52 protein-coding genes (2 of these 52 only partly in view) are annotated in these 56,143 nt (G+C 65.7%); 24 read left to right on the top strand and 28 right to left on the bottom strand.

What is annotated here, in order from left to right; genetic code table 11:
* Both AC1DQR_RS25325 and gabT read right to left on the bottom strand, forming a co-directional pair.
* On the bottom strand, positions 1–1,362 hold the 5' portion of the coding sequence (locus AC1DQR_RS25325; protein WP_416051971.1) for a thiamine pyrophosphate-binding protein. The gene continues 366 nt to the left of window position 1, outside the view; 1,362 of the gene's 1,728 nt are visible here — the first part of the coding sequence; its start codon is at positions 1,360–1,362; its stop codon lies beyond the left edge, outside the window.
* 219 nt (positions 1,363–1,581) lie between these two features.
* Complete coding sequence (gene gabT, locus AC1DQR_RS25320) at positions 1,582–2,844, bottom strand: 4-aminobutyrate--2-oxoglutarate transaminase (RefSeq protein ID WP_416051970.1); 1,263 nt, start codon at positions 2,842–2,844, stop codon at positions 1,582–1,584.
* Positions 2,845–3,331: 487 nt separating this feature from the next.
* Between gabT and AC1DQR_RS25315 the strand changes: the two genes are divergently transcribed.
* The 4 genes from AC1DQR_RS25315 to AC1DQR_RS25300 all read left to right on the top strand — a co-directional run bounded on the left by AC1DQR_RS25315 (position 3,332) and on the right by AC1DQR_RS25300 (position 7,384).
* A complete protein-coding gene (locus tag AC1DQR_RS25315) occupies positions 3,332–4,081 on the top strand; it encodes a FadR/GntR family transcriptional regulator (protein WP_043354300.1) in 750 nt (249 codons plus the stop codon).
* Between the two features lie 376 nt (positions 4,082–4,457).
* Positions 4,458–5,810, top strand: a complete 1,353-nt coding sequence (locus AC1DQR_RS25310; protein WP_416051969.1) for an MFS transporter — start codon at positions 4,458–4,460, stop codon at positions 5,808–5,810.
* Positions 5,811–5,819: 9 nt separating this feature from the next.
* Positions 5,820–6,476, top strand: a complete 657-nt coding sequence (locus AC1DQR_RS25305) for an RraA family protein (protein WP_416051968.1) — start codon at positions 5,820–5,822, stop codon at positions 6,474–6,476.
* Positions 6,473–7,384, top strand: a complete 912-nt coding sequence (locus AC1DQR_RS25300) for an HpcH/HpaI aldolase/citrate lyase family protein (RefSeq protein WP_416051967.1) — start codon at positions 6,473–6,475, stop codon at positions 7,382–7,384. Before AC1DQR_RS25305 ends, AC1DQR_RS25300 begins: the two co-directional genes overlap by 4 nt.
* A gap of 28 nt (positions 7,385–7,412) precedes the next feature.
* Here AC1DQR_RS25300 and AC1DQR_RS25295 read toward each other — a convergent pair whose 3' ends face one another.
* The 4 genes from AC1DQR_RS25295 to AC1DQR_RS25280 all read right to left on the bottom strand — a co-directional run bounded on the left by AC1DQR_RS25295 (position 7,413) and on the right by AC1DQR_RS25280 (position 10,340).
* A complete protein-coding gene (locus AC1DQR_RS25295) occupies positions 7,413–8,444 on the bottom strand; it encodes a sensor domain-containing diguanylate cyclase (protein WP_477134002.1) in 1,032 nt (343 codons plus the stop codon).
* Between the two features lie 72 nt (positions 8,445–8,516).
* Entirely contained in the window at positions 8,517–8,894 is a 378-nt protein-coding gene (locus AC1DQR_RS25290; protein ID WP_416051965.1) for a hypothetical protein, read from the bottom strand.
* A gap of 82 nt (positions 8,895–8,976) precedes the next feature.
* Entirely contained in the window at positions 8,977–9,345 is a 369-nt protein-coding gene (locus AC1DQR_RS25285) for a hypothetical protein (RefSeq protein ID WP_416051964.1), read from the bottom strand.
* Positions 9,342–10,340: a LysR family transcriptional regulator gene (locus tag AC1DQR_RS25280; RefSeq protein WP_416051963.1), complete on the bottom strand. Its 999-nt coding sequence runs from the start codon at positions 10,338–10,340 to the stop codon at positions 9,342–9,344. The genes AC1DQR_RS25285 and AC1DQR_RS25280 overlap by 4 nt, the downstream gene beginning before the upstream one ends.
* A 125-nt stretch (positions 10,341–10,465) precedes the next feature.
* Between AC1DQR_RS25280 and AC1DQR_RS25275 the strand changes: the two genes are divergently transcribed.
* Together AC1DQR_RS25275 and AC1DQR_RS25270 are read left to right on the top strand one after the other, a co-directional pair.
* Positions 10,466–11,098 (top strand): HAD family hydrolase, encoded by a 633-nt coding sequence (locus AC1DQR_RS25275; RefSeq protein ID WP_477134001.1) that lies wholly within the window; start codon positions 10,466–10,468, stop codon positions 11,096–11,098.
* Positions 11,095–12,402 (top strand): NAD(P)/FAD-dependent oxidoreductase, encoded by a 1,308-nt coding sequence (locus tag AC1DQR_RS25270; RefSeq protein ID WP_416051961.1) that lies wholly within the window; start codon positions 11,095–11,097, stop codon positions 12,400–12,402. Before AC1DQR_RS25275 ends, AC1DQR_RS25270 begins: the two co-directional genes overlap by 4 nt.
* 30 nt (positions 12,403–12,432) lie before the next feature.
* Here the strand turns inward: AC1DQR_RS25270 and AC1DQR_RS25265 are convergent, their stop codons facing one another.
* The 13 genes from AC1DQR_RS25265 to AC1DQR_RS25205 all read right to left on the bottom strand — a co-directional run bounded on the left by AC1DQR_RS25265 (position 12,433) and on the right by AC1DQR_RS25205 (position 24,643).
* Positions 12,433–13,488 (bottom strand): FAD-binding oxidoreductase, encoded by a 1,056-nt coding sequence (locus tag AC1DQR_RS25265; RefSeq protein WP_416051960.1) that lies wholly within the window; start codon positions 13,486–13,488, stop codon positions 12,433–12,435.
* The gene (gene dmpG, locus AC1DQR_RS25260) at positions 13,472–14,509 is read right to left on the bottom strand and encodes a 4-hydroxy-2-oxovalerate aldolase (protein ID WP_416051959.1); all 1,038 of its coding nucleotides are present in this window, start codon (positions 14,507–14,509) and stop codon (positions 13,472–13,474) included. Before dmpG ends, AC1DQR_RS25265 begins: the two co-directional genes overlap by 17 nt.
* 35 nt (positions 14,510–14,544) lie before the next feature.
* Positions 14,545–15,504, bottom strand: coding sequence for an acetaldehyde dehydrogenase (acetylating) (locus AC1DQR_RS25255; RefSeq protein WP_416053224.1), 960 nt, complete (start codon positions 15,502–15,504; stop codon positions 14,545–14,547).
* A gap of 10 nt (positions 15,505–15,514) precedes the next feature.
* Positions 15,515–17,395: a feruloyl-CoA synthase gene (locus AC1DQR_RS25250; RefSeq protein ID WP_416051958.1), complete on the bottom strand. Its 1,881-nt coding sequence runs from the start codon at positions 17,393–17,395 to the stop codon at positions 15,515–15,517.
* Between the two features lie 136 nt (positions 17,396–17,531).
* On the bottom strand, positions 17,532–18,314 hold the full coding sequence (locus AC1DQR_RS25245; RefSeq protein ID WP_416051957.1) for a 2-keto-4-pentenoate hydratase: 783 nt from the start codon (positions 18,312–18,314) through the stop codon (positions 17,532–17,534).
* A gap of 54 nt (positions 18,315–18,368) precedes the next feature.
* Positions 18,369–19,457, bottom strand: coding sequence for an NAD(P)H-dependent flavin oxidoreductase (locus AC1DQR_RS25240; protein ID WP_477134000.1), 1,089 nt, complete (start codon positions 19,455–19,457; stop codon positions 18,369–18,371).
* Positions 19,458–19,498: 41 nt separating this feature from the next.
* Positions 19,499–20,302 (bottom strand): 3-(cis-5,6-dihydroxycyclohexa-1,3-dien-1-yl)propanoate dehydrogenase, encoded by an 804-nt coding sequence (gene hcaB / locus AC1DQR_RS25235; protein ID WP_416051955.1) that lies wholly within the window; start codon positions 20,300–20,302, stop codon positions 19,499–19,501.
* Between the two features lie 2 nt (positions 20,303–20,304).
* Positions 20,305–20,856 carry a 3-phenylpropionate/cinnamic acid dioxygenase subunit beta gene (locus AC1DQR_RS25230; RefSeq protein WP_416051954.1) on the bottom strand — a complete coding sequence of 184 codons (552 nt, stop codon included), beginning with the start codon at positions 20,854–20,856 and terminating at the stop codon, positions 20,305–20,307.
* On the bottom strand, positions 20,853–22,253 hold the full coding sequence (locus AC1DQR_RS25225; RefSeq protein ID WP_477133999.1) for an aromatic ring-hydroxylating dioxygenase subunit alpha: 1,401 nt from the start codon (positions 22,251–22,253) through the stop codon (positions 20,853–20,855). Before AC1DQR_RS25225 ends, AC1DQR_RS25230 begins: the two co-directional genes overlap by 4 nt.
* A gap of 19 nt (positions 22,254–22,272) precedes the next feature.
* Complete coding sequence (locus AC1DQR_RS25220; RefSeq protein ID WP_416051952.1) at positions 22,273–22,617, bottom strand: non-heme iron oxygenase ferredoxin subunit; 345 nt, start codon at positions 22,615–22,617, stop codon at positions 22,273–22,275.
* Between the two features lie 43 nt (positions 22,618–22,660).
* Positions 22,661–23,500, bottom strand: a complete 840-nt coding sequence (locus AC1DQR_RS25215) for a DODA-type extradiol aromatic ring-opening family dioxygenase (RefSeq protein WP_174425341.1) — start codon at positions 23,498–23,500, stop codon at positions 22,661–22,663.
* A 20-nt stretch (positions 23,501–23,520) separates the two neighbouring features.
* Complete coding sequence (locus tag AC1DQR_RS25210) at positions 23,521–23,817, bottom strand: hypothetical protein (RefSeq protein WP_477133998.1); 297 nt, start codon at positions 23,815–23,817, stop codon at positions 23,521–23,523.
* A 4-nt stretch (positions 23,818–23,821) separates the two neighbouring features.
* Positions 23,822–24,643, bottom strand: coding sequence for an alpha/beta fold hydrolase (locus AC1DQR_RS25205; protein WP_416051951.1), 822 nt, complete (start codon positions 24,641–24,643; stop codon positions 23,822–23,824).
* 240 nt (positions 24,644–24,883) lie between these two features.
* On the opposite strand from AC1DQR_RS25205, the gene AC1DQR_RS25200 reads away from it, so the two are divergent.
* Positions 24,884–25,408, top strand: a complete 525-nt coding sequence (locus AC1DQR_RS25200) for a TetR/AcrR family transcriptional regulator (protein WP_220810720.1) — start codon at positions 24,884–24,886, stop codon at positions 25,406–25,408.
* Positions 25,409–25,519: 111 nt separating this feature from the next.
* On the opposite strand, the gene AC1DQR_RS25195 is transcribed toward AC1DQR_RS25200, so the two are convergent.
* Positions 25,520–26,161 carry a 4-carboxy-4-hydroxy-2-oxoadipate aldolase/oxaloacetate decarboxylase gene (locus AC1DQR_RS25195; RefSeq protein ID WP_416051950.1) on the bottom strand — a complete coding sequence of 214 codons (642 nt, stop codon included), beginning with the start codon at positions 26,159–26,161 and terminating at the stop codon, positions 25,520–25,522.
* Between the two features lie 417 nt (positions 26,162–26,578).
* Between AC1DQR_RS25195 and AC1DQR_RS25190 the strand changes: the two genes are divergently transcribed.
* From AC1DQR_RS25190 to AC1DQR_RS25180, 3 genes are all read left to right on the top strand, one after another.
* Positions 26,579–27,292, top strand: coding sequence for a GntR family transcriptional regulator (locus AC1DQR_RS25190; protein WP_477133997.1), 714 nt, complete (start codon positions 26,579–26,581; stop codon positions 27,290–27,292).
* Positions 27,293–27,431: 139 nt separating this feature from the next.
* Entirely contained in the window at positions 27,432–28,292 is an 861-nt protein-coding gene (locus AC1DQR_RS25185; RefSeq protein WP_416051949.1) for an NAD(P)-dependent oxidoreductase, read from the top strand.
* A gap of 51 nt (positions 28,293–28,343) precedes the next feature.
* Positions 28,344–29,324: a Bug family tripartite tricarboxylate transporter substrate binding protein gene (locus AC1DQR_RS25180; RefSeq protein ID WP_416051948.1), complete on the top strand. Its 981-nt coding sequence runs from the start codon at positions 28,344–28,346 to the stop codon at positions 29,322–29,324.
* 21 nt (positions 29,325–29,345) lie between these two features.
* On the opposite strand, the gene AC1DQR_RS25175 is transcribed toward AC1DQR_RS25180, so the two are convergent.
* Positions 29,346–30,260, bottom strand: coding sequence for a LysR family transcriptional regulator (locus AC1DQR_RS25175; RefSeq protein WP_477133996.1), 915 nt, complete (start codon positions 30,258–30,260; stop codon positions 29,346–29,348).
* Positions 30,261–30,461: 201 nt separating this feature from the next.
* Here AC1DQR_RS25175 and AC1DQR_RS25170 point away from each other — a divergent pair, with 201 nt between their 5' ends.
* Entirely contained in the window at positions 30,462–31,424 is a 963-nt protein-coding gene (locus AC1DQR_RS25170; protein ID WP_477133995.1) for a hydroxymethylglutaryl-CoA lyase, read from the top strand.
* Between the two features lie 181 nt (positions 31,425–31,605).
* On the opposite strand, the gene AC1DQR_RS25165 is transcribed toward AC1DQR_RS25170, so the two are convergent.
* Positions 31,606–32,055: a heavy metal-responsive transcriptional regulator gene (locus tag AC1DQR_RS25165; RefSeq protein ID WP_416051946.1), complete on the bottom strand. Its 450-nt coding sequence runs from the start codon at positions 32,053–32,055 to the stop codon at positions 31,606–31,608.
* A 121-nt stretch (positions 32,056–32,176) separates the two neighbouring features.
* Between AC1DQR_RS25165 and AC1DQR_RS25160 the strand changes: the two genes are divergently transcribed.
* On the top strand, positions 32,177–33,094 hold the full coding sequence (locus tag AC1DQR_RS25160; protein WP_416051945.1) for an MBL fold metallo-hydrolase: 918 nt from the start codon (positions 32,177–32,179) through the stop codon (positions 33,092–33,094).
* A gap of 56 nt (positions 33,095–33,150) precedes the next feature.
* On the opposite strand, the gene AC1DQR_RS25155 is transcribed toward AC1DQR_RS25160, so the two are convergent.
* Positions 33,151–33,465 carry an aminotransferase-like domain-containing protein gene (locus AC1DQR_RS25155; protein ID WP_416051944.1) on the bottom strand — a complete coding sequence of 105 codons (315 nt, stop codon included), beginning with the start codon at positions 33,463–33,465 and terminating at the stop codon, positions 33,151–33,153.
* A 9-nt stretch (positions 33,466–33,474) separates the two neighbouring features.
* On the opposite strand from AC1DQR_RS25155, the gene AC1DQR_RS25150 reads away from it, so the two are divergent.
* Positions 33,475–33,723, top strand: coding sequence for a hypothetical protein (locus AC1DQR_RS25150; RefSeq protein WP_416051943.1), 249 nt, complete (start codon positions 33,475–33,477; stop codon positions 33,721–33,723).
* A 228-nt stretch (positions 33,724–33,951) separates the two neighbouring features.
* Positions 33,952–34,518, top strand: coding sequence for a cysteine hydrolase family protein (locus AC1DQR_RS25145; protein ID WP_416051942.1), 567 nt, complete (start codon positions 33,952–33,954; stop codon positions 34,516–34,518).
* A gap of 120 nt (positions 34,519–34,638) precedes the next feature.
* Here AC1DQR_RS25145 and pdxR (AC1DQR_RS25140) read toward each other — a convergent pair whose 3' ends face one another.
* Entirely contained in the window at positions 34,639–36,141 is a 1,503-nt protein-coding gene (gene pdxR / locus AC1DQR_RS25140) for a MocR-like pyridoxine biosynthesis transcription factor PdxR (protein WP_416051941.1), read from the bottom strand.
* A 306-nt stretch (positions 36,142–36,447) separates the two neighbouring features.
* Here pdxR (AC1DQR_RS25140) and AC1DQR_RS25135 point away from each other — a divergent pair, with 306 nt between their 5' ends.
* Positions 36,448–37,296, top strand: a complete 849-nt coding sequence (locus tag AC1DQR_RS25135) for a MurR/RpiR family transcriptional regulator (protein WP_477133994.1) — start codon at positions 36,448–36,450, stop codon at positions 37,294–37,296.
* Between the two features lie 29 nt (positions 37,297–37,325).
* The gene (gene ggt, locus AC1DQR_RS25130; protein ID WP_416051939.1) at positions 37,326–39,191 is read left to right on the top strand and encodes a gamma-glutamyltransferase; all 1,866 of its coding nucleotides are present in this window, start codon (positions 37,326–37,328) and stop codon (positions 39,189–39,191) included.
* A 222-nt stretch (positions 39,192–39,413) separates the two neighbouring features.
* Here ggt and AC1DQR_RS25125 read toward each other — a convergent pair whose 3' ends face one another.
* Together AC1DQR_RS25125 and pdxR (AC1DQR_RS25120) are read right to left on the bottom strand one after the other, a co-directional pair.
* Positions 39,414–40,457 carry a rod shape-determining protein gene (locus AC1DQR_RS25125; protein WP_174425354.1) on the bottom strand — a complete coding sequence of 348 codons (1,044 nt, stop codon included), beginning with the start codon at positions 40,455–40,457 and terminating at the stop codon, positions 39,414–39,416.
* A 477-nt stretch (positions 40,458–40,934) separates the two neighbouring features.
* Positions 40,935–42,437: a MocR-like pyridoxine biosynthesis transcription factor PdxR gene (gene pdxR / locus AC1DQR_RS25120; protein WP_477133993.1), complete on the bottom strand. Its 1,503-nt coding sequence runs from the start codon at positions 42,435–42,437 to the stop codon at positions 40,935–40,937.
* A 177-nt stretch (positions 42,438–42,614) separates the two neighbouring features.
* On the opposite strand from pdxR (AC1DQR_RS25120), the gene AC1DQR_RS25115 reads away from it, so the two are divergent.
* The 3 genes from AC1DQR_RS25115 (at position 42,615) to AC1DQR_RS25105 (ending at position 45,830) form a co-directional block, all read left to right on the top strand.
* Positions 42,615–43,889: a 4-aminobutyrate--2-oxoglutarate transaminase gene (locus AC1DQR_RS25115; RefSeq protein WP_416051937.1), complete on the top strand. Its 1,275-nt coding sequence runs from the start codon at positions 42,615–42,617 to the stop codon at positions 43,887–43,889.
* Positions 43,890–43,900: 11 nt separating this feature from the next.
* The gene (locus AC1DQR_RS25110) at positions 43,901–45,364 is read left to right on the top strand and encodes an NAD-dependent succinate-semialdehyde dehydrogenase (protein WP_477133992.1); all 1,464 of its coding nucleotides are present in this window, start codon (positions 43,901–43,903) and stop codon (positions 45,362–45,364) included.
* Positions 45,365–45,545: 181 nt separating this feature from the next.
* Positions 45,546–45,830 carry an ElaB/YgaM/YqjD family protein gene (locus AC1DQR_RS25105; protein ID WP_477133991.1) on the top strand — a complete coding sequence of 95 codons (285 nt, stop codon included), beginning with the start codon at positions 45,546–45,548 and terminating at the stop codon, positions 45,828–45,830.
* Between the two features lie 64 nt (positions 45,831–45,894).
* Here the strand turns inward: AC1DQR_RS25105 and AC1DQR_RS25100 are convergent, their stop codons facing one another.
* Both AC1DQR_RS25100 and AC1DQR_RS25095 read right to left on the bottom strand, forming a co-directional pair.
* The gene (locus tag AC1DQR_RS25100) at positions 45,895–46,860 is read right to left on the bottom strand and encodes a LysR substrate-binding domain-containing protein (RefSeq protein ID WP_174425359.1); all 966 of its coding nucleotides are present in this window, start codon (positions 46,858–46,860) and stop codon (positions 45,895–45,897) included.
* Positions 46,861–47,074: 214 nt separating this feature from the next.
* Positions 47,075–48,196 carry an asparaginase gene (locus AC1DQR_RS25095; protein ID WP_477133990.1) on the bottom strand — a complete coding sequence of 374 codons (1,122 nt, stop codon included), beginning with the start codon at positions 48,194–48,196 and terminating at the stop codon, positions 47,075–47,077.
* Positions 48,197–48,544: 348 nt separating this feature from the next.
* On the opposite strand from AC1DQR_RS25095, the gene aspA reads away from it, so the two are divergent.
* From aspA to lpdA, 5 genes are all read left to right on the top strand, one after another.
* Positions 48,545–49,972, top strand: coding sequence for an aspartate ammonia-lyase (gene aspA / locus AC1DQR_RS25090; protein ID WP_416051934.1), 1,428 nt, complete (start codon positions 48,545–48,547; stop codon positions 49,970–49,972).
* Positions 49,973–50,081: 109 nt separating this feature from the next.
* Entirely contained in the window at positions 50,082–51,392 is a 1,311-nt protein-coding gene (locus AC1DQR_RS25085) for a dicarboxylate/amino acid:cation symporter (protein ID WP_416051933.1), read from the top strand.
* 218 nt (positions 51,393–51,610) lie between these two features.
* The gene (aceE, locus tag AC1DQR_RS25080; protein WP_477133989.1) at positions 51,611–54,304 is read left to right on the top strand and encodes a pyruvate dehydrogenase (acetyl-transferring), homodimeric type; all 2,694 of its coding nucleotides are present in this window, start codon (positions 51,611–51,613) and stop codon (positions 54,302–54,304) included.
* Between the two features lie 20 nt (positions 54,305–54,324).
* Positions 54,325–55,944, top strand: a complete 1,620-nt coding sequence (gene aceF, locus AC1DQR_RS25075; protein ID WP_477133988.1) for a dihydrolipoyllysine-residue acetyltransferase — start codon at positions 54,325–54,327, stop codon at positions 55,942–55,944.
* Positions 55,945–55,957: 13 nt separating this feature from the next.
* Positions 55,958–56,143: the beginning of a dihydrolipoyl dehydrogenase gene (gene lpdA, locus AC1DQR_RS25070; protein ID WP_416051930.1), read on the top strand. It continues 1,584 nt past the right edge of the window; the window shows 186 of its 1,770 coding nt (coding positions 1–186); the start codon lies at positions 55,958–55,960; its stop codon lies off the right edge, out of view.

Below are 56,143 nucleotides of genomic sequence, written 5' to 3'. Positions count from 1 at the left end.
CTGGAAGCAACCATCGCCCGCATAGCAGATCACGGTGCGATCGGGGTTCTCGAGCTTGGCGGCAATGGCCGCCGGCAGGCCGTAGCCCATCGATCCCACGGTCGGCGCCAGGCTGGTGCCAACGCCCTTGAAGCGGTAGTAGGCATGCGGGTACAAGGCGTAGTTGCCCGCGCCAACGGTAATGCAGGTGTCCTCCGGCACGTTGTCGCGGACGTGGCAGGCGGCCACGTTGAGGTTGAGGGCGCCCGGCGCGGCCTTGGGTTCCTGCTCGGCCAGGTAGACCTGGTGGGCGTCGTGCCCGGCGTTGCGCGCCCCCAGGCAACGCGATGGGGAGAGTTCGCTCACCGCGGCGGCAAACGAAACCACGTCCGCGGCAATCGGCAGCGTGGGATGAAACACGCGGCCAAGCTCATTGGCGTCGGGGTACACATGGACCAGTCTCTGCTTCGGCAGCGGGCTCTCCACCACCGTATAGCCCTCGCTGGTAGCCTCGCCCATGCGCGTGCCCACGGCGATCAGCAGGTCGCTTTCCTGTACGCGCTTGCGCAGCGATTCGGGCATGGCCCAGCCCACGTGCCCGGCAAAGTTCGGATGATGGTTGTCGAAGCACTCCAGGCGGCGCCAGGCCACCCCGACCGGCAGCGCGAAGCGCTCGGCAAACCCTTCCATCTGCCGCGAGGCCTCCGGCGTCCAGCCCGATCCGCCTAGCAGCAGGAACGGACGCTCCGCCTGCTCGATCAGTTCGGCCAGCGAGGCCACGGCGTCGGGCGTCGGCGCGCTGTGGGCACGCCGGTAGCGCGGCACATCGGCCACCGTAGCCTTGCCCCACAGCGTGTCTTCCGGCAGCGCCAGCACGACCGGGCCGGGCCGTCCGCTAGTGGCCACCGCGAAGGCCCGCGCGATGAATTCGGGAATGCGGTCGGTGCGGTCGATCTGCGCCACCCATTTGGTCATCTGGCCAAACATGCGGCGGTAGTCGACCTCCTGGAACGCTTCGCGCTCGTAGAAATCGTTGCCGACCTGGCCAACGAACAGGATCATGGGGGTCGAATCCTGGTAGGCGGTGTGCACGGCGATGCTGGCGTTGGTGGCGCCGGGGCCGCGCGTGACAAAGCAGATGCCGGGCTCGCCGGTCAGCTTGCCTTGCGCCTCGGCCATATAGCCCGCCCCGCTTTCCTGCCGGCACACGATGGGCTGGATCTTGTCCTGATGGTCGTACAGCGCATCGATGCAAGGCAGGTAGCTTTCGCCCGGCACCAGGAAGACGCGTTTCACGCCCTGGATAATCAGTTGGTCGATGAGGATCTGGCCACCGTTGCGCTCTGTGCGCGCCGGCAATGCTTGCGGCGATTGCTTGTTCATGGTCGTGAATTCCGTTTTTGCGATCGCCGCCCGCTTCAGCTTGGCTGCGGCGATCCTTCGAAGTCTTGAATACGATGTTTGCGGGCTTGGGCTTAGAGGCTGTTTCAAAATGAAGCGAAGCGGTTCTGGCTAGGCGCGCGGCCGCAGACAGTACAAGTGGTACGGCCAGGCCGCGCAACGACGCCAGAATCTTTTTGAAATGGCCTCGCGCGCCGGCAGTTACTGCAGGAGCGCGGCCTCCAGGATGCCCAGCCCTTCGTCCATCACGGCGTCGGGGATGGTCAGCGGGAACAGGAAGCGCACCACGTTGCCGTAGACACCGCAGGAGAGCAGCAGCAGGCCGCGCTCCAGGGCGCGGTCTTGCACTTGCCGCGTGAATTCGGGATTGGGGCTGCCGTCGGCCTTGCGGAACTCCACGGCAATCATGGCGCCCACGCCGCGGACCTCGCCGATCTCCGGCACGCGCGACTTCAGGCCAGCGAGCTTGTCCTGCAGCCGCTGGCCGAGCGCGGCGCCGCGCTCGATCAGCTTCTCGCTCTCCAACACGTCCAACACCGCCAGCGCCGAAGCCACCGCCAGCGGGTTGCCAGCGTAGGTGCCGCCCAGCCCGCCGGGGGCCGGCGCGTCCATGATCTCGGCCCGGCCGCAAACGGCCGACAAAGGCATGCCGCCGGCCAGGCTCTTGGCCATGGTGGTCAGGTCCGGCGTAACGTCGTAGTGCTCCATGGCAAAGAGCTTGCCGGTGCGGCCAAATCCGGTCTGCACTTCATCGGCCACCAGCAGGATGCCGTGCTCGTCGCAGATGCCGCGCAGCGCGCGCACGAACTCGGCGGGCGCCACGTTGAAACCACCCTCGCCCTGGACCGGCTCGAAGATGATGGCCGCGACCCGCTTCGGGTCCACATCCGCCTTGAACAACTGGTGCAGCGCGTTGATCGAATCCTGCACGCTCACGCCATGCAACCCGTACGGGTACGGCGCGTGGAACACGTCGCCCGGGAACGGGCCAAACCCCACCTTGTACGGCACGATCTTGCCGGTCAGCGCCATGCCCATCATGGTGCGGCCGTGGAAACCGCCGGAGAAGGCAATGACGCCGGGGCGCCCGGTGGCCGCACGGGCAATCTTGATGGCGTTCTCGACGGCCTCGGCGCCGGTGGTGAAAAACGCGGTCTTCTTGGCAAACGCGCCCGGCGCGCGGGCGTTGATCTTCTCGGCCAGTTCGATATAGCTGGCATAGGGAACGATCTGGTAGGCGGTGTGCGTGAAGCGCTCCATCTGTGCCTGCATGGCTTGCACGAGGCGCGGATGGCGGTGACCGGTATTGAGCACGGCGATGCCAGCCGCGAAGTCGATGTAGCGGTTGCCTTCGACATCCCACAGTTCCGAGTTCTCGGCGCGCTCGGCATAGAAGTTGCACATCACACCAACGCCACGGGGCGTGGCGGCATCTTTGCGGCGTACCAGGTCTGCGTTCTTCATTGCATGCTCCATTGCATTGGTGTCCTGCTGTCTTGTCAGGATCTGGACGGCCGGCGCCGCGAGGGGCCGGCCGGGAAATCGGGGGAAAGCGCTTCGGGTCTGGCTTCGGGTCAGACCAGTGCGACCCGTCGGATGGCGTTAAAGCCGCTTTTTGTGTCTCCGGGCTTGTAACTCAACCGGTGGCCGGACCAATTCTATGGCTTTCGCAGAAGAATTGCCAAATGTTTTGATTTTTTGACAGGGTGGTCAGTCCAATTGAAGGCGATTGCTTCACGTTTTACCCAGAACACATGCAGCGATGTGCGGGAAAGACGACCGATAGCACCCGGAGCGCACGCCCGGCATGCTGCCAATCCGGGGCCAATTGGCCGGACCACTCCCGCTGGCGCCCCGGAAAGCCGGGAGAAACCCACCCTGCCCCTTGAACAGACACCGGGTTTTGCTGTATTGATCAGACCATCAGTCAATTTGCAGCGGCCTTGCCTTCATGTCCTTACTTCAAGCGGTTTCAGCGCAGCGCCTTTACCGGCTGATCGCCGACCAGATTGCCAAGAAAATCAGCGCAGGCGAGTTCGCCCCCGGCGAGCGCCTGCCAGCGGAGCGTGAGCTGGCCGAGCAGCTCAACGTCGCGCGCTCGACGTTGCGCGAAGCGTTGATCGCGCTCGAGATCGGCGGCTATATCGAGGTGCGCGTCGGCAGCGGCGTATTCGTGCTGGAACCCAAGGAGAACGGGCAGGCCGCCACCAACGGCACCGAGCCCGATCCGGCGGCCGAGATCGATGCCCGCCTGGGCGCGGCGCTGGAAGCCAGCCCGTTCGAGCTGATCGAGACGCGCACGCTGTTCGAACCGGAATGCGCGGCGCTGGCAGCCCAGCAAGGCACCCCCGAGCAGATCGCCGCCATCGAAGAGGCGCACCGGAAGATGAACCCCGATCAGTCGCCGGAAGCTGGCGACTTCGCGCACGACCGAGCCTTCCACCAGGCCATCGCCGATGCTTGCGGCAATGCGGCGCTGGCATCGGTGGTCACCCATGTATGGGATCTGTGCGAGGCCAGCCCCCTGTATAAGCGGCTCGACAAGCACTTTGTGGATGCGTCTGCCTGGCGCGCGGCGGTTGGTGAGCACGACCGCATCGTCAGCGCGATTGTGGCGCGGGACCCCATCCGGGCGCGCCACGCCATGTCGTTCCATCTGCTGGCGATTGTGTCGCGCTTGTCCGAAGACATCGCCGAGTAGGCCAGACAGACCCTTTGCCGGGCCCGGGCAATCCGGGTCCGGGCGCACACCGCTGGTGCAAGCCAGGCCCAATCCAGCTCCTCCCGCCGCCCACTTTCGCACCAATTCCACGCGCAGACCTTAACGAAAAGTGACATTTAGTCACTTTTCTTGCTGGCACGTGGCTTGCGTTAGCGAAGCCGAAGTGGTGAAATTCGCCCCAACAGGCCGGACCACCCGCCCACCAGACCTAGAACAACTACCTATTACGCTTAATTTCTCGGTCATCTACGCTATATTGGCCTGACCACCCGAACAAAAACATCCAAAGCATCACCCCGCACCGGCCCCCTTACCTCACGCGTGCCCAAGCCTGCCCGCATTACTGGAAAGCCTCATGAACCCCGACCACGCCCCCACCCACCAGCCCGAAGCCGGGCGAGCGCCCCGCAACATGAAGAAGATTGCCGCGGCCAGCGTCATCGGCACCACGGTCGAGTGGTATGACCTGTTTATCTTCGCCACGGCCTCGGCCCTGGTCTTCAACAAGGTCTTCTTCCCGGCCTTTGACCCGCTCACCGGCACGCTGCTCGCCTTTGGCACCTTCGCATCGGCCTATCTGGCCCGTATCCTCGGCGCCGCGCTGTTCGGCCACTTCGGCGACAAGGTCGGCCGCAAGTCCATGCTGCTGATCTCGCTCATCATGATGGGCTCGGCCACCTTTGCCATCGGCCTGCTGCCGGACTACCGCTCGATCGGTATCTGGGCGCCCATCCTGCTGCTCACCTTGCGCGTGATCCAGGGCCTGGCCCTGGGCGGCGAGTGGGGCGGCGCGGTGCTGATGGCGGTGGAACACGCCCCGGCCGACAAGCGCGGCCTGTACGGATCGTGGGTGCAGATCGGTGTGCCCGCCGGCACGCTGATCGCCAACCTGGCGTTCCTGCTCTGCAATGCCGTGCTGTCGAATGAGGCGCTGTTGTCCTGGGGCTGGCGCATTCCGTTCCTGGCCAGCGTCTTGCTGGTGGGCGTGGGCATGTACATCCGCCTGAACACGTCGGAAACGCCGTCGTTCAGCAAGGTCAAGGCCACCGCCGCGCAAGTGAAGATCCCGCTGGCGGAAGTGCTGACGAAATCGTGGAAGCAGGTCCTGCTGGGCGGCATCGCGACGATGTCGACCGGCACGGCCTTCAACCTGATCGTGGCGTTCGGGCTGACGTACGGCACGCAGACGCTTGGCTTCTCCCGCAACCAGATGCTCACCATCGCGCTGATCTCGTGCGCGCTGTGCATCGTGCTGCTGCCGCTGTTTGGCCTGCTGTCGGACAAGGTGGGCCGCAAGCCGGTGATCATCGGCGGCATCATCGCCGAGGCGCTGCTTGCCTTCCCGCTGTTCTGGCTGCTGGACACCAAGGTGTTCTCGTTCGCCCTGCTCGGCTACCTGCTGATGATGAGCGCCTTCGCGGCCAACTACGGCCCGATCGCCACGTTCCTGGCGGAGCTGTTCGGCACCAAGGTGCGTTACTCGGGCCTGTCGATCAGCTACATGCTGTCCGGGCTGCTGGGGAGCGCCGCCACGCCGATCATCACCACCGCGCTGCTGTCCGCCACGGGCCGCGGCTCTTCCGTTGCGTGGTACATGATCGGCTCCGCGCTGATTTCCGCCGCCGCGCTGTTGCTGCTGGCCGAGACGCTCAGCAGGCGTGCCCCGGCGGCGGCCACCGGGGTGGACGCCACCACCTCGCTGTCCTGAGTGAGCGCCATGCAAGCCAAACTTGACACGGCGCTGCTGCGCCAGCTTGAACGCGTGAGCTTCCCCACGCTCGGGCATTTCCTTGAAGACGGCTTTGCCAGCCACGAGATCCGCGCGCTCGCGCCCAACGTGAAGGTCGTTGGCCGTGCCGTCACGCTGCGCCTGGCCACGCCCAACGCCATTGCCGTGAACCGGGCGCTGGCCAGCCTCACGCCCGGCGATGTGCTGGTGATCGACGCCTGCGGCGACCATGCGCATGCCCCCGTTGGCGCCGTCACCGGCACCGCGGCCTTGTGCGCCGGCGCCAGGGGCATCATCGTGGACGGCGTGGTGACGGACATTCTGGAGCTGCGCGCCATGGGGATGCCGATATTCGCGCGCGGCACCAGCGTCCTGACCACCAAGCGCATCGACGACGGCGGCAGCGCCGTCAATGAGCCAGTGATCTGCGGCGGCGTCACCGTCAACCCGGGAGACATCGTGCTGGCGGATGACAACGGCGTGCTGTTCCTGGCGCCGGATGTCGCCGCCAGCATCATCAACCAGGCGCTGGCTTCCGATGAAGCCGAGCCGGCGATCCTGGCCCGGCTGCAGGCGGGTGAGCCAGCCAGTGCCGTGCTGTTCCAGGGCGATGGCCACGCGCCCGCTGCGAGAGAAACGCCATGAGCGCCCAAGCAACAAGACGGCCGCCAGGACTGCGGCGCAGCTGGCTGTTCGTGCCCGGCCTGGACCCCGTGCGCCAGCACGCGGCCCTGGAGAGCGGCCCGGATGTGGTGGTCGCCGACCTGGAGGAATTCACCAGCCCCGCGGACCGTCCCGCGGCGCGCGTGCGGATCGCCGCCCTGATGGGCGAATGCCGGGCGCGCGGCATTGTCGGCGCCGTGCGCGTCAACAAGCTGGATGGCGACGGGCTGGATGACCTGCGCGGCGTGCTGCCGGGCGCGCCCGCGGCGATCCTGCTGCCGCACACCGAGTCGGGCGCGCAGATCCTGGCGCTCGACCAGCTGATCACTGGCCTTGAGCGTGAGCTTGGCTTGCCGCAAGGCCACACCGAGATCGTGCCAACGCTGGAATCCGCGCGGGGCATCGTTGCCGCGCCAGCCATCCTGTCGGCCAGCCCGCGCGTCAGTGCCTGCCTGCTGGCGGCGGAAGACCTGAGCGCGGATCTCGATGCGGTGCGAGGCCCGGACGGCGTCGAGCTGCATCATGTGCGCGCGCGCTTCCTGGTGGACTGCATTGCCGCAGGCTGCGTGCCGATCGATTGTCCGTTCAACTACCAGGACGCTACGGCACTGGCTGAGGACCTCGCCTGGGCCCGGCGGATCGGGCTGAAGGCGAAATGCACGGTGTTCCCGCATCAGGTCGCCGCGATACACGCCGCGCTGACACCATCGGCGCAGCAGGTCGCGCAGGCGCAAGACAGGGTAGGCAGGTATGAGGCGGTGCGTGACGGCAAGCCCGCGCAGGGCCCGCACATCGATTCGCCGGACTACAACACGGCACGCCGCCTGCTGGCGCGCCATGCCGGGTTCGTGCAATGGGCGCAGGCCGCCGGAGGCACGGCGGCCTGCTAGCAGGTTAGCCAGTCAGCGAGTTGCCCATCTAGATGATGACCACCTTGTTCCTGCCGTCGGCCTTGGCCATATAGAGCGCGCGGTCCGCAAGCGCGAACCCCTCGCGAGACCCGGGCTCGACGGCGCCCTTCTTGCGCGCCAGCGATGCGCCGATGCTCAGCGTCACGCTGCCGAACGGCGAGCCGCGGTGCTCGATCTTCAAGCGCTCCACGCTCAGGCGCAGGTCTTCCAGCGCCGTCTCCAGCGCTGGCCGTGGCGCGCCGCACAGAAGCAGCCCGAACTCTTCCCCGCCCAGGCGCCCGGCGATCATGCGATGCGCATCGGCAATCGATTGCAGCACCGATGCGACCTCGCGCAGGCAGGTGTCGCCGGCCGGATGCCCGTAGGCGTCGTTGTATCGCTTGAACCAGTCGACGTCGACCATGACCGCGCCGATTTCTTCTCCGTCGGCCGTTTCATGCCATCTGCGGCGAACGCTCTCCAGCATGGCGCGCCGGTTGAACAGTTGCGTGAGCGGATCGATCGCGGTGGCAGTGCGCAGCTTCAGGTCGTTCTCGACCATGGCACGCAGGTGCCTGAAGACCTCGCACTGCGCCAGGGTGATGCGGTGCGGCGCCGAATCCATCGCGCAGAGCGCACCGACGACCGTGCCACAGGGCGCCTTGATCGGGATCGCTGCGTAGAAACGCACGAAGGGGAAGCATCTGACCAGCATGCATTCGCCAAAGCGTGGATCGGCCAGCGCGTCCTCGAGCACGAACAGGTCGCCGTGCCGCGCCACATGATCGCAAAGCGAATGCTTGCGCGAGATAGGCGAAAGCGGCATGCCCACCGCGGCCCGATAGTGCTGGTGCTCCTCGTCGAGCAGCGTGACCGCCGTCATGGCGGCACCCGTCGCATTCTTCAGGATCGCGGCGGCATGGCGAAAGCATTCGCGGATCACCTGGTCATCGTGCAGCAGCCAGTCGATGACGGACGGCTCGGCATGCTGCCCGCCGGCGTCAATCTCGGCCGGCAGCAGCCTGCTGGCGGGGCGGTCGTATTCAGTGGCGAGGCGCAAGATCTACTTTCGAAATCAACAGGTGCCCCTCCTAACGGCGAGCCATCCGCAAACTTGAATGCCTTGCGCCGGTCAGTCCGAGCGCCCCGGCAGCATGATGGGGCCATCCTGATCGGAGCTGCCGTCCATCACCACCAGCGCATCGCCAGCCCAGAACACCTCCGCCAACGGCACGCCGGACGCCGATGCCTGGCCGATCTGCTTCCCGTCGGCGGTGTACACCCGCACATAGCCGTTCACATAGTAGAGCTTGTCCGAGCCTTGTCCCGGAAAGGCCATGATCGGCACCCAGCTACGCCAGCTGGCCAGCTTGTATTTCTGATAGTAGAAGGCCCCGTTGGGGCTGTACGCCTTGCCGCCATAGGCCACGCCGTAATAACAGTAGAGATATGCGGGGTAAGCCAGGATGGCGATTGCCGCGGCAGCAATTAGAAGAGACTTTTTCTTCATTTATTGTTAAGTGATTGCCCAAACCAAGGGATTTCCCATTCGCCAGCGGGCCAACGGACCAACTGGCCAACGCGCCGGCGCGTCAACGTGCGGCCTGCCTCACCGGGACGAAGACCTCCCAGCGCTGGGTCCAGCCGCCTGCGGTACGCGGGCAGCGCACCGCTACGCTCTGGCTGGACAGCCCCTGGCTTTTCGGCGCCCATTGCACGCCCAGGGCCTTGGCGCAGCGGGGCACCAGCACCTTGTTGTTCGGCTCGCCCGCTACCCAGCGGGTGCCCGCTTGCTGGTTCTGCGCAGCCACGAACGCCGCGGCAGCCTGCTGTATCTGCGCCAGATCCTGAATGGGAGGCGGATTGTACGGCACCTCCGGCCCGCGGGCCTGCGCCGCCGTGCATGCCAGCCCGAGCGCAAGCGCCGCCATGACATGGCGCATCGGCATGCCGGGCCTCATGATCGCTCCCCTTGCCCAGGCGTTGCCTTGCGCTGGCGCCGCGCGCGCGCGTGCAGGCGGCGCAGTATCACGTCAAAGGACTCCAGCTGCCGGTTGATTTCCGCCTGGCCTTGCTCCACCAGGTAGCCACGGAAGGCAACCGCCACGCGCGGCAGGCGTACGCCCGGCAGGTTCAGTACGTACCAGTCGCGCTCGATGGGATTGCCTTGCAGCGGCAACAGCCCGATCAGCCCGGCCTGGAATTCCAGGGTGCAGGCGTGCAGGGAGAGAAATGCAAGCCCCAACCCTGCCGACACCATCCGCTTGATCGCCGCGTTGCTGGACAGCTCGGAACCCAGGGGCAGCCGCAGGCCGGCCTCCCTGAACAGCCGCTCCACGGTATTGCGCGTGCCGGAGCCGCGCTCGCGCACCAGCAGGTTCTCCGCCACCAGGTCCTGCAGCGTGAGATTGCGGCGCGCCATCAAAGGATGGTCCGGCGCCGCGATGAATGCCATGGGGTGCTTGGCGAACGGCGTCGCCTGCGTGCGGATGTCCGTGGGTGGCCGGCCAATGATGGCAAGGTCGATCTCATGCATGGCCAGCATCCGCACGATCTCCTCGCGGTTGCCCACATGGAGCTTGATCTTGACGTCGGGCTGGTCCGCGGTGAATGCCACCAGCATCGAGGGCAGCAGGTACTCCGCCGTCGTGATGGCGCCGACCCGCAGCGTGCCGGCCAGGTTGCCCTTGAGGGCCGCCACCTCCTCGGTGGCTTCGCGCCACAGCCGCAGGATCTGACCGGCGTAGCCCGCCATCACCTCACCGGCGGGCGTGAGCTGCGTGCCCCGGCCCGCGCGCTGCAGCAGCGGCGCCCCGATCGCTTCCTCGAGCAGCTTGAGCTGCAGCGACACCGTTGGCTGCGTGATGTGCAATTCCTCCGCCGCGCGGGAAACGCCGCCCAGGCGGGCAATGGCATCGATGGCATTGAGCTGCCGGAAGGTGGTGGTGCGATTCATAGTAGAAAACCTATTGGTCGGTTTTATAAACCAATTTTTCAATATGAAGCGGCTACCTTATAGTGCCCTGACCGGAAACGCAATCGCGTCCGCGTATCGAAACGTAGTGCATAGGGAGACGAAAAATGTCGCTGGAATTGCTGGTGCTTACCCTGGACGATGTACTCATCCGCGCGGACGAACTGCGCAAGTCCGGCTTCGGCGCAGCACCGCGAGAACGCGACGCCCTGCTCCACTCGCATGAGGATGCTTGCACCGGCGTGCGTGCCGGCAAGCCGGCCGAAATCCGTGCCCAGGCCACGCAGCTCATGCGCAGCGCGGAGCTGGGCGGCGCGCGGCTGGCGCTTGCCGCGCCGGTCGCATCGCGCACGCTGCACCTCCTGCTCGATAGCGCCATCGGGCCGGACTGGATGGGCCGCTTTACCGTCGTCGCCACGGCGGACGCGCTGCTGCCCCGGGAAACCGAGATCGAGCTTTACCGGCTGATCCTGCGCACGGCCGACGTACCGGCGCACCGCGCCTTGCTGGTTGGCGCCACGCCGAGCAGCCTGCGCGCCGCGCAAGCCGTCGGCATGCACACAGCCAGTGTTCAGCCAGCGTATGACGATGCGCCGCGCCAGGCAGGGGGATCCGCCGTGCTCTCAGGATCGCCGGATGCGCCCTGGCCGGACTTCCATGCGTTGGAGTGCATGGTGGACGGCAAGCAGCGGCCGGAGCCGCTCGCAGCAACAAGACCGCAATCACGGAGTTTCCCATGAACACCATCGTGATCGTCGGCGGCGGCGCCGCCGGACTGCAGGTCGCCACCCGCCTCGCCAGGCGGCTAGGCAAGCCAGGGCTCGCTGAAATCGTGCTGGTCGACCGCAGCCCCACGCACCTGTGGAAGCCACTGCTGCATGAAGTGGCCGCGGGCAGGCTCGAGCCCGTGGTTCACCATACGTCCTTCGCGCTGCAGGCCGAGCGCCATCGCTTCCGCTACGTGCAGGGCGACCTGCAGGCGGTGGATCGCATCAACCGCACCATCTCCGTGGCTATCGCCGGCACCGGCCATGGCGAGGGCGCAAAGATCCAGTCCATCGGCTACGACAAGCTGGTGCTTGCCGTTGGCGGCGTCACGCAGTACTTCGGCGTGCCCGGCGCGCGTGAGCACGCCCTGACGCTGGACAGCGTGAGCAGCGCGGAGCAGGTGCGCGACCGCGTGTTCACCGCCTTGCGCCGCAAGACCGCGCAGGCCGCGGCACAGCCGCAAGCGCCCACCGGCACAGTCCGCGTCGCCATCGTCGGCGCGGGCGCCACCGGCGTGCAGCTCGCGGCCCAGTTGCGCCGCACGTCCAGCGTGCTGAACCGTTACGGCATCCACCGGCTCGACCCGGTGAAGGACGTGGACATCTGCCTGATCGAAGCTTCCCCCGGGGTGCTCCCCGGCCTCGGCGCCCGGATCGCGGATCGCACCGGCGAGCAGCTCGCGCGGCTGAACATCCGCGTCCAGTGCGGCGCCCGCGTGACGTCCGTGAGCGAGAGCGGCCTGACCATGGCCGGCCAGGGACCCATGCAGGCGGATGTCGTGGTGTGGGCGGCCGGCATAGCCGCGCCGGGCATGCTGGCCAGCTTCGGGCTGCCGGTCAATGCCAAAGGGCAGATCCGCGTGCTGCCCACCCTGCAGAGCGTCGAGGACGAACATATCTACGCGATCGGCGACTGCGCCAGCTGCCGGCCCCAGGACCTCGATGCAGAGCTCCCCACGCGCGCGCAGGTTGCCTATCAGCAAGCGCTGTATCTTGCGCAAGCATTGCCACGGCGCTTGGCGGGCAAGCACACCGAGGGGTTCCGGTATCGCGACTATGGCTCGCTGGTCTGCCTGGCGGGAAGCAGCGCCATCGCCAGCCTGGCCGCGCCGGGCAAGGAGAGCGGCTGGCATATCGAAGGCAGGTTTGCCGCCGTGCTCCACCATGCCGTCTACCGCCGGCACGTGCTCGCCATCCACGGCTGGGGACGCGCGCTGGGGATGACGCTGGCCCAGGGGCTGGAGCGTTTGCTGGCGGCGGGCACGCGGCTGCACTGAGCCGCGCTTTCCTGACGAAAAGCGTGGCGTCTATCTTGCCGGCTTGATTGCCGTGATGAACGCATCGCTATGGAACCGGCCCGGAAGCAGCCCGTTGTCGCGCGTCAGCACGTGGCTGGCTGCATCCACCATCAGCGGATTGCCACAGGCGTACACCTCAAACGCCGAGAGATCCGGGAAGTCGCAAGCGACCGCCTCGTGCACAAAGCCCGTGCGCCCTGTCCATGAGCCATCCGGCTCGGACAGCACGGGAACGAAACGCAAGCGTTCGCTGGAAGCAGCCCAGTGCGCCGCGTCGTCCCACGCGTAGAGATCTTCCTTGCGCCGGCCGCCCCAATAAAGCGTGGCACCTCGCCTTGCGAGCGCCTCGTGGTGGCTACGCATGAACGAGGCAATTGGCGCGTAGCCCGTGCCGGATGCCAGCAGGATGACCGGGGCATCGGACTCCTGCAGGGTGAACGCCCCGAACGGCCCTTCCAGCCGCAGCACGTCCCTCTGTTTCAGCTTCTCATACACATGCGGCGAGAACCGCCCGCCGGGCATTGCGCGGACATGCCATTCGATCGTGCCCTGCGCATCCGGCGCGTTTGCCATGGAATAGCTGCGCCGCGTGCCGTCGCGCAGGATCACGTCCATATACTGGCCGGGGGAAAACGAGAAATCCGTCCCTCCCTGCACGTGCAACGACACGATGGCCACGTCCGGGCTCACCCGGCGCACCTGCGCCACCCGCGCGGGCGCTTGCACCACCCGGCGGCCGGGAATGGCGCCGACTTCCGGCGCTTCGATGATGACATCGGTCACCGGCCGCGCCACGCAGGTCAGGCAGTGCCCCGGCCGCACCCCTTCCGGGATGAAGCCGGCAGGGTATGCGACCTCCCCGGCGATCACCCGTGCCTCGCACGCATTGCACTCACCCCGGCGGCAACTGTGTTTCGGGAAGAAGCCTTGCGACACGGCGGTATCCAGCAGCGACGCGCCGGGCGCACACCGCAACTGGACACCCGCGGGCGCGATGGTCAGAGTCATCGCCGGCTCGGCCTGGTCCGCTGGCCGCGCCAGCTGCGCTTCAGTGTCGGGCGCCATCTTGCGCTTCCAGTTGCCGTGCCTTCAGATCCAGGGCGACATCCACGATCATGTCTTCCTGCCCCCCCACCATGCGGCGCTTGCCGAGTTCAACCAGGATGTCGACCGCTTTCAGGTCATGCTGGGCAGCCGCCGTTTCCGCGTGCCGCAGGAAGCTCGAATACACGCCTGCATAGCCCAGGGCGAGCGTCTCGCGGTCGACCCGCACCGGACGGTCCTGCAGGGGGCGCACCAGGTCGTCTGCGGCGTCCATCAGCTTGTAGAGGTCGCAGCCATGCGACCAGCCCTGGCGCTCGGCCGCAGCAATGAACACCTCCAGCGGCGCATTGCCCGCGCCGGCGCCCATCCCGGCCAGGCTGGCGTCGATCCGGTTGCAGCCCTCCTCGACCGCGACGATGGAGTTGGCCACGCCCAGGCTGAGGTTGTGGTGCGCATGCATGCCGGTGTGCGTGGCGGGATCCAGCACGTCCTTGAAGGCGCGGAAGCGGTCGCGCACGTCGTTCATGGTCAGTGCACCGCCGGAGTCCACCACATAGACGCAGGTGGCGCCGTAGCTTTCCATCAGCTTGGCTTGCTGGGCGAGAGCCTGCGGCGTTGTCATGTGGCTCATCATCAGGAAGCCCACGGTATCCATGCCGAGTTCCCGCGCGTACTCGATATGCTGGCGGGAAATGTCCGCCTCGGTGCTATGCGTTGCCACCCGGACCACGCGAGCCCCGGCATCATAGGCGGCGCGCAGGTCATGCGTGGTGCCGATTCCCGGCAGCAGCAAGGTGGCGATCTTGGCGCGGGTGACAGATTCGGCGGCGGCTGCGATCCACTCCACGTCGCTGTGCGCGCCGAAGCCGTAGTTGAATGAGGAGCCTTGCAGACCATCGCCATGCGCGACTTCGATTGAATCGACGTTGGCCTCGTCCAGCGCGCGCGCAATGGCCTTGACCTGCGCAATGCTGTACTGGTGGCGGATGGCGTGCGAGCCGTCCCGCAGGGTCACATCGGAGATATAGAGCTTGGGTTCCATCTTTTGTCCTGGGCTTTGTCCTGGGCTTGGGTTCTTCACGCTACCGCGGCCTCGCGCGCGGCAAGCTCGCGCCGTGCGAGCTGCTCGGCGGTGGCCAGCGCTGCCGAAGTCATGATGTCTAGGTTGCCGGCATAGGCGGGCAGATAGTGAGCGGCGCCCTCCACTTCGAGGAAGACCGAGGTCTTCAGCCCGCTCATGCGCCCGACACCCGGGATGTTCAGCGGCTGGCTTTCGTCGAATCGCTCGAACTGCACCCGTTGCTTGAGCCGGTAGCCGGGCACGTAGGCGTTGACGCGAGCCACCATGGCCTCCACCGCTGCCTCGATGCGCGTGGTGTCCGCCATATCCGACAGCGTGTACACCGTGTCGCGCATCAACAGCGGCGGCTCCGCCGGATTGAGCACGATGATGGCCTTGCCCTTGCGGGCGCCACCCACCACTTCCAGCGCACGGGAGGTGGTCTCCGTGAACTCGTCGATATTGGCGCGGGTTCCCGGTCCGGCCGACTTGCTGGAGATCGATGCCACGATCTCCGCGTAATGGACCTGTGCCACCGAGGCAACCGCCGCGACGATGGGAATGGTGGCCTGCCCGCCGCAGGTGACCATGTTGACGTTGCGGCCATCGAGGTTGGCGTCGAGGTTGACCACGGGGACGCAATACGGCCCGATGGCGGCCGGCGTCAGGTCGACCACGCGAATACCCGGCTTGCGTGCGCGCAACAGCTTGTCGTTCTCGATATGGGCGCCAGCCGAGGTGGCATCGAACACGATGTCGATATCGGCGAACGCCGGCATGTCGACCAGGCCAGCCACGCCCGTCGCGCACGTGGCAACCCCAAGCCGGGCGGCGCGCGCAAGACCGTCCGAGGCGGGGTCGATGCCGACCATCACGCCCATTTCGAGGTGCTGGCCATGGCGCAGGATCTTGATCATCAGGTCCGTGCCGATATTGCCGGAGCCGACGATCGCGGCCTTCAGTTTTTGGGTCATGATTTTGCTTCCGTTAGCCCTGGGATATTCTGTCTGGATAGATCACGGACTCGCAGTCCGAATAGAGGCGGTCCACATCGCCGGCGCGCAGCGTCAGTACCGCACGCTGGTTGATGTAGCCCTTGTCGGTGATTTCGCCCTGCTCGATCGCCGGCGCAGCGGACAGCAGCACCGCGCGCGCCGGCCGCTGGGAAGACCCGGCACCCCTGCCAAGGTCGGCCAGCACCGCGCCAAGCGCTCGCTGCACCGCCGGCACCAGCCCCAGCGACTTGCCGCAAAGCGTGCCGTCCTGGTCGTTGGCAAGCGCACGCAGCTTCGCGCTGGGAAACACCAGCAGGCCGACTTCATCGCGATCGTGCCCGGTAACGACGATATCCAGCGCATAGGGCGACATCGCCGAGACCGCGCGCACGCGCAGCGAGCCGACCGATACCCAGGTGCCCGTCGTCAGCTTGAAGTCTTCGGACACCCGGCCATCGAAGATGACGCCGCTGTTCGGGTCGGCCGGATCGGCGAGCCGGCCCGCATCGCCCATGCAGTAGAAGCCTTGCTCGTCGAACGCGGCGCGCGTCTTCTCCTCGTCACCGAGATAGCCAGCGAAGATCGACGGCCCGCGCACCCGCAGTTCGTGCTTGCCCTGGCACGGCACGAACTTCAGCTCTACGCCGGGAACAGGCACACCGATATTGCGCGGGTCCGAAGACGAGAAATGCGCGCTGGTCACCACCGGCGAAGTCTCCGTCGAACCCCACTCCGTTGTGAAGAACAACGATCGATGCCGGGCGCCGCGCGCCACCGCGCGCAGGCGCTCCGCAGTCTTCTGCGGCAGGGCCGCGGCCGCGAAGAACAGCATGTCCAGCCGCTCGAACAGCGCCGTGGCCAAGGCTTCATCCGCCTCCAGGTAGGGCAGCAGCGCGTCATAGCCCTTGGGCACATTGAAGAACAGCGTCGGGCGAACCTGGCGGATGCCCTCGATGGTCCGCTCGATCAGGCCCGGCGCGGGGCGGCCGTCGTCGATGTACAGGGCGCCGCCATTGCGCAGCACCAGGTTGAAATTGTGGTTGGCGCCGAAGGTATGGCTCCAAGGCAGCCAGTCCAGCACCACGGGATGCGTTTCATCGACGAACGGCCAGCACTGCGCGATCATCTGCTGGTTGGCGCACAGCATCTCGTGCGTATTCGGCACCAGCTTGGGCGCCCCGGTGGAGCCGGAAGTCAGCAGGATGCGAGCGATGGTGGCCCCCGTGATGCTGCGCAGCGCCTCATCCACGCCGGGCCCGGCGCTGGCCGCGCACAGCGCGGAGAACGGCAGCTCGCCGCCGGCCGCGCCCTGCGCATAGACCACGGGACACGAGAGCCCGGCACGCCGTATCGCCGCCCCGTACAAGGCGGCGTCCTCCGCATAGACAAGGCCGGGATGCAGGCTGGCGAGGATGGCGTGCAGTTTGGCGTGATCGCTGCTCATCCTGGCATAGGCTGACGACACCACAGCGATGCGCAGTCCCACGTGCATGGCAGCCAGCGACAGCAGCGCCAGGTTCACGCTGTTGTCCGACAGCGCGACCACGGGATCTTCCGGCGCAATATCGAGATCCAGCAACGCCTGGCCGATATTGCGGACCGTGGCATGGGCCTCGCCGTAGCTGACGGTATGCCAGCCCGAACCCCGGCGCTCCGCCAGGAAGACGCGCGCAGGCGCCTTGGCCGCCCATCGTGCTAGCCAATCGCCGATGCAGCGATCGAAATCTGCCAGCGGTACCGAGGAGCGCAAGACAAAGCTGCCATCGGGCAGGTCGGTGCGCAGGATGCTGGGCTCCGCCAGCCAAAGGCCAGCATCCGGTCCGGCGGCGCGGCGGCCGACGGCGGACGCGCGAGTCAATTGGTTTGCGTCCATGCGCCCTCCTCCAGCTTGGCGAGGATGCAGCCCCGAGCGGCCCACGCGGACACCATGATCCCCGCCGCAATTGCGGCAGCGTATTTGATTCCCATTGTTGTCTCCGAATCGCCCGTTCTTGCGACGGGCGTTAGCGTCAATCCACGTGGCAGCGCACCTGCCCCAGCCCTTCGATCTCCAAATGCAGCGCGTCGCCACTGCCGATCTTGAACATGGGCCCAAGCGCGCCAGAGAGCACGACGTCGCCAGCCCGCAGCGGCTCGCCCATCACGGTCATGGTGCGTGCCAGCCACCAGGCGGCATGCAGCGGGTGGCCCAGGCAGGCGGCGCCGTTGCCCTCCGACGCCGGTTCGGCGTTGCGCGTAAAACGCATCGCGCAGTCGGCCAGCGCCAGGTCGGTCACGCGCTTCGGATCGGTGCCGAGCACGTAGAGACCGCAGGACGCGTTGTCCGCCACCGTATCGACCAGCGTGATCTTCCAGTCCTGGATGGCGCTGTCGACGATCTCGATGGCGGGCAATGCGAATTCGATGGCACGAAGGAAACGCCCCCAGGTCATTGCTTCGTCATCAAGATCGCGGCCGATGACGAAGGCGACCTCCCCTTCCGCCTTCGGCTGGATCAGTGAGCCCGAGGGAATGGCCGCGCCGGACAGGAACTCCATGTCCGCGAACAACACGCCGAAATCCGGCTGGTTGACGCCTAATTGCGCCTGCACGGCCTTCGATGTCAGGCCGATCTTCTTGCCGCTGATGACGCGGCCTTCGCGCAGCGCGCGTCCCGTGTTGGCGGCGGCAACGGCATAGGCCGCCTCGAGTCCGTCGATGCCGAAGGTCTCCGAGATCCTGGCGATGGGGCTGCGCTCGCGGCGGGCCTGGTACAGAGCCTCGGCCGCCTGCTGGATGGGGGTATCTTTCATCGTCGTCTACCTCGTGATGCTTGTTGTCTGGTCTTTGCCTGCTTGTCCGTCAGGTCAGGCGGCGGCGAGCCGCTCCACGGCGGCGGCCTGGGCTGCGCGATATCTCGGCAGCAACTGCAGGATCTGCTCAGCTTCTCCCGCCAGGCAGGCGGCATAGCTGTCAGCCAGCGCCGTGACCACGTCCTCGACCGAGCCGACCGCATCGATCGCGCCGACACCATGGCCTGCCGACCATACGTCCCGCCATGCCTTCGGCGCCGAGGCAATGTCGCCGGAGAAATCGATCTTCTTCTCCTCCTTGAGCTTGTCGGGGGTGAATCCCGCCGCCGCAACCGTCGGCTTGAGCCAGTTCGCCATCACGCCCGATACGGCGGTGGACTGCACCAGGTCCTCCATATTGCTGGCCACCAGCATGTCGCGGTAAGCGGGCGCCGCCATGCTCTCCCGCGTTGCGATCAGGCGGGTGCCGACCACCACGAAATCGGCGCCCAGCAACTGCGCGGCCCGTATCTGCGCACCGCTGGATATGGCGCCCGCCAACCCAACCGGGCCGTCCCAGAAGCGGCGCACTTCCGCCAGGAAGGCGAAGGGGTGATAGGTGCCGGTGTGGCCGCCGGCACCGCTGGTGACCAGCACCAGGCCGTCGACGCCGGCAGCGATCGCCTTGCGAGCCAGCGCCGGCGAGATGACATCCGCCATCACCAGCCCGCCGTAGCCGTGCACGCGTTCGAGCACGCGCCGGGGGCTGCCCAGCGCCGTGGTCACGATGCCTGGGCGATACCGTTCCACCAGTGCCATTTCCGCGTCGAAGCGGTCATAGCTGCTGTGGACGATCATGTTCAGTGCCCACGGCACTTGCGGGTGCTGGGCTGCCTCGGCTGCGATCTGCGCCAGCGCCGCATCGAGCGCGGCCAGGTTGCGCGCATTCGGGGCGGCGTAGGTGCCGATGATGCCGGCCTTGAGGCTGGCGGCCACCAGTTCCGGGCCGGAGACCAGGAACATGGGCGCGCCCATGACCGGCAGACGCGCGCGGGCGAAGACGTTGCGCAAGGCAGCGTGCGAGGCGCGAGGGGGTGCGTTGGGTGCGTTGGGTGCGTTGGGTGCGTTGGGTGCGGCGTTGGGCGATGCGTTGGGGGCGTTCATCTTGTCTCGTTCATGTCTCGTTCTTATCTCATGCTGATCGGCTAGCGCCGGCCTGGCCGCCCGCGGACTTCCCAGCCGCAGTCGCTTTGCAGGATGGCGGCCGTGGTGGCCGGGGAATTGGTGCGCGATGCCAGCAGCACGTAGTGCCCGGTGTGGTCCTCCGGCTGGGCGATGAAGCCCAGCGGCATCGCGTTGGCCACGGCGTCCGAGAAGCCGGGGATCTCAGACAGCCGGGCCTCCTGCTTGCCAAGGGATTCCGGGCCCTTCAGCGGCGTTACGGTGCCACCGGGGGCCACGCCGTTCACGCGGATCTCCGGCGCCAGCTCGTAGGCCAGCTGCCGGATCAGGCCGACGCAGGCGTGCTTGGAGGCCACGTAGACCGGGCCGCCGCCGCCGGCATAAAAACTGGCGTTCGACAGCGTGAAGATCATGCTGCCGCGGCGCTCACGCAGTGCGGGCGCGGCGGCATGGGCGGCCAGGAGGTAGCCCAGCACGTTGACGTCGAACACCTCGCGAAAGGTCGCGCTGACCACACCCGGCTCCAGCTTGCGCAGCGTGGCGAAGTGATCCCATACGCCAGCGTTGCCAACCAGGGTGTCGAGCTTGCCGAAGGCTTTGACGGTGGCCTGCACCGCCTGCGCGTTGGCGTCTTCCGAGCGCACGTCGCCCACGGTGATCGCCACGCGGTCGCCAAACTCCGCGCGCATGGCGTCAGCGCTCTGCGCGTTGCGCACCAGCACGCCGACGCCGGCTGCGCCCTCCGCCAGGAATCTGCGGGTGACCGCCAGGCCAATGCCTGAGTTGGCGCCGGTCACCAATGCCACATCGTTATCGAGCCAGCCCATGGTCAGAAGAAGGTATTGAGGTTTTTGGACATCAGCAGGGACTGCGTGATGACAATCTTGCGCCGGGCGATCCGAAAATCCTCGCCATGGACGCGCAGCACGTCCTCGCGCCGGCCAAGCAACAGATCGTTGTCCGCCTCGCCCCGGCTGCGGTAGTTGACGAAGACCGAATGCACGATGAACTCGCCATCGGCCGCGCCCGCGTACGCTTCGATATTGCTGATGACGTGCACATGGCGGGTCGGCGGATCCTCGGCCCACGCGGAGGGTTGCTTGAAGCGGGCCACGCGGCGTTCCAGGTCGAAGTGGTTGTCGTCGAAATACGCGCCACGCCCCACGCCGTAGGCACCCAGCTTGTCCGCGCGGCGGCGGTTCTCGATGGCCGGCATCCAGTAGTGGATGTCGTCCGTCATCAGCGCCAGCCAGTCGCTCCACGCCTCGCTGTCGAGCAGGCGCGCCTCGCGATAGAGGAACTGCTGCACCCGATGGGCGGTGGCAAGGTCCACCGCCTGCAGCGCCAGGGCCTGTGGCAGCGGTTGGGGGAGCGCGCTCATGCGACCTCCTTCAGGCTGTCGTTGACGAACGCGCTCTCAGGCAAGCTTGGCTTGTCGCGCACCGGGACTTCATCCCAGGCGCGCGCCTGCATCAGGTCCAGCCAGCGCTGGTAAAACGCGCGGTGGTTGGCTTCGTTCACCTGGTTGCGATAGACATTGCCAGGCAGCTCGCTGCCCTCCAGCCGGGAGTCGAGGCCCAGGCCCATGTACAGGTCTTGCTGGCGCGTGACGAAGCCGGCATTGGTGCGGGTGGAGAACTCGAAGTTCTCGCCATCGTCCATCTCGAACACACCGGAGGGCGAGAACGTCAGCATGGTGCCCTTCAGCCAGCGATCCTTGATGTCCTGCGGCGCGCTCTTGTTGACAATGGTCCAGGTGTGCAGCTCGATCTTGCCCGGGCCGCGCGGATGCCAGACGCGGAAGGTGTTCTGTCCCGGCAGGAAAGACAGGTTCGGAAAGACGCTCACCGAGGAGATCGAACCGATCATCCTGGAGCGGAACTCGCCGAGCCGCTTTGCCACCAGCGGCTGGATCCCGTACAGGTACTTGCGGATCTCCTTGTCGCCCAGGGTCGCGGCATTGCCGACGACGTCCAGGTTGAATTCCCAGCCGTGCCCGTTGACATTGACATGGTACGAATCCGGATCCTTGAAGACCTCGGCCACCGGGCCGCCAAGCATGGCGCGCGCGGCGGAGTCATGGGTCCACAACGCGTGGTAGATATCACCGATGAAGTTCTCGACCGGGACTTTCCAGTTGCAGTTAATCACCGACTTGACGCAGCTGCCGACAAACTCCGTGCCCTCGCCGTCCATGTCCAGCATGACGTCGAGGTAGTAGCGGAAGTCGCCCAGGAAGTCCTCCAGCGAGGGCGCGTCCGGATCCATGTTGCCGAACACCAGCCCCTTGTAGCTCGCAACCTTGGCAACCGGGTGCAAGCCGTGTTCCGAGCGGTCCATGCCGCTGGCCTCGAACAGCTCCTGCCCCGCCATGCCACGCAAGGCGCCATCGATGCCAAAGCTCCAGCCATGGTAGTTGCAGACAAAGCTGCGCGCGTTGCCCGCGTCGGTGAAGTTCAGCTTGTTGCCGCGATGCGGGCAGGTGTTCAGGAAGGCACGGATGGAAGCGTCCTTTTGCCGCACCACGATCACGTTGTCTTCCGCCATATAGGTGGTGACGTAGTCGCCCGCCTTGGGAATCTGCGATTCATGCGCGAGAAAGAGCCAGCTGCGCGCGAAGATCTTTTCCAGTTCCTGTTCGTAGATGCGCTGGTCCCAGTAGACGCGGCGCGACAGCCTGCCAGCGTTCAGGTCCAACAGGCGATCCAGGTCGCGCAGGGGCGCGCTGGCGGGATCCTTGCGCAAGCGTTCGCAGTTGCCGCTGCAGTCGTGTGTCATGTTCACTCTCTCAATGGCTTCAGATAGCCGACGACGCCGCTTCGGATTCTTCGTCGAGATCGGCGTAGATCTGGTCAGCCTCGACGATGACCTTGTACGTGCGCAGGTCGACGGTGCACGGGAACCCGACGGCCTGTCCGGTCGGGATATGAAACTGGCCGTCGTGGACCGGGCAGGCGATCAGGTCGCCATCCACGATCTCGCCTTCGGACAGGGATGCCGTGGCATGCGTGCAAACATCGCTGGTGGCGAAGTACTCGCCGTCGATGTTGTAGACAGCCAGCGGGCAGCCCGATGTCTCGACCTTGCACACCTGGCCCGGCGCCAGCGCTTCACGCTGGATCAGGAAAACTTTATTGCTCATCGCTGTCATTCCTTCTTGCCCGGCGCAAGCGCCGGATATTGCGTCACTGCAGGTGCAGCTGGACAAATCCCAGGCCTGTCACCCATTCCGGGACGGCTTCGTAGGCGATGGTCTCGCCGCGCGCGCCTTCCAGCGCGCCCATTGCGCAGGCCCAGTTCCGAATCTCCATGCCGCCGTTGCCGCCGTTGGCGAGGATGTACTCGTCGCTGAGCGCAGCAAGCGCCTGCAGGTCGTTGCGTTCGGCATAAGCCAGGATCTCGCGATCGAACACCTCGTTGACCCGGCCCATCTCCGCCGTGCCGACCCAGTGGCTGATGCCGCCGCTGCCGATCACCACAACCCGTTCATCCTCCGGATAGGCGCTGACCGCATCGCGGATCTGGCGGCCGACCTGGATGGCGCGCGCCATCCGGATATAAGGGTCGACGCCGGCGGCGAGGTACACCGGGATGGTGCCGACGGCGTGGCCCGCTTCCCGCATCGGCTGCACCATCAGCTGGTTCGGAATGCCGATGGCGTGATCCACCGTCAACGCGCGCGCCACCGCCCAGTCGAACCCGTTCGCATGGCCTTCGGCAGCGATATGCGCCGCCAGCGCTTCGCTGTTCGGTATCACGCCGCGCTTGAGGCCCGGCATGGCGTCGAGCGGGCCATCGACATCGCCCGTGCCGATCAGGTAGCTGGGCAGGCAACCCGTGCCAAACAGCATGTAGTGGTCCGCGCCCACGATCACCACGCTGGTGGGCGCCAGCCCGGCCAGCCGCGCCGCGCAAGTCTTGAAGGCGTTCCACATGCGCTCGCGCACCGCGGGTGCCGGCGCCTCGGGCGCGACGAACATCACCGGGTCATGGGGCACCAGGAAGCCACCTACGATCTTTCCCATCTTTGTTCCTGTTCCTGTTCCTAGCGCTTCAAGGCGGCGCTGTGCAACGTCTCGGCCGAGCCGACYGGACGCAGCTTCTTCATGTAGGCGCGCATGTCGCGCTCCGGGGACAGCTCCTGCCAGAAGCCCATGGTCAGCATCGGGTTGACACCCGCTTGCTGCAGGCCAAGCACATCGAACTGCATCAACATGGCCCGCTGGGCCTCGCTGAAGGCAAAGCGCCGCAGGTAGGCATCGGCATCGTCGCGAAAGCGCTGCTTGGCCGAGCGATCCACCGTGAGCTGGTGAAGGACCTTTTCGAGGACGTTGCGGCTCATGGTCTTATGCGCAGAAGTTGCCGACCAGGTTCAGGAAATCGGCGCGCCGCTCGGTCTGGACCCAGTGCCCGCATTGCCCGAACAGGTGCAGGTCCGCCTGCGGGATCGTGCTTGCCAGCAACTGGCCGCATGCCGGCGGCACCACGCGGTCTTCGCGTCCGTGCAACACCAGCGTAGGCGCCTCGATCTTGGCGATGGCAGCTGGCGGGAAGCCCTTGACGAGGGTCGGGCCTTGCGCATTCGGCTTGGGCAGCAGCTTGCGCAACGCATCCTGCGCGCCGGGACGGGCGCTGGCCTCGTAGCGGGACTGCACCATCTCCGGGGTGATGATCGACTGGTCGAAAGGGAACAGGCGCATTGTCCTTTCCATGTTCTCCGGCGACGGTTCGTACTCCCACGCCGAGCGCAGGCCCGGCGTCTGCTCGAACTCCCCTGCCGGCGTGCCCAGCAGCACCAGGCGCTCGACGCGCTTCGGATCGAACACGGCCAGGCCCACGGAGAGCGCACCGCCAAAGGAGTTGCCGACAAACGAAGCCTTCTCGATATCCAGTGCGTCCATGATGCCGGCCAGATGCCGCACCCACAGCTTGATGTCGTACTTCGTGCCTTCCTTGAATTCGGTAAAGCCGAAGCCGGCGATGTCCGGAACGATGACGCGGAAGGTCTTGGCAAGTTCGCCCATTACGCCCTTCCAGTTCGACCAGCCGGACACGCCCGGCCCCGATCCATGCAGCAGGAACAGCGGCTTGCCCGTGCCCTGGTCAAAGTAGTTGGTTTGGTGTTCCGCGGCGGTCAAGGTCAAGCCGACGCCTTCATGCTGACTCATCTCAATTTCTCCATACACATACGTATGTGTATGGTAGGAATGGAAATGCATCCGGTCAAGCGAGGATTTCGGCGGATTCATCGGTGTTTACCCCCGGATATGCCGAGAACCTAACCGTACATATGTGTATTGAAGGAGGGAAGTACAATCCTCTCCATACTTATTGGAGGCACTATGCCCAAAGGCACGGGGACAAGTTCCGCAGCCCCTCGCAACCAACTTACGCCGGAAGACTGGATCATGGCTGCCCGCAATCTGCTGGTCAGCCGCAGCGTAGACGCAGTGCGTGTCGAAGTGCTGGCCAAGGAACTGGAAGTCACGCGCGGCAGCTTCTACTGGCACTTCAAGGATCGTGAAGACCTGCTGCAGCGCATGCTGACCGCATGGCGCGATGAGGCCACCGAGCAGATCATCTACCGCTTCGAGCGCCGCGGCCTGCCGCCCCGGGAGCTGGTCCGGGATCTGCTCACATTGCCGTTCCGGGGTACCGCCGCGCAAGAAGCGGCGTCAACGGAGCTTGCCATCCGCGCCTGGGCCCGCCGGGAAGAGCGGGTGCGCCAGGTGCTCGACGAGGTGGATGCCAAGCGCCTGTCCTATATCTCGCAGTGCTTCAGCGCACTCGGGTTCGACATCCCCGAGGCGCGCGCCAGGGCGTTCGCACTATACAGTTATGAATTGTCGGAGTCCCTCCTTTCCCACCAGGGCACCGCGGCGCAGAAGGAAGAGCGCAGGGCCTGCATCGAGCGCCTGCTGCTGGCGCCTTGAATGGCAAAAAGGGGCACGACTGTGCCCCCCCGACTGTGCCCCCCCTAACCGCGATCCGACGCTGCCCCGAGCCGCTGCCGCGTAATTGCCGCCGCGCAGTACTGCCCGCCGTTAAACCAGCCCGTAGCGCTGCAGCGTATCCCCCAGCCCGAGCAGCTCGACCATCGTCTTGCCCTTCTCCAGCTCTTCGCGAATCTTCGCTTCCTTCAGTTCGCGGTCGGCGCTCCTGGCAATCACGCTGCCTACCTCGTTCGCGTCGACCACCACCAGGCCGTCGCGGTCGCCCACGATGATGTCGCCGGGATTCACCACCACGCCGCCAAGGCTCACCGGCACGTTTACGCGGCCTGGCTGATGCTTGTTGGTGCCTTTGATCGACAGCCCCCGGCAGAATACCGGGAAACCCATCTCGATGATGGCGTTGCCGTCGCGTACCGAACCGTTGACCACAAGCCCGGCCAGGCCGAGCTTCTGCGCGGCGAGCGTCAGCAGGTCGCCCCATGGGCCGGCTTCGAGAAAGCCCTTGGCATCGACCACCAGCACGTCGCCCGGCTTGGTCTTGGTCAGCGCGTAGTGAATCATCAGGTTGTCGCTGGGACGCAGGTCCACCGTCACTGCCGGCCCGGCCATGCGCAAGGTGGGGTCCAGCGGCTTGAGGCCAACGTCGACCGCGCCCTTCTGCCCTTGCGCCTCGTGGATCGTGGCCGCGCCGAGCGCCTTCAGGCGCGTGATCTGTTCCGGGGAGATGGTCATGGCTTTCCTTTCGTTTCCTTTGGTGTCTTGAAGTAGAGGGGCTCTTGCGGCCGCCTGTTTGCCCGCTCGCGCCTGCAGCGCGCTTGCGATCCCCGAATAATACAAAAAAAGTACAATTAAAGGCAAGGAAAGGATTGAACAAGAAAAATACAGCCAAAAAAAGCGGAATTCCTTCCGCATGCAGCAAAAACGAATACAAATCGAATACACAAAGCGAAGACGTGCCTCAATCGCCTCACCAAGACAATGGCTATTCCTGCCCGCCTCCCCCAGGGGCGTTTCCGGCACCGACATGCGGTCTGATACGATTGCCGCCGCGCATGGTGTGCTCGCTTGCGCGCAAATTGCATCCCAGTCGCGCCGAGGACATCGCGCGCCGCCCGGCATGGGCACGCCCCGGAAAGAACAAAGCCAGCTATGAAAAAAGGAAGCGAACAGACCTACGAGCAGCTGAAAAAGCGCATCGTGGCAGGTCACTACACGGCGGGCACGCAGCTGAAGGAAGAACACATCGCCGAGGAAATGGGCGTCAGCAGGACGCCCGTGCGGGCCGCCCTCAAACGCCTGATCGACGACGGGCTGGCCGTGGCGCAGACCGGCCGCGGCGTGTTTGTCGCGGGCTGGACGCGTTGGGACATCGAGGAGATGTTCAGCCTGCGCTCGCTGCTGGAGCCGTACGCGGCCAGGCTTGCCGCCGAGCGGGCGGATGCGCAGACCATCACCGCGCTCAAGGCTTGCAACGCGCGCATGGCGGCCGTGATCGAAGCCGGCGCCAAAGGGGATGACGCCATTGCGGAAATACAGGCGGCGAACAGCGCCTTCCACCGCCTGCTGCTGGAGGCATCCGGCTCCAACCGCCTGAAGTCCATGCTGGAGACGATGATCGACATGCCAGTCATCGTCCGCTCGTTCTTCCTCTATGAACTCGATGACCTCAGGCGCAGCCTGCATCATCACCAGGACATCGTGCTGGCGATGGAGCTGCACAACGGCGAGCTGGCCGCGCAGCTTATGTCGGTCCACCTCCATATCTCCAACCAGCGCTTCATGAGCCGCCGCCTGAACTCGGCGCCGGCGGGGTTGCAGCACGATGCCGACGCCGGCGACGAAGCCGCCGACAAAACAAATTGAGTACAAATCCAGCTCGGCCCTGCGAAAAGAGTCGCAAACTTGGCCGGAAACTTAGAGGTATACCCGCAGGTTAGTCATTTCAGATTGTTGCGACTGTTTTTTTTATGTACTCTTGGCCGAAATCAGCCAGGAGATAGTCTTGAACATCGCAATCATTGGCCTGGGGGAAGTCGGCCGTTGCTACGCCACCGCCCTGGCAAGCCTGCCGGGCGTGCAGCTCCACCTCTGCGACACCTGCCTCTCCCCCGCGGGCAAGGAACTCGCCACCGCCCGGGGCCTTCCCGTCCATGCGGAAATCGGCCCCTGGCTCGCCTCGGCCGACTGGGTCTTGTCCTGCGTATTCGGATCGGCTGCGCTGGCCGTCGCGGGGAACTGCCATGCGCACATGAAAGCAGGCGCAAGCTACGCGGACCTGACGACCGCCAGCCCCGAGGACAAACGCAGGGCCGCCGCCGCGGCATCCGCAGCCGGGCTCGCGTATGTCGACGTGGCCGTGATGGGCGCCATCTCGCTGTCGCTGCATCGCACCCCGCTGCTGTGCGCCGGCGCATCCGCCGCCGAATTCTGCAAGCTGGTCAACGCGGCCGGCGGCAAGGCTGAAGCCGTCGAAGGCGGCGTAGCCGGTGATGCGATCTCGCTGAAGATCCTGCGCAGCGTCTTCACCAAGGGCATGGAAGCCCTGTCCGTGGAGCTGCTGATGGCCGCCGAGAAGCAAGGCGTGCGCGACAAGCTCTATGGCGTGCTGCGCGACATCGATGAAGCACCGCTGGCCGGCTTTATCGACATGCTGGTCCGCACCCACACCATCCACGCCAGGCGCCGCACGCACGAGGTACTGGAAGCGCAAAAGGAACTCGCACGCGCCGGGCTTCCCTCACTGGTCCTGCCCGGTGTCGAAGCGCGCTTCAAGGCCACGGCCGCGGCGCTGGATGCGCATCCCATCCAGGACAACCCCACGATCCAGGACGCGCTTGGCTGGCTGCTGTCCAACCAGCCATAGCCAGCCTCCTCGCTGCGCCCGAATCCGCTTTCAAAATAAAAAGGAGACACCATGCACAAACTCGCCCATGCATTGCTGGCGGCAGCCATTGTTTTGCCCACCATCGCGGCCACGCCCGCGCTGGCCTCGGACACCTATCCCGGCAAGCCGATCCGGATGATCGTGGGCTTCCCGCCCGGGGGCTCGGCCGACATCAACGCGCGCATCGTCGCGCAGGGCCTCGGCAAGCAGCTGTCCACGTCCGTCGTGCCGGACAACAAGCCCGGCGCCGGCGGCAACATCGCGGCAACGGAGGCCAAGCGCGCCACGGCCGATGGCTACACCATCTTCTACAGCACCTCCGCCGTGGTGCTGGCCCCGGCGCTATACCAGAACGTGCAATTCGATACGTTCGCGGATTTCGTGCCGGTCTCGCTCACCGCCATCGTGCCGCTGGTCCTGGTCACCACGCCAGGCCTGCCGGTGAAGAACGTGCATGAACTGGTGGCCTACGCCAAGGCAAACCCCGGCAAGCTGAACTACGCGTCATCCGGTGCTGGCGCGTTGCTCCATCTCGGCGGCGCGCTCTTTGCCAAGGAAACTGGCATCCAGGTGACCCATGTCGCCTACAAGGGCAGCGCGCCGGCGATCACCGATCTGATCGCGGGCTCGACGCAGTTCATGTTCCTGCCGCTGAGCGACGCCCAGCCGCTGATCAAGGGCGGCAAGCTGAAAGCCCTGGCCATCACCAGCGCCAAGCGCTCGACGCTGCTGCCGGAGATCCCGACGATCAAGGAAGCGAGCGGCATGAGCTCGCTGGAAATGGGCGCGTGGCAGGGCATCCTGGTGCCAAAAGGAACGCCGGAGCCCATCGTCAAGCAACTGCGGGAGGCGACCGACAGGACATTGAAAGATGAGGCGGTGCGCGCCAAGCTGATCGCCCAGGGATCCGACATCCTCGGCGGCACGCCCCAGCAATACACGGCCTACATGAAGAGCGAGGCCACGCGCTGGGGCCAGATCATCAAGGAGTCTGGCGCCAAGGTGGAATAGGCCTGCCGGGCGGGGATCCGGTCAGGGCACACCGGCCTGCCGCAGATGCTCCCCGAGAAGCCGCGCGGCGATGGATAAGGGCACGCCCGAGCGCGTTGCCAGCAGAAGCCGCCGGCTGGCCCAAGCGTCCGACAAGCCGACCATATGCAACCCCAGCGCCTTGGCCTGGGCGCGGCACACGGCTTGCGGCAGGACGCCAACGCCAAGGTCGGCCGCAATCATCTGGCACATCGCGTCGAAGCTGCGGACCTGGATGCGAAGCCGAAGCGGCCGCCCGGCCTGCTCCGCCGCGCGCGAGGTCAGCTCCAGCAACGCACTGCCGCGATTGAGCCCGACCATGTCGTACTCCAGGCAGCTCGCAAAATCGACGCGCCGCTTGCGCGCAAGGGGATGGCGGCGCGAGCACAGCAGCACCAGCGTGTCGGTCTGGAAATCGCTGATGTCCAGGCCATCCGTGGGCGTGCCTTCCGAGAACACGCCGACATCCGCCAGGCCGTCCACCAGCACGCGGGCGATATCGCCGCTGAGTTGTTCCTCGACTTCGACATGAACCCCCGCATGCTGCGCCAGGAAGGTGGCAAGCCTGGCGGGCAGGAACTCCGTCAGGGCGGACATATTGGCCCACAGCCGCACATGGCCCAGCAAGCCGCGTGAATGGTCCTGCAGCTCCGCGCTGAAGCGCTCGAAACCCTGGAACAGGCGCATGGCATGCTGCATGGCCATATGGCCCACGGGCGTGAGCGTCACCCCCTTGGACGTGCGCTCCAGCAACTGGAAGCCCGTGGTTTCCTCGAAATCCGACAAGCGCCGGCTGGCCGCCGACAAGGCCAGGTGGCAGGCGGCCGCGCCTTGCGTGATGCTGCCGGTCTGCACGACCGCGCAGAACAAGCGCAGCGTCACGAAATCTACTCGGGCGGGATTGAGGGGCCAGGTCATTGGCGCATTCTAGCGCGGGTCCTTCGCGTTTTGCGAAGCCGGATTGTGGAGATCGCAATTCCGCCGACGGCACCGCGCCCATAGAGTGGCGGGGACGGCCCGACCCATGACGGCGGCACCACGGCTTGGCAAACACAACCCGGATCAAGCCGCCGGTGGATGGCCGGCGCGTCATCCGCAACCCGCAAAAGGAGCGCAAGCATGCATCACGGCCAAGGCATCCGCCTGGAGTTCAATGAAGTGGCGACCCGCGACGGTTTCCAGATGGAGTGCGATTTCATCGAGACGGATGACAAGGTCGCCCTGCTCGATGCGCTGAGCGGCCTGGGCTTCGCCAAGATCGAAGTCACGTCGTTCACGTCGCCCAAGGCCATTCCGGCGCTCAAGGATGCCGAGGCGGTCATGCACCGTATCCGGCGCGCGCCCGGCGTGGTGTACACCGCGCTGGTGCCGAACGTGCGCGGCGCAGAGCGCGCGCTGGAGTCCGCCACCGAGGAGTTCAACCTCGTCATGTCGGTGAGCGCGACCCACAACCTGGTCAACCTGCGCATGACGCAAGAGCAATCGTTGAGCCAGTTGCAGGACGTGATCGCGCTCGGCATGCAACGCGGCGTGCGGGTGAACGTCTCGCTGTCCTGCGTATTCGGCTGCCCGATGGAAGGCGACATCGCGGCCGAAGCTGTCCTTGGATGGGTCGCCCGCTTTGCCGGGCTGGGCGTGCACGGCATCACGCTGTGCGACACCACCGGCATGGCATACCCCAACCAGGTGCAGGCCCTGTGCGAGGCCGTGCAGGCACGCTTTCCCAGGCTCGAATTCACAGCCCATTTCCACAACACGCGCGGCATGGGGCTGGTCAATGCGGTGGCCGCCGTACAAGCCGGCATCCGCCGCTTCGACACGTCGCTTGGCGGCATCGGCGGCTGCCCCTACGCGCCCGGCGCCACCGGCAACGTCGCCACCGAGGACATGGTGCATCTGTTCGACTGCATGGGCTATGACACCGGCATGGACCTGCCCGGCTTGCTCGACGCGGCCGCCACCCTGCGCCGGCTCCTCAAGCACGACCTGCCCGCGCAGGTTTCGCAGGCTGGCCCGCGCCTGACGCGGCACGCCCCGCCGGCGGATTTCGAGGACATTCGCCAGCGTGCGCTGGCACGCTGAAGCCACGCCGGATATTGACGTCCCGCCCGGCCTGCAGCGCCCGGCAACGCGCGTGCACTTCCTTGCCCTCAACACCACGACCGCCACCGCGACCGCTGATGGTGGGTCGTGTGGTCGGAACATGAGAACCATCGAGAAGTGCATCGCGAGAGTCGAGGAGAACGCGCCTTGTCCGACGGTGTCATCGCTTGCCGGGGCGCGGTGAGATTCTCTTCTCCGTATGCAACTTGTCCTTATGGATCACGGGAACTTTAGTCGCGGATGCCATGGTGACCGGAGCCCCCGGAGGACAAGATAAGGAGTTGGCCGTTGCGACCAACTCCTTTCTCAAGGACTGAAGCGCCTTGATATGGGCATCGATTTGTCCGATCTTGGCGCTCAAGCGTTGCTCTATCTCGGCCCGGCCAAACCTGCCGTCAATCAATTGCGGGATGATTTCCCGAATCTCGGCAAGCGAGAACCCGAGCGTTTGCGCGCTACGGATGAATTGAATGCGCCGAACGGCCTGGGTGTCGTATGAACGATAGCCATTGCCCAGCCGAGCGGGCGGCGCCAACAGTCCCACCTTTTCGTAGTGACGCAGGGTATCTGTAGTCGTGCCAACTGCCTTCGCCAACTCGCTGATGTTCACCTGTGGCCCCCGTCAAACGCGACGTCCCTGATTTGTCTTGACCTTGGAGTCTACACCAAGGTTTAAGGTGCGCGTGGGATGCACTCCACAGGATCCCGGAACCATCGACAAAGGTGACGCCATGTTTCGTATGCTTGTTCTTCTACTGCTGTCTGCTATTGCCATGCCTGCTATCGCCGACAATGGCTCGGCACCAGGCAGCCCATCGACTTCGGGCCAATCCAAGGTAGCTTTTGCGATCATCAGAACCGCGGAGCTATCCGTTACCGAGGCCTTGGTCTACTCCGGCGGGAGCTTCACGCGCAAGGTGAGCAATAACTTCTCCGCGTTCCTGGTGAAACACGGCACTGACACGCTGCTGTTTGACGCTGGGCTGGGCTCGAAGGTGGCCGATCAATATCGGCAAGATATGCCTTGGTGGCAAAGCCTGTTTTTCAAGTACGAGAATCCGGTGGCTCCGGTGATCGACCAGCTATTGCGCGCCGGCATGGAACCCGTTCAAACGATTATCCTGAGCCACAGTCACTGGGATCATGCCAGCGGCATTAGCGACTTCCCGAATGCCACGGTGCTGGTACATCCCGCGGAGCTGTCGATGATCAGGCGCCCTACCGCTGGCGTCGGCGGCAGCTGGCCCTCGCAAGTCGGCGCGCAATCGATCAAATGGAAAAGCTTGGCATTCGAACCGGTGTCATACAAAGGGTTCGCGAACAGCCTGGATCTCTATGGAGACGGCACGGTCGTGCTCGTTCCTCTTCTCGGCCATACCCCCGGTTCGATCGGCATGTTCATCTCTGTCGACTCCGGTGCACAGTACTTCCTCGTGGGCGATGCAGTCTGGAATGCGAAGGCATTGAAGCTTGGCAGCCCGAAGTTCTGGGCAGCACGTTGGTTGGTGGATGGCGACATTGAACAAACCCAGGATGCCGTGGATCAGATTCGCGCGCTGGCGGGCAGGCATCCGGATCTTGTCGTGGTTCCGGCGCACGATGGGCCGGTACAGACGTCACTGGGATACTTCCCAGCCTGGGTGGAATGAGGTGACGTTCAGGCCGGCGCCTTCCCCATTCCGTGCAGACTCTCCTGACGCCTGCATCAGGCGCTGCTGACCGATTCGATGGCCAACGCCAGCTTGGCCACCGCAGGCCCGATCTCCTCCTCGCTGACCCCGCCGTAGCCCAGCACCAGGCCGTTGCGCGAGCGCAGGGGATTGGCGTAGTAGGACGACAGAGGGCGCGCCACGATCCCGTTGGCCAGCGCGCAACGGGATACCAGGTGATCGTTGGCCCGGCGCAGCAGGACGGTGAGGTGCAGCCCGGTATCGGTGCCGACGATATCGATCTCGCCGTCCAGCCGGCGCTGCAATGCCTGCGTCAGGAGGGCCTGGCGCTCGCCATAGATCTTGCGCATGCGCCGGATATGGGCGGCTGCCCCTACGCGCCCGGCGCCACCGGCAACGTCGCCACCGAGGACATGGTGCATCTGTTCGACTGCATGGGCTATGACACCGGCATGGACCTGCCCGGCTTGCTCGACGCTGCCGCCACCCTGCGCCGGCTCCTCAAGCACGACCTGCCCGCGCAGGTTTCGCAGGCTGGCCCGCGCCTGACACGGCACGCCCCGCCGGCGGATTTCGAGGACATTCGCCAGCGTGCGCTGGCACGCTGAAGCCACGCCGGATATTGACGCCCCGCCCGGCATGCTGCATGATCCGCAAATGCACTTCCCGGCTCTCAACACCACGACCACTATCACTACCACGACCGCTGATGGCGGGCCGTGTGGTCGGACCATGAGCCAGGAATAGGCCGCTCAAGTCTTCACCCCAAGGCCCCGCCAGCGATGGACGGGGCCTTTTGGTTTCTCCGCCCGCGCCGGCATCACACGAGAAACACCATGCCAAGCAGTGCAAGCCCCGGGCGCTCCGCCCTCTTGATCATCGACATGCAGGTCGGCATGTTCAACGGCCCAGAGGCGCCCTATGAAGGGCAGCGCCTCCTCGCCACCATCAACACGCTCATCGCGAAAGCCCGCGAAGCGGGCGCGCCTGTCTTTGCCGTGCGCCACACCGGCCCGCTGGGATCTCCGCTGGAGCCCGGCAGCGCGCTGTCGCAACTGCTTCCTGAGCTTGCGGTGGATGCCGTGGCGGACACGGTGTTCGATAAAACCCGGCCCAGCTGCTTTGCCGGAACCGGGCTGGCCGGCTGGCTGGCGGATGCCGGCGTTGCCGAACTGGTCATTGCCGGCATGAAGACGGAGTACTGCGTCGACACGACTTGCCGTGCCGCCGCGGAGCTAGGCTTCAGGCCGGTGCTGGTCGCGGACGGACATACCTGCATGGACACGCCGGTGCTGCCGGCGCAGGCCATCATTGCGCATCACAACCGGACGTTGAGCGGGCCGTTCGTGAAACTGGTGAGCGCGGCGGACTGCCGGTTCGCACAACAATCAACACAACAATAGACACAGCGATCAACGCCGCGTCGCTAGCCTCGCAATGCGTTCGTTCGGTGTTCGTGGATGGCGACAAGGTCGTCGAGCGCTGTCCGAGGCGGCCCGCAGCGTCTTGACCCGGCACCCGCATCACGCCCCGCCGACCGACTCGATGGCCACCGCCAGCCTGGCCACCGCCGGGGCAATCTCCTCCTCGCTGACCCCGCCGTAGCCCAGCACCAGGCCGTTCTGCGAGCGCCGGGGATCCGCGTAGTAGGACGACAGCGGGCGGGCCACGATCCCGTGGGCAAGCGCGGCGCGCGATGCCCGGTGATCGTCCGCGCGGCGCAGCAGGACGGTCAGATGCAGCCCGGTATCGGTGCCGACGATATCGATCTCGCCGTCAAGCCGGCGCTGCAATGCCTGCGTGAGAAGCGCCTGGCGCTCGCCATAGATCTTGCGCATGCGCCGGATATGGGCGGCGTAGTGCCCGTCGGCGATAAACAGCGCCAGCGCGGTCTGGATCTGCAACTGCCCGCCGCGATACAACTCGGAGTGCGCTACGGCGAAGGCATCCACCAGTGACGGCGGCAAAATCAGGAAACCGAGCCGCAGGCCGGGGTACAGCACCTTGGAAAAGCTGCCCACATAGATGGTGTTGCGATGGGGATCGAGACCCTGCAACGACGGCTGGGGCGCACCGTGGTAGCGGAACTCGCTGTCGTAGTCGTCCTCGATGATCCAGGCGCCGTAGCGATGCGCCAGCTCCGTGAGCAAACGACGGCGTGCCAGGCTCATTACCACGCCGCTGGGGTATTGGTGCGACGGGGTGACGAAGATAAGCTTGGGCGCGGTCTGCGGCGCAACGGGGGGCTGCATGCCCTGTGCATCCACCGGCACCGCCTCAACCTTCAGGCCGGCGGCGCGAAACACGCTGCGCGCACCCCAATAGCCGGGGTCTTCCACCCACACCACGTCGCCCGGATCGGCAAGCAAGCGGGCGCACAGATCGATGGCCTGGTGGCTGCCCTGCGTCACCACGATCTGCTCGGGCGAGCAGTCGACGCCGCGTGCGAGCGCCAGGTATTGCGCCAGCGCGTGCTTGAGCGGCGGGCAACCGTGCCGTGTGCCATAGCCCAGTTGTTCCTGGCAGGCGGTTTTCCAGACCTGGGTGATCAGGCGCTGCCATGTCGCGCGCGGAAACTGCCTGACATCCGGAATGCCCAGCACGAACGAGCCCACCTGCCGGTCCGATGCGCCGGCGCCATCAAGCAGCTCGCGGGCTCTTGCGGACAGGCGCGACTCCTCGCGCGGCGGCGCGATCTCGCTCGCCTGGCTCAAGCCGAACACGCGCTCGCGCAGCGCGGGATCGGGCGGTGCCTTGCCGACGTAGGTGCCACTGCCGCCGTGTGTCAGCGTATAGCCCTCTTCGGTGAGGCGCTCATACGCATACAGGACTGTGTTGCGGGCAATGCTCAGGCCTTTGGCGACCTCGCGTGTCGGCGGCAGGCGCGTACCGGCCGACAACTGGCCAGCAAGGATCGCACCGCGGATGTCGTCGAACAACTGCCGGTTCAAGGGGAGGCCCGATCGGTCGGGTTGCGCCCAGTGACTGCGCCCGAGAAGCCAGTCGATCAGTGGCGTCTCTTTCAAAGTCTTCGCTCCCTCTGCTCATTGAGCCCCGACTCGTGGCTACTGACATCATGACGTGTTCGGCACTTTGTAACGTACGCTACAAAAAACCTGAGGGCTGAGCCGGGTGCTTCACTGACAAACAATACACGCCGCGTCCGTCTGGAGAAACTGAGGGTTTCTACGCGGTTTTTGCCGAGCTACCCAAATGATATTCTCCGATTTGTTTCACGTTCTGTAATGTTCATTACGTCATACTGCCGCACCGCATAGTGACCGGGCAGTCCCTTTTCGGAGAGCGGCTTGGCCAGGTTATCAATCAGGGAAATGCTGGCAGACCAGGCCGCCGGCTTCACCACGTCGGAGCTGAAGGTAGTGGAAACGCTGCTCGCCAGCTACCCAAGTGCCGCGCTGACCTCCATCTCGAACCTCGCGGGGCAAGCCGGGGTCAGCGATCCGACGGTGTACCGGATGGTCGTGAAGCTGGGATTCGACGGCTACCCGTCATTTCAGCGAGCGCTCCTGGCGGAGGTCGACGAGGCAATGAATTCGCCGCTCTCGCGCCTCGGCGCGCTGGACGACGCAGCTCTCGGAGAAGACTTCCAGAAGGGTTCGCTGGCAAGCCTGGCGATGTCGGTCGAGCGCGTGGCGCAGCACGCTTCGCCGGAGGACTTCAACACCGCCGTCGAGTTGCTTGGCAACGCGCGGTCCGCCGTGTTCTGCACCGGCGGACGATCGAGCTTGTTCCTGGCCTCGCGGCTCGCGTCGCACCTGACGCATATCCGGCCCAAGGTCCGTCTCGTCGAGCCTGCCCTGGAGCGGGCGAACGAGGTACTGGTCGACATCGGGCCTGACGATGCGCTGGTCGTTTTCGACTACCGCCGATATCAGAAAAGCGTCATCGACTTTGCCGCCGCGGCGCATCGCCAGGGCGCAAGAATCATCCTGTTTACCGACGAGTGGAAGTCGCCGATTGCCGGCTTCGCCACGGCCACGCTAAGCAGTTTTGTGCAGACCGGCTCGCCGTTCGATACCAAGGTACCCGCGCTGGCGCAATGCGAGACCTTGATTGCCGCGCTCATTGCCCGCTTTCCCGAGGAGGCAAAGCGCCGGCTCGAAGCCATCGAGGCCGTACGCAGCTCTGCCACCCCCGAGGGTGCAAGCATCGATTTCTAGAATGCCTTTCCTTTCAGGAGAATAATGAAATGGCCACTCAGCAGTTTTCATTGATGCGCCGGGGCAGCCCGCTGGCGTTGGCGCTCGCCCTGCTAAGCGCATGCTCGACGCAGACCGGGGTGTCCTCGGCGCCGGCGGCCACAACCGCTCCCTCGGCAACTGCCCTGCCCGCGGCACCGGAAGTCTCGTCCGGCTACCGGCCGGGCATGACGACCACCTACGCCGACAAGCACATGGCCGCGGCCGCCAATCCCCTGGCCACCGAAGCCGGCCGCAAGATCCTGCGCGCGGGCGGCACGGCCATCGATGCCGCCGTTGCCATGCAGGCTGTGCTGACGCTGGTTGAGCCGCAGGCTACCGGCATCGGCGGCGGCGCCTTCATCATGTACTGGGACGGCAAGCGCGTGCAGGCTTATGACGGCCGCGAGACCGCGCCCGCCGGCGCCGGCGAGAATCTCTTCATGCGCCCCGACGGCAAACCCATGAGCTTCAGCGAAGGGCAGATCGGCGGGCGCTCAGTGGGCACCCCCGGCGTGCTGCGCGCGCTGGAACTGGCGCACCGCCAGCATGGCAAGCTGCCCTGGGCCAAGCTGTTCGAGCCGGCCATCGCGCTGGCAGAGCAGGGTTTCCCGATTTCGCCGCGCCTTTATACGCAGATCGCCGCCGACAAGTTCCTCCCGGCCTCGCCCGAGATGGCAGCCTACTTCCTGACGCCGGATGGCAAGCCCAGGCCGGTCGGCACCATGCTGAAGAATCCGGCGCTGGCCAAGACGCTGCGCGAGATCGCGCACCGCGGGCCAAACGTGCTCTATACCGGCCCGATTGCCAGTGAGATCGTCAAGCAGGTCAACGGCAGCGCCAACCCGGGCTCGCTCTCGCTGGCTGACCTGAAGGACTACCGCGCCAAGGAGCGCGCGCCCATTTGCAACGACTACAAGCGCTGGAAGATCTGCGGCATGCCGCCGCCTTCGTCAGGTGGCATCGCGATCGCGCAGATGCTCGGCTCCTTGCAAGCGCTGGAAGCCAGGAACCCGAAATACGCGCTCGCCGCGCTCAAGCCGAAACAGGTCGCAACGCCTGCCGGTGTCGAGCCGGGCATCGACGCCGTGCACGCCATTGCCGAGGCCGGGCGCCTGGCCTATGCGGACCGCGGCCTCTACGTAGCGGACTCGGATTTCGTGCCCGTCAATGTGGCGGGGCTGCTGAGCCGTGACTATCTGGCAAGCCGCGCCAGCCTGATCGGCGAGGAAAGCATGGACAAGGCGGAGGCCGGCGTGCCACCTGGCGCCACAGTCGCGCTGGCGCCGGACCGCTCGCCGCCGCGCGTGTCCACGTCGCAGATCGTCGCGGTGGATGACGCGGGCGGCGCGATTTCCATGACCACCACCGTGGAGAGCTATTTCGGCTCGCACCTGATGGTGCGCGGTTTCGTGCTGAACAACCAGCTCACCGACTTCTCCTTCGTGCCAAGCGAGAACGGCAGGCCCGTCGCCAACCGAGTGCAGCCCGGCAAGCGCCCGCGCTCGTCGATGGCGCCCACGCTGGTGTTCGACCGCGACAGCGGCAAGCTGGTCGCAACCGTGGGTTCGCCCGGCGGCTCGCAGATCATCGAGTACGTGTCCAAGACGCTGGTGGGCCTGCTGGACTGGAACATGGACGTGCAGGCGGCCATCAACATGCCCAACTTCGGCAGCCGCAACGGGCCAACGGAACTGGAAGCCGGCCTGGTCAGCCCTGCCCTGGTGCAAGGCCTGAAAGACCGTGGGCATGAGGTCGCGCAGATCGAGATGACCAGCGGCACGCAGGCCATCATGCGCCGCCAGCGCCCCGATGGCACGTGGGCCTGGGCCGGCGGCGCCGACCCGCGCCGCGAAGGGGTGGCATTGGGGGATTGAGCACGGTTGCTCGATAGTGCTGGTACTGGTGCTGGTACTGGTGCTGGTGCTGGTGCTATCGGTGCTTTCGAAGCGCCGGGACTGCGTTGCCGTGCTCCCCTCTCCCCCTGAGGGGCGAGGGAGAGACAGCCGTCGTCATGGCGCGCGGCTTTGGCCCGCTCCGCGGCTTCGGCTGGTGCCGCAGGTTTGTCGGCAGCCTTCTTCGTTGCGACCTGCGAGCCGTTACTCGTAGGAGAAGAAGCTGCCGAGCTTGTCCATGCGATCGAGCGCCATGCCCGCGCCCCGCACCACGCAGGTCAGCGGGTCATCGGCCACCAGGACCGGCAGGCCGGTTTCCTCGGCCAGCAGGCGATCCAGGTCGCTCAGCAGCGCGCCGCCACCGGTGAGCATCATGCCGCGCTCGGCAATATCGGCGCCAAGCTCCGGCGGGGTCTGCTCCAGCGCGATCTTGACCGCCGACACGATCTGGTTAAGTGGTTCGGTCAGCGCCTCCAGGATTTCGTTGGACGATACCGTGAATGCGCGCGGGATGCCTTCGGACAGGTTGCGGCCCTTGACTTCCATTTCGCGGACTTCGGAACCCGGGAAAGCCGAGCCGATTGTCTTCTTGATGGCCTCGGCGGTCTGCTCGCCAATCAACATGCCGTAGTTGCGCCGGATGTAGTTGACGATGGCCTCGTCGAACCGGTCCCCGCCCACGCGGATGGAACCCTTGTAGACCATGCCGCCCAGCGAGATCACGCCAACCTCGGTGGTGCCGCCGCCGACATCCACCACCATCGAGCCAGACGGCTCCGACACCGGCAACCCCGCGCCAAGCGCGGCCGCCATGGGTTCCTCGATCAGGTAGACCTGGCTGGCACCGGCGGCCAGCGCGGATTCGCGGATGGCGCGGCGCTCGACCTGGGTCGAGCCGCACGGCACGCAGATGATCATGCGGGGTGACGGCCGCAGCAGCTTGGTGTCGTGCACCATCTTGATGAACTGCTTGAGCATCTGCTCGGTGACCCGGAAGTCGGCGATCACGCCGTCTTTCATCGGGCGGATGGCCTCGATGTTTCCAGGCACCTTGCCCAGCATCTGCTTGGCTTCCTTGCCCACCGCCTCGATGGTCTTCCTGGGATTGGGGCCGCCCTGCTGGCGAATCGCGACCACCGAGGGCTCATCGAGGACGATGCCCTTGTCACGCATGTAGATCAGGGTGTTGGCGGTGCCGAGGTCGATCGCGAGATCGTTGGAGAAGTAGCTACGGAGAAATCCAAACATCAGGAAACTTTCATCTGGTGGTTCGCAAGCATGCGAACCGGCGGGCGCCAGTTCTGGCGACAAGCAGGCTATGAATAGCGGCGCATGCAGGAAACCTTCATGCGCCGCGCGTCGMGCGGAGCGGCCTTCGGCGGTGGCCGGCGCTCCGTCACTTTGTATGCGCGGCAAAAACCCGGGGGCGGCCATAGCCGTCGTGTGGCTTAGTGGCGAAATCGGCCTCCGGGCAACCGCTGAATAGGCCACATATTTGAAACCGCGCCAGGATCACAAAAGGGCTGGCGAGCCTCAACCGGAACATCCTTGGCCTGATGAGTGGCGTGAGCCGTACTTGCGCCACTCCAGCGTGTGACCTGAGTGTTCACCGGGAACGAATGATACCTTGCGCAAAGGTCTTCCTGCTCAAAAACGGCGTCCGTCGGCCAGCGGCGCAAGCCGTGGCGTCAGGGACCGAACCGGGGGCCAGCCTCATCGTCATGCTCAGTGCGCCAGCAGCCGCGCGTCCCGCAGGCAACCCAGCAATACCTCGAACGCCGGCCCTATCTGCTCCTCCGGCACGCACGCATACCCGAGCAACAGCCCCTGCTGCACCGCACCGCCCAGAAAATAACGCGACAGTGGCCGCACCAGGATGCCCCGGCGCCCGGCTTCGTCCGCAATGGCCACATCATCCGCGCCGTCCGGCAGGCAGAGAACCAGGTGCAAGCCGGCATTGCTGCCGTACCGGTGCAGCGCTTCGGGTCCCAGATAGCGCTCGATCAACCCTGCCAGGATGGCGCGGCGGCGGCCGTACAGCAGCCGCATGCGGCGGATATGCGCGGCATAGTCGCCCGCCTGCATGAACTCGGCCACGGTGGCTTGCGTCATCAGGTGGCCGGCGCGGTACAGCTCGGAATGCGCGGTCTGGAAGGCGCCGGCCAGCGCGCGCGGCAAGACCATGTAGCCCATGCGCAGCCCGGGGAACAGCGTCTTGCTGAATGTGCCGATATAGATCACCGGCGCGTCCGGTTCCATGCCTTGCAGCGACGGGATTGGCTGGCCGGAGAAACGGAACTCGCTGTCGTAGTCGTCCTCGACGATCCAGCTGCCCTGGCGCCGGGCGTATTCGAGCAGCGCGCGCCGCCGCGTCAGGCTCATGACGGCGCCGAGCGGATACTGGTGCGATGGCGTGACAAAGATAAAGCGCGGCGGCAGGCCCGCGTCCTTCCCCGCCGGTATCGTCAGCCCCTCCTCATCGACCGGGACCGGCATCATGTGGATGCCGTTCATCTGCAGCAAGCCGCGAATCCCCCAGTAGCTGGGTTCCTCCACCCAGGCGTGCTCGCCGGACATGCCAAGCATCCGGACCAGCAGGTCGATGCCCTGGTGAATGCCTTCGGTGATCAGCACCTGGGCGGCGTCGCATTGCACCGATCGCGCCACCCGCAAGTGCGCCGCCACGGCTTCACGCAAGGCGGGCAAGCCACCGCCATGGCAATAGCTGAGCCGCTCGGGCGGCGGATTGCGCCACAGGCGGGCAGCGATCTGCGCATAGCGCTGGTGCGGGAAACGCGTCACATCCGGCACGCCCGGCATGAAGGCGCCCCACTGCGATGGCGACGCCGAGGCATTGGCCAGCAGTTCCACGCCGCGCGGCGACAAGCCTGGCATGGCCCGGGCCTGCGCGCTGCTGGCCTGGCTGGCCTTGGCATTGAGATAGGCCTCCGGCGCGGTGGCCGCCACGAAGGTGCCGCTGCCGGTACGGGCGTGCACATAGCCCTCGGCCAGCAACTGCTCGTACGCAAACATCACGGTATTTCTCGACATGCCGAGCTCGGATGCAAGGTCACGCGATGGCGGCAGACGGGTCTGGGGCCCCAGGCTGCCATCGAGGATGGCGCCGCGGATGCACTCGTAAAGACTGCGGTTCAACGGTTTCGCAAGGGCTGCGGGACCGTCCGGACCCAGGCGCTGAAGCAGCAGGTCGCCACAGATCGATCTCAATTGGCACCATCAGATATGTGAATGCGGTACTGGATTGTAGTGCCAAAGGAAGTTGAAATGCACTGCATCGTTGCGATCGCGATCGATCGACAGCCAGCGACAACCAGCGACCACCCGCGAAAACCGAGTCCGGCCGGCAAGCGCCGCCCAGGCCATATCAAGCACCACGGAGAGCCCATGAAGAACCTCGAACTGAATCAGCGCCGCGCCCTTGCCACCCCCCGCGGCGTCGGCGTGATGTGCGACTTCTATGCAGACCGCGCGGAAAACGCCACGCTCTGGGATGTGGAAGGCCGCCAGTACACCGACTTTGCCTGCGGCATTGCCGTGCTCAATACCGGTCACCGCCATCCGCGCGTGATGCAGGCAGTGATCGCGCAGCTCGAGCGCTTCACGCATACCGCGTACCAGATCGTGCCCTACGAGAGCTACGTGGCGCTGGCCGAGCGCATCAACGCCCTGGTGCCGATCGATGGCCTGAAGAAGACCGCCCTGTTCACCACCGGCGCCGAGGCCGTGGAAAACGCGGTCAAGATCGCCCGCGCGCATACCGGGCGCCCTGGCGTCATTGCGTTCTCGGGCGGCTTTCATGGCCGCACCCTGCTTGGCATGGCACTGACCGGCAAGGTGGCGCCTTACAAGGTCGGGTTCGGGCCGTTCCCGTCCGACATCTATCACGCGCCATTCCCGTGCGAGCTGCATGGCGTGAGCACCGAGCAATCCATCCAGGCGCTGGAGTCGCTGTTCAAGACGGATATTGACCCGCAGCGCGTGGCGGCCATCATCATCGAGCCGGTCCAGGGTGAAGGCGGCTTCCACCCGGCGCCGGTGGACTTCATGCAAACGCTGCGCGCACTGTGCGACAAGCACGGCATCCTGCTGATCGCCGATGAGGTGCAGACCGGTTTCGGCCGCACCGGCAAGCTCTTTGCCATGTCGCACTACCCGGTGGCGCCCGACCTCATCACCATGGCCAAGAGCCTGGCGGGCGGCATGCCGCTGTCGGCCGTTTGCGGCCGCGCCAGCATCATGGACGCGCCGCTGCCCGGCGGCCTGGGTGGCACCTACGCCGGCAACCCGCTGGCGGTGGCCGCCGCCCACGCGGTGATCGAGACCATCGAGCAAGAGCGCCTTTGCGAGCGCGCCACCACGCTTGGCGAGCAGCTGAAGGCCGCGTTGCAGGAAGCCAGCCAGGCCTGCCCGGGCATCGCCGACATCCGCGGGCTTGGCTCCATGGTCGCGGTGGAGTTCCACGACCCGGCCACCGGGCAGCCCAGCGCTGAACTGGCCAAGCGGGTGCAGCTGCGCGCCATGGAGGCCGGGCTGATCCTGCTGACCTGCGGCACGTATGGCAACACCATCCGCTTCCTCTACCCCCTGACCATCCCGCAAGCCCAGTTCGACGCCGCACTGGTGGTGCTGACGAAGGTGCTGGCCGGCATCGCCGCATAAAGGCAGACACCATGGGAGACACCTTGACATTGCAACGACCCGAGCTGCTGCGCAGCGCCTGCCTGATCGATGGCGAATGGACCGGCGCCGCCAGCGGCGCCGTATTGGTGGTGCACAATCCGGCCACCCACAATGTGGTCGGCACCGTCCCGGGCTGCGGCGCCGCCGAAACCCGGCAAGCCGTGGAGGCCGCCGCGCGCGCGCTGCCGGCCTGGCGCGACCAGACCGGCAAGGCCCGCGCCGCGGTGCTGCGCCGCTGGGCCGACCTGATGCTGGCGCACCAGGAAGACCTGGCGCAACTGATGACCGCCGAGCAGGGCAAGCCGCTGGCCGAAGCACGTGGCGAAGTCGCCTACGCGGCCTCCTTCCTTGAATGGTTCGGCGAAGAAGCCAAGCGCGTGGACGGCGACGTACTGTCCAGCCCGCGCGCCGGCCAGAAGATGCTGGTGCTGCGCCAGCCGGTGGGGGTGTGCGCGGCGATCACGCCGTGGAACTTCCCCGCCGCCATGATCACGCGCAAGGCCGGCCCGGCGCTGGCCGCGGGCTGCACCATGATCGTGAAGCCCGCCGAACAGACCCCGCTGACGGCGCTGGCGCTGGGCGCGCTGGCCGAAGAAGCCGGCGTGCCCCGTGGCGTGCTGCAGGTCGTCACCGGCGACCCGGTCCAGATCGGCGGGGTTTTGTGCGAGAGCCCGGTGGTGCGCAAGCTGAGTTTCACCGGCTCCACCGCCATCGGCAAGCTGCTGATGGCGCAATGCGCCGGCACGGTCAAGAAGCTCTCGCTCGAACTCGGCGGCAATGCGCCGCTGATCGTGTTCGAGGACGCCGATCTCGACCGCGCGGTGGACGGCATCCTGGCTTCGAAATTCCGCAACAGCGGCCAGACCTGCGTCTGCGCCAACCGCATCTACGTGCACGACGCCGTGTACGACGAGGTGGCCAGCCGGCTGGTGCGCGCGGTGAGCGCCCTGCGTCCCGGGCACGGCATCGACAGCGACGTCACGCAAGGGCCGCTGATCGACGCCGACGCCGTCGCCAAGGTGGAAAGCCATATCGCCGATGCGCTCGCCCATGGCGCACGGGTGCTGACCGGTGGCAAGCGCCATGCGCTTGGCGGCACCTTCTTCGAGCCCACGGTGGTGGCTGACGTCACCGCTGCCATGCGCGTCGCGCGCGAGGAAACGTTCGGCCCGTTGGCGCCGTTGTTCCGCTTCAAGGACGACCAGGAAGCCATCGCCATGGCCAACGACACCGAGTCCGGTCTTGCCGCTTACTTCTTCTCCAAAGACATGGCCCGTGTGTGGCGCGTGGCCGAGGCGCTGGAGTACGGCATGGTCGGCATCAATACGGGGCCGATCTCCAATGAGGTGGCACCGTTCGGCGGCGTCAAGCAATCCGGCCTCGGCCGCGAAGGCTCCAGCTACGGCATCGACGAGTACCTGGAGATGAAATACCTCTGCCTGGAACTCGGCTGATCTACGGGCGCAAGCAGCACACAGGCCTGCATGGACCGCCCGGGAGGCGGTCCCATCAACTAATCCTGATTGGCTCTTATTTACGCACCGGATGTTCCTTATGCTAGCTAAACCCAATGAGCCGGACCTATTAACGCCATCAGGTCTTTCATTGCGTTAGCCATTCAACGAGGAGAAGGAAATGTCGAATACCGGTAGCGCCCTGCGTGAAGTCGATAGCCTGTTGGTGCCTGCCACCAATGCCACCAATGCCCCCGGCACGCCGGCCGCGGATGCGCCGGGCAAGGTGCAGGAACGCCTGAAGAAGGCAAGGAAGAAAATCGCCGATGTGCAATACGTGGTCGCGGAAAAGAGCCGCCACACGGCGCGCGTTGCGGACGACTATGTGCATGAAAGCCCGTGGACGGCCATCGGCGTGGCTGCCGCTGTCGGCGTGCTGATCGGCTGGCTGATCGACCGACGATAGATCCCCCGGCCAATCGCCAACGTATCCGCCCGGGCCGCCAACCACCGCGGCCCGGGCCCCCGCCTTACAGCATCCCGCAGTCGCTCGATTCCGCGGCCTTGCCCATCAGCATCAATTGCGGATCCCGCACGTGGCTGATAAAGGACCACAGCTCATCGACCAGCGGCTTCGGGCTGGCCGCCGAGCGGTACAGGCGGATATCCAGGCTGGTTGCCCACGAGGCCGGCCCCGCCACCACCAGCTTGCCCTCTTTCATCTCGTCGCTGACGCAGCTCTCCGGCAACCAGCCCACCCCGTGCCCGGCCACGACCATGGCCTTCAGGGCCTCCGACATATGGGTCTCGAAGCAGCGCTGCAGCCCATAGGGCTCCGGTGCATTGAGCAGGATCATCTCCACCACGTTGCCAAGGAACGCCCCGGATGAATAGGCCATGAAGGGCAAGGGATTGGCGCTCGTGCCCGGCAGCCGGAAGATCGGCTGCCCTTGCTTGTCCGGCGCAGAGAACGGCAGGATCCGCTCGACGCCCAGCATCAGGAACGGGAAGCCGTTCGGGTCAAGCAGGATCGGTAGTTGCTGATGGTGGTAGCCCAACAGGATGTCGCAATCGTCATCCACCAGTTGCTGCACGCCCTCCGGCACGTTCACCGCATGTACGCAGGCGCTCAACGAGCCGAAGCGCTCGTGCAGGTACTTGAGCCAGGATGGGAAGAAGGTAAAGACCAGGGTGTGCGCCACCGAGAAGCGGATGACCTTGTCGCTCTCGGCAAGGGGCTGGCGGCTGCTCAGCAGCGCGCGTGCGGCATAAGCGTCACGTAACAGGTCGGCGGCCAGCCGGCGGAACAGCCAGCCTGCCGTAGTCAGCGTTGCCGGATGCACGCTGCGGTCAACCAGGCTGACGCCAAGCCACTCCTCAAGGGCCATGATGCGCCGGCTGAATGCCGACTGGGTGATATGCCGGTCGGCTGCCGCGCGCGAAAAACTGCGCGTTTCAGCCAAGCACAGGAAGTCTTCAAGCCACTTGGTTTCCATAATGGAATGTACTCAACATCAGGGGGGGACGCGCTGTCTATGGCACATCATACGGCAGCGCGGCGCTGCACAAATCGGTGGAAGCCCGATAGCGCCATGCAAATTTTGCGCCACATTATTCCGAAATTGCAACCTCCCTCCCCGGCCTCACGCGGACAAGCGCAAGGCGCCGAGTACTCGACTGATGCCCGCTTTGTACTCGACTGGTGCTCGCTCAGTACTTCCAGAAGATCTTCTGCAGTTCCTTGGTGTCGTTGGTCTTGGTCAGTGCCAGCGCCATCAGGATGCGGGCCTTCTGCGGCAGCTGGTCGTCGGTCACCAGCCAGTCGTACTTGTCGTCCGGCTGCTCGGCGTTGCGGACCACCACGCCGCTGCCGGTGCGCGAGGCACGCACGATCTGCACGCCCTTGGCGCGGGCGGCCTTGAGCGGCTCGACCATGTAGTCGCCCACGCTGCCATTGCCGGTGGCSGCGTAGACGATGGCCTTGGCGCCGTTCTTCACCGCGGCATCGATGCTGGCCGGATTGACGTTGCCGTAGGCATACACCACGGCCACTTCAGGCAGCTTGTCGATCTTGTCGATGTCCCATTSGGTYTGCATSGTRTGCGGGCGGGCCGGSAKGCGRTAGTACAGCGTGCGGCCTTCCACCACGTAGCCCAGCGGGCCGAACGGCGAGCGGAAGGTCTCGATCTTGAAGGTGTTGGACTTGGTGACGTCGCGCCCGGTGTGGATCTCGTCGTTCAGCACCGCCAGCGTGCCCTTGCCTCTGGACTCCGGGCTGGACGCCACCAGCACCGCGTCGTACAGGTTGAGCGCGCCGTCCGCGCCCAGCGCCGTGCCCGGACGCATCGATCCCACCACCACGACCGGCTTGTCGCTCTTGAGCGTGAGGTTGAGGAAGTAGGTGGTTTCCTCGATCGTGTCGGTGCCGTGGGTGATCACGATGCCGTCCACGTCCGGCTGCTTGAGCAGCTCCGAGACGCGCTTGCCAAGCTTGAGCAGGCGCTCGTTGTTGAAGCTCTCCGAGCCGATCTGGAAGACCTGCTCGCCCTTGACGTTGGCGATCTTGGAGATCTCCGGCACCGAGGCGATGATCTTGTCCACCGGCACCACGGCCGACTGGTAGGCGGCGGTATTGGTGGCGGCAGCGCCCGCGCCGGCAATGGTGCCGCCGGTGCCGATGATCACGATATTGGCCTTGCGGGCTTCGCTGGCCTGTGTCGGCGCGCCGGCGGCAGGGGCGGAGGGCGCAAGCTGGGCATGGGCAACGCCGGTGGTCAGGCTGGCGGCAAGCAGCAAGGCGCTGAGGGTATTAAGACGTGCAAAACGCTTCATGGTGTTCTCCATGCGTTGGATATCAGGCGCTGGGTAAGTGCCCGCCAAATGGTGATGACAGGTGATGACAGGTGATGAGCCGGCGATGATACGGCAACCAAAAAGCGCCCGTATCCGTATAAGCCCTGATAGGGCGATGCAAAATTCGCGGCGAAGTATGCGGAAAAATCATCACCCCGCGAGGCCTGCGCCCGCCGCGCTCCAGCCGCTCCTGGCGCCTTGCCGATAGCGCGGTGCCGCATGAGTATTTCGCGCCGCGCCATGAGAAATTCGCATTATGGTCGCTACCTGCCGGTGGATTACCTAGAGTCAACTCCTCCCTGATGACTATTTGCGAGGAGCAATGCAATGACCGCTGGAACCTTTAGAACCGAACATGACCTCCTGGGCGATCGCGAGGTCCCGGCCGATGTCTACTATGGTGTGCACACCCTGCGCGCGGTAGAGAACTTTCCGATCACCGGCACCCCCATCTCCATCTACCCCGAGCTCATCAAGGCCCTGGCTTACATCAAGCAGGCCGCCGCGCTGGCCAACCACGAACTGGGCCTGCTCGACGAGCCCCGCTGCGACGCCATCGTCGCCGCCTGCGCGGAACTGCTTGGCGGCAAGCTGCACGATCAGTTTGTCGTCGACGTGATCCAGGGCGGCGCCGGCACCTCGACCAACATGAACGCCAACGAGGTCATCGCCAACCGCGCGCTCGAGCTGATGGGGCACAACAAGGGCGAGTACCAGTACCTGCACCCGAACGAGCAGGTCAACATTGGCCAGAGCACCAACGACGTCTACCCGTCCGCCCTCAAGATCGCCACCTGGTTCGGCATCCTGGGGCTGGTGGATGCCATGGGCGTGCTGCGGCGCGCCTTCGAGCGCAAGGCCGAAGAGTTCAGGCATGTCCTGAAAATGGGCCGCACCCAGTTGCAGGACGCCGTGCCGATGACGCTGGGCCAGGAGTTCAGCACCTACGCCGTGATGCTCGGCGAGGACGAGGAGCGCCTGCGCGAAGCCGCCCTGCTGATCTGCGAGATCAACATGGGCGCCACCGCCATCGGCACCGGCATTACCGCGCACCCGGACTACGCGCCGCTGATCCTCAAGCGGCTCAAGGAGATCACCGGCATTCCGCTGATGACCGCGCCGAACCTGATCGAGGCCACGCAGGATTGCGGCGCCTTTGTGCAGCTCTCCGGCGTGCTCAAGCGCGTGGCGGTCAAGCTCTCCAAGACCTGCAACGACCTGCGGCTGCTGTCCAGCGGCCCGCGCGCCGGGCTGGGCGAGATCAACCTGCCGGCCATGCAGGCGGGGTCCAGCATCATGCCCGGCAAGGTGAACCCGGTCATCCCGGAGGTGGTCAACCAGATCGCGTTCGAGGTCATCGGCAACGACATCACGGTCAGCTTCGCGGCCGAAGCCGGCCAGCTGCAACTCAATGCCTTCGAGCCGATCATCGCGCACAGCCTGTTCAAGAGCGTGAGCCATCTGCGCAACGGCTGCCTGACGCTGGCCGAGCGCTGCGTCAACGGCATCACCGCCAACGAAGAGCGCCTGCGGGCCACGGTCGAGAACTCCATCGGCATCGTGACGGCCCTGAACCCGTACATCGGCTATGCCAACGCCACCGCCGTGGCGCAAGAGGCTCATGCCACCGGCGGCAGCGTGTACGAGATCGTGCTGCAAAAGGGCTTGCTGACCCGGGAGGAACTGGACCAGATCCTGCGCCCGGAAGTGCTGACGCAGCCAACCCCGCTGAGCCTGGCGCCCCGCGCACGCTGATCCGGGGGGCAAGGCGCGTCCGGCGCAAAGCACGGCCCGCCGGCCCCGCCCTGCCCCGATACCGACGGTCAGACCAGGATCTGGCCGCAACCCCTGGAGACAACGCATCATGAAGGCAAACAAGCTCACAACCCGGATCATGATTGCCATGGTCCTGGGCATCGTCACCGGCTACCTCTGCAACCGCTTCGTGCCCGATGCGGCAATGGCCAAGGAGATCGCCGGCTACTTCTCCATCGTCACCGACGTCTTCCTGCGGCTGATCAAGATGATCATCGCGCCGCTGGTGTTCGGCACGCTGGTGGCAGGCATCGCCGGCATGAAAGACGCCAGCGCCGTGGGACGCATCGGCATCAAGGCGCTCGGCTGGTTCATCACCGCGTCGCTGATATCGCTGCTGCTCGGCATGTTCTTCGTGGACCTGCTGCAACCCGGGCATGCACTGAACCTGCCACTACCCGAAATCGGCACGGCCACCAACCTCAAGACCTCCACGCTGAACCTGAAGGACTTCATCACGCACGTCTTCCCCAAGAGCGTGTTCGAGGCGATGGCGCAGAACGAGATCCTGCAGATCCTGGTGTTCTCGCTGTTCTTTGGCTTTGCCATTGCGTCGTTCAAGGGCAAGGTGGGCCATCACCTGGTGGCGTCGATCGAGGAACTGGTGGCGATCATGCTGCGCGTCACCGACTTTGTGATGCGCTTCGCGCCGCTCGGCGTGTTTGCCGCCGTAGCCGCCGCCATCACGGTGCAGGGCATTGGCGTGCTGTTTACCTACGGCAAGTTCATCGGCGGCTTCTACCTGGGCTTGCTGGTGCTGTGGCTGGTGCTGACCGCGGCGGGCTACCTGTTCCTGGGTGGGCGGGTGTTCACGCTGCTCAAGCTGATCCGCGAACCGACGATCCTGGCGTTCTCCACCGCCAGCAGCGAGGCGGCCTACCCCAAGACCATGGAGCAGATGGAGAAGTTCGGGGTGCCCAACAAGGTGACCGGCTTCGTGCTGCCGCTGGGCTACTCGTTCAACCTCGACGGCTCGATGATGTACCAGGCATTTGCCGCGCTGTTCATCGCCCAGGCCTACAACATCGAGATGAGCCTGACCCAGCAGATCACCATGCTGCTGGTGCTGATGGTCACCAGCAAAGGCATCGCCGGTGTGCCCCGTGCCTCCATCGTGGTAGTGGCGGCAACCCTGCCGATGTTCAACCTGCCGGAAGCTGGCCTGCTGCTGATCCTGGGCATCGACCAGTTCCTCGACATGGGCCGCACCGCCACCAACGTCATCGGCAACAGCATCGCCACGGCCGTCGTTGCCAAATGGGAAGGCGAGCTTGGCGCCACGCAGGACCCCGATACCGTGGCTGCCCTGGAGGCCGAGGACATTGCGCAAGCGCCGTCGCAACAACCCCGGGCCGGCTAGGCGCGGGTATTCCCTGACGGCCTCGCATGAAAACTCATAACGATCACCCCGCCTGAATATGGATTCCCGACCGGGCAGCCGGCCGGCCAGGGCGGGTTTCCTTTCCAATCAATGACTTGCACAACCCGCATGACTGCGTTTGCAGTGGCATGTCTCTTGCTGAACAGATCTGCCACTGCAGCACCCGACACAACCAAAACAGAACACGTGGAGACACTATGAGCGCACGAGAAGCGGGCGATCTCGATCCTATCGAGACCGCGGAATGGCTGGAGTCCTTGCAAGCGGTAACGCAACATCGCGGAGCCGAACGCGCAAACCAGCTGGTCAATACGCTGGTGGACGAGGCGCGGCGCGATGGCCTCTATGTGCCGCGCTCCCTGACCACGGGCTACCGCAACACCATCGCCCCCAAGGACGAAGCGCAATCGACCGGCGACCGCGCCATCGAGCATCGCCTGCGCTCGATCATCCGCTGGAACGCCATGGCGATCATCCTGCGCGCCAACAAGGAATCGTCGGAGCTGGGTGGCCACATCGCCAGCTTCCAGTCGGCGGCCACGCTCTACGACATCGGCTTTGGCCACTTCTGGCACGCACCCACCGACACCCACGGCGGCGACCTGCTCTACATCCAGGGCCACAGCGCGCCGGGTATCTATGCCCGCGCCTTTGTCGAAGGGCGGCTCACCGAGCAGCAGTTGCTGGGCTACCGGCAAGAGACCGGGGGCACCGGGCTGTCCTCCTACCCGCACCCCTGGCTGATGCCGGACTTCTGGCAATTCCCCACCGTATCGATGGGCCTGGGGCCGCTGATGTCGATCTACCAGGCGCGCTTCCTCAAGTACCTGCAAGGCCGTGGCCTGGCGGACACGGCGGCGCGCAAGGTCTGGGCCTTCATGGGCGACGGCGAGATGGACGAGCCCGAATCGCTGGGCGCGATCTCGCTGGCCGGCCGCGAGCGGCTGGACAACCTGATCTTCGTCATCAACTGCAACCTGCAGCGGCTGGACGGCCCGGTGCGGGGCAACGGCAAGATCATCCAGGAGCTCGAATCGGTCTTCCGTGGCGCCGGCTGGAACGTGATCAAGGTGGTCTGGGGCGGCGGCTGGGACAAGCTGCTGGCCAAGGACAAGAGCGGCCTGCTGCTAAAGCGCATGGAGGAATGCGTCGACGGCGAGTACCAGGATTTCAAGAGCAAGAGCGGCGCTTATGTGCGCGAGCACTTCTTTGGCAAGTACGAGGAACTCAAGGCGCTGGTCGCCGACATGAGCGATGACGAGATCTGGGGCCTCACGCGCGGCGGCCACGATCCCGAGAAGGTGTTTGCCGCCTACGCGGCGGCCGTGAAGCATACCGGCGAGCCGACGCTGATCCTGGCCAAGACGGTCAAGGGCTATGGCATGGGCGAATCCGGCGAAGGCCAGATGATCGCCCACCAGGCCAAGAAGATGACGCAGGACGCCCTGCGCGGCTTCCGCGACCGCTTCCAGATTCCGGTCAGCGACGAGCAACTGGCCGACGTGCCCTTTATCAAGCCGGCCGAGGACAGCCCGGAGATGCAGTACCTGCGCGCCCGGCGCGCGGCGCTGGGCGGCTACCTCCCGGCACGCCGCAGCAAGTCGACCTCGCTGGAGATCCCGCCGCTGTCCAACTTCCAGCGCCTGCTGGACAGCACCGGCGAGCGCGAGATCTCCACCACCATGGCCTTCGTGCAGATGCTGGGCACGCTGGTCAGGGACAAGGCCATTGGCAAGCACGTGGTGCCCATCGTGCCCGACGAATCGCGCACCTTCGGCATGGAAGGCATGTTCCGCCAGCTGGGCATCTATTCGTCGGTCGGCCAGCTCTACAAGCCGCAGGATGCCGACCAGCTGATGTACTACCGCGAGTCCAAGGACGGCCAGGTGCTGCAGGAAGGGATCAACGAGGGTGGCGCGATGTCCAGCTGGATCGTGGCCGCGACCTCGTACAGCACGAGCAACGTGCCGATGATCCCGTTCTACATCTACTACTCGATGTTCGGGCTGCAGCGGGTGGGCGACCTGGCGTGGCTGGCGGGCGATATCCGCGCGCGCGGCTTCTTGCTGGGCGGCACCGCCGGGCGCACCACGCTCAACGGGGAAGGCTTGCAGCACGAGGACGGCCATAGCCACATCATCGCCGGCACCATCCCGAACTGTGTCTCCTACGACCCCACCTTCGCCTATGAAGTGGTGACCATCGTGTGCGAGGGCATGCGCCGCATGTACGAGCAGCAGGAGGATGTGTACTACTACATCACCCTGATGAACGAGAACTACACGCACCCGGGGCTGGCCGAAGCGGGCGCCGGCGCCAGCACCGAGGAAGGCATTCTCAAGGGCCTGTACCTGCTCAAGGACGGTGGCAAGGCCGGCAAGGGCGGGCTGCGCGTGCAACTGATGGGCAGCGGCACCATCCTGCGCGAGGTGATCGCGGCGGCCGAGCTGCTGAAGGCAGACTTCAACGTCACCGCCGACATCTGGAGCGCTCCCAGCTACAACGAACTGCGCCGCGACGGCATGGCCGCGGAGCGCTGGAACCTGCTGCACCCCAGCGAGCCGCGCCGCAAGAGCTGGGTCGAGGCGAGCCTGGCAGGCCATGACGGCCCGGTGATCGCCTCCACCGACTACATGCGCAACTACGCCGACCAGGTGCGCGAGTACGTGCACGCCGCCGGGCGCCGCTACGTGGTGCTCGGCACCGATGGCTTTGGCCGCAGCGACTACCGCGCCAAGCTGCGCAGCTTCTTCGAGGTGGACCGCTACCACGTGGCCGTGGCCGCGCTCAAGGCGCTGTGCGATGACGGCGCGATCAAGCCCGCGGTGGTGGCCGAGGCCATTGCCAGGTACGGGGTGGATAGCGAGCGCGCGGCGCCGTGGACGGTCTGACAGGCGAAGGAATAAAGACAATGAACCAAGCCATTGAAATCAAGGTGCCCGACATCGGGGACTTCAAGGACGTGCCGGTGATCGAGCTGTTCGTCAAGGTGGGAGACCTGGTCAAGGCCGAGGACCCGCTCGTCTCGCTGGAGTCGGACAAGGCCACCATGGAAGTGCCCGCGCCGCACGGCGGCGTGGTCAAGCAGATCCACGTCAAGCTGGGCGATGCCGTCAGCGAAGGCAGCGTGCTGATGCAGTTCGAGGGCAATGGGGCCGGCACTGCCGCCGCCGCGCCGGCGCAAGCCACCAAGCCCAGCGTGAGCGCGCCGCCCTCCCCGGTCAGCGCGCCCGCCGGGCTGGCCGAAGTGCGCATTCCCGATATCGGCGACTTCAAGGACATCCCGGTGATCGAGATCTTCGTCAAGGTCGGCGATACCGTGAAGGCGGAAGACGCGCTGCTGTCGCTGGAGTCCGACAAGGCCACCATGGACGTGCCGGCGCCGCTGGGCGGCGTGGTGCGGGAGATCCGCGTCAAGGTGGGCGACACCGTCAGCGAAGGCAGCATCATCATGGCGCTGGCCACCGGCGATGCGCCGGCGGCGACAGCGACGACAGCGACGACAGCGGCGACGGCAGCGACGGCGCCGGGCGCCGCGCCCGCCGTGGCAGCCGCGCTTGCTGCCACCGCCACCGCCGCATCCGGTGGCGTCGACGAAACCGCTTTTGCCCTTGCCTACGCCAGCCCGGCAGTGCGCAAGCTCGCCCGGGAGACCGGCGTGGACCTGGGCAAGGTGCGCGGCAGCGGCGAGCATGGCCGCATCCTGCGCGCCGACGTAGAGGCGTTCGCCCGCCCGGGCGGCGCCGTGGCGCCCGCCGCCAGGCCCGCCGCCGCGCCTGCGGGTGGCGGCGCCGGCCTGGACCTGCTGCCGTGGCCCAAGGTCGACTTCGCCAAGTTCGGCCCGGTCGAGCGCAAGGAACTGAGCCGCATCAAGAAGATCTCGGGCGCCAACCTGCACCGCAACTGGGTGGTGATCCCACACGTCACCACGCACGACGAAGCCGATATCACCGACCTCGAGCAATTCCGCGTGCAGATGAACAAGGAGCTGGAGAAGAGCGGCGTCAAGATCAGCATGCTGCCCTTCATGATGAAGGCGGCCGTGGCCACGCTCAAGGCATTCCCCGAGTTCAACGCGAGCCTGGACGGCGACACCCTGGTGCTCAAGCAGTACTACCACATCGGCTTTGCGGCTGACACACCCAACGGCCTGATGGTGCCGGTGATCCGCGACGTCGACAAGAAGAGCGTCCCCGATATCGCGCGGGAGATGGGCGAGCTGGCCAAGCTGGCGCGCGAGGGCAAGCTCAAGCCCGACCAGATGTCGGGCGGCACCTTCACCATCAGCTCGCTCGGCGGCATCGGCGGCATCAACTTCACCCCCATCATCAACGCGCCCGAGGTCGCGATCATGGGCGTATGCAAGAGCTTCTGGAAGCAGCACTCCAGCGACGGCAAGAACTGGGCTTCGCGCCTGACGCTGCCGCTGTCGTTGTCATGGGACCACCGTGTCATCGACGGCGCCGCGGCTGCCCGCTTCAATGTCCATTTTGCCAACCTGCTCGCCGATCTGCGGCGTGTGCTGTTCTGAGGGGCGCGCTGCAATGACTCAACGTGTCGAAGTCAAAGTGCCGGATATCGGCGATTTCAAGGATGTCACGGTGATCGAGGTCATGGTCAAGCCCGGCGAGACCATCGCCGTGGATACCAGCCTGATCGCGGTCGAATCCGACAAGGCCTCGATGGAGATCCCATCCACCCACGCTGGCGTGGTCAAGGAGATTGCCGTC

It is taken from the genome of Cupriavidus sp. 05L411, from assembly GCF_056398045.1.
This window is presented reverse-complemented; position numbering and strand designations above follow the sequence as displayed.

Excerpts from the sequence above, each read along its gene's own strand:
- gabT (WP_416051970.1), bottom strand. The coding sequence starts at position 2,844 with ATGAAGAACGCAGACCTGGTACGCCGCAAAGATGCCGCCACGCCCCGT.
- AC1DQR_RS25315 (WP_043354300.1), top strand. The coding sequence starts at position 3,332 with ATGTCCTTACTTCAAGCGGTTTCAGCGCAGCGCCTTTACCGGCTGATC.
- AC1DQR_RS25310 (WP_416051969.1), top strand. The coding sequence starts at position 4,458 with ATGAACCCCGACCACGCCCCCACCCACCAGCCCGAAGCCGGGCGAGCG.
- AC1DQR_RS25305 (WP_416051968.1), top strand. The coding sequence starts at position 5,820 with ATGCAAGCCAAACTTGACACGGCGCTGCTGCGCCAGCTTGAACGCGTG.
- AC1DQR_RS25300 (WP_416051967.1), top strand. The coding sequence starts at position 6,473 with ATGAGCGCCCAAGCAACAAGACGGCCGCCAGGACTGCGGCGCAGCTGG.
- AC1DQR_RS25290 (WP_416051965.1), bottom strand. The coding sequence starts at position 8,894 with ATGAAGAAAAAGTCTCTTCTAATTGCTGCCGCGGCAATCGCCATCCTG.
- AC1DQR_RS25285 (WP_416051964.1), bottom strand. The coding sequence starts at position 9,345 with ATGAGGCCCGGCATGCCGATGCGCCATGTCATGGCGGCGCTTGCGCTC.
- AC1DQR_RS25280 (WP_416051963.1), bottom strand. The coding sequence starts at position 10,340 with ATGAATCGCACCACCACCTTCCGGCAGCTCAATGCCATCGATGCCATT.
- AC1DQR_RS25275 (WP_477134001.1), top strand. The coding sequence starts at position 10,466 with ATGTCGCTGGAATTGCTGGTGCTTACCCTGGACGATGTACTCATCCGC.
- AC1DQR_RS25270 (WP_416051961.1), top strand. The coding sequence starts at position 11,095 with ATGAACACCATCGTGATCGTCGGCGGCGGCGCCGCCGGACTGCAGGTC.
- AC1DQR_RS25265 (WP_416051960.1), bottom strand. The coding sequence starts at position 13,488 with ATGGCGCCCGACACTGAAGCGCAGCTGGCGCGGCCAGCGGACCAGGCC.
- dmpG (WP_416051959.1), bottom strand. The coding sequence starts at position 14,509 with ATGGAACCCAAGCTCTATATCTCCGATGTGACCCTGCGGGACGGCTCG.
- AC1DQR_RS25250 (WP_416051958.1), bottom strand. The coding sequence starts at position 17,395 with ATGGACGCAAACCAATTGACTCGCGCGTCCGCCGTCGGCCGCCGCGCC.
- AC1DQR_RS25245 (WP_416051957.1), bottom strand. The coding sequence starts at position 18,314 with ATGAAAGATACCCCCATCCAGCAGGCGGCCGAGGCTCTGTACCAGGCC.
- AC1DQR_RS25240 (WP_477134000.1), bottom strand. The coding sequence starts at position 19,457 with ATGAACGCCCCCAACGCATCGCCCAACGCCGCACCCAACGCACCCAAC.
- hcaB (WP_416051955.1), bottom strand. The coding sequence starts at position 20,302 with ATGGGCTGGCTCGATAACGATGTGGCATTGGTGACCGGCGCCAACTCA.
- AC1DQR_RS25230 (WP_416051954.1), bottom strand. The coding sequence starts at position 20,856 with ATGAGCGCGCTCCCCCAACCGCTGCCACAGGCCCTGGCGCTGCAGGCG.
- AC1DQR_RS25225 (WP_477133999.1), bottom strand. The coding sequence starts at position 22,253 with ATGACACACGACTGCAGCGGCAACTGCGAACGCTTGCGCAAGGATCCC.
- AC1DQR_RS25220 (WP_416051952.1), bottom strand. The coding sequence starts at position 22,617 with ATGAGCAATAAAGTTTTCCTGATCCAGCGTGAAGCGCTGGCGCCGGGC.
- AC1DQR_RS25215 (WP_174425341.1), bottom strand. The coding sequence starts at position 23,500 with ATGGGAAAGATCGTAGGTGGCTTCCTGGTGCCCCATGACCCGGTGATG.
- AC1DQR_RS25205 (WP_416051951.1), bottom strand. The coding sequence starts at position 24,643 with ATGAGTCAGCATGAAGGCGTCGGCTTGACCTTGACCGCCGCGGAACAC.
- AC1DQR_RS25200 (WP_220810720.1), top strand. The coding sequence starts at position 24,884 with ATGGCTGCCCGCAATCTGCTGGTCAGCCGCAGCGTAGACGCAGTGCGT.
- AC1DQR_RS25195 (WP_416051950.1), bottom strand. The coding sequence starts at position 26,161 with ATGACCATCTCCCCGGAACAGATCACGCGCCTGAAGGCGCTCGGCGCG.
- AC1DQR_RS25190 (WP_477133997.1), top strand. The coding sequence starts at position 26,579 with ATGAAAAAAGGAAGCGAACAGACCTACGAGCAGCTGAAAAAGCGCATC.
- AC1DQR_RS25180 (WP_416051948.1), top strand. The coding sequence starts at position 28,344 with ATGCACAAACTCGCCCATGCATTGCTGGCGGCAGCCATTGTTTTGCCC.
- AC1DQR_RS25175 (WP_477133996.1), bottom strand. The coding sequence starts at position 30,260 with ATGACCTGGCCCCTCAATCCCGCCCGAGTAGATTTCGTGACGCTGCGC.
- AC1DQR_RS25170 (WP_477133995.1), top strand. The coding sequence starts at position 30,462 with ATGCATCACGGCCAAGGCATCCGCCTGGAGTTCAATGAAGTGGCGACC.
- AC1DQR_RS25160 (WP_416051945.1), top strand. The coding sequence starts at position 32,177 with ATGTTTCGTATGCTTGTTCTTCTACTGCTGTCTGCTATTGCCATGCCT.
- AC1DQR_RS25155 (WP_416051944.1), bottom strand. The coding sequence starts at position 33,465 with ATGCGCAAGATCTATGGCGAGCGCCAGGCCCTCCTGACGCAGGCATTG.
- AC1DQR_RS25150 (WP_416051943.1), top strand. The coding sequence starts at position 33,475 with ATGGGCGGCTGCCCCTACGCGCCCGGCGCCACCGGCAACGTCGCCACC.
- AC1DQR_RS25145 (WP_416051942.1), top strand. The coding sequence starts at position 33,952 with ATGCCAAGCAGTGCAAGCCCCGGGCGCTCCGCCCTCTTGATCATCGAC.
- AC1DQR_RS25135 (WP_477133994.1), top strand. The coding sequence starts at position 36,448 with ATGCTGGCAGACCAGGCCGCCGGCTTCACCACGTCGGAGCTGAAGGTA.
- ggt (WP_416051939.1), top strand. The coding sequence starts at position 37,326 with ATGGCCACTCAGCAGTTTTCATTGATGCGCCGGGGCAGCCCGCTGGCG.
- AC1DQR_RS25125 (WP_174425354.1), bottom strand. The coding sequence starts at position 40,457 with ATGTTTGGATTTCTCCGTAGCTACTTCTCCAACGATCTCGCGATCGAC.
- AC1DQR_RS25115 (WP_416051937.1), top strand. The coding sequence starts at position 42,615 with ATGAAGAACCTCGAACTGAATCAGCGCCGCGCCCTTGCCACCCCCCGC.
- AC1DQR_RS25110 (WP_477133992.1), top strand. The coding sequence starts at position 43,901 with ATGGGAGACACCTTGACATTGCAACGACCCGAGCTGCTGCGCAGCGCC.
- AC1DQR_RS25105 (WP_477133991.1), top strand. The coding sequence starts at position 45,546 with ATGTCGAATACCGGTAGCGCCCTGCGTGAAGTCGATAGCCTGTTGGTG.
- AC1DQR_RS25100 (WP_174425359.1), bottom strand. The coding sequence starts at position 46,860 with ATGGAAACCAAGTGGCTTGAAGACTTCCTGTGCTTGGCTGAAACGCGC.
- aspA (WP_416051934.1), top strand. The coding sequence starts at position 48,545 with ATGACCGCTGGAACCTTTAGAACCGAACATGACCTCCTGGGCGATCGC.
- AC1DQR_RS25085 (WP_416051933.1), top strand. The coding sequence starts at position 50,082 with ATGAAGGCAAACAAGCTCACAACCCGGATCATGATTGCCATGGTCCTG.
- aceE (WP_477133989.1), top strand. The coding sequence starts at position 51,611 with ATGAGCGCACGAGAAGCGGGCGATCTCGATCCTATCGAGACCGCGGAA.
- aceF (WP_477133988.1), top strand. The coding sequence starts at position 54,325 with ATGAACCAAGCCATTGAAATCAAGGTGCCCGACATCGGGGACTTCAAG.